The sequence below is a fragment of the Streptomyces puniciscabiei genome (assembly GCF_006715785.1).
Classification (GTDB): domain Bacteria; phylum Actinomycetota; class Actinomycetes; order Streptomycetales; family Streptomycetaceae; genus Streptomyces; species Streptomyces puniciscabiei.
The window spans coordinates 4,181,667-4,236,547 of the sequence record NZ_VFNX01000001.1; the positions used below are offsets into that span (position 1 = coordinate 4,181,667).

54 protein-coding genes, 3 tRNA genes and 1 pseudogene (2 of these 58 cut by a window edge) are annotated in these 54,881 nt (G+C 72.2%); 31 read left to right on the top strand and 27 right to left on the bottom strand.

The window, feature by feature from the left end; genetic code table 11:
* A protein-coding gene (locus FB563_RS19295; RefSeq protein WP_055706863.1) for an MFS transporter crosses the window boundary here: on the bottom strand, nt 1-537 show its 5' portion. It extends 858 nt beyond the left edge of the window; the window shows 537 of its 1,395 coding nt (coding positions 1-537); its start codon is at nt 535-537; the stop codon falls past the left edge of the window.
* Between the two features lie 175 nt (nt 538-712).
* Between FB563_RS19295 and FB563_RS19300 the strand changes: the two genes are divergently transcribed.
* Nucleotides 713-1,240 carry a winged helix-turn-helix transcriptional regulator gene (locus tag FB563_RS19300; RefSeq protein ID WP_411573190.1) on the top strand — a complete coding sequence of 176 codons (528 nt, stop codon included), beginning with the start codon at nt 713-715 and terminating at the stop codon, nt 1,238-1,240.
* Nucleotides 1,241-1,288: 48 nt separating this feature from the next.
* Here FB563_RS19300 and FB563_RS19305 read toward each other — a convergent pair whose 3' ends face one another.
* Nucleotides 1,289-2,125 (bottom strand): serine hydrolase domain-containing protein, encoded by an 837-nt coding sequence (locus tag FB563_RS19305; protein WP_055706865.1) that lies wholly within the window; start codon nt 2,123-2,125, stop codon nt 1,289-1,291.
* Nucleotides 2,126-2,214: 89 nt separating this feature from the next.
* Here FB563_RS19305 and FB563_RS19310 point away from each other — a divergent pair, with 89 nt between their 5' ends.
* From FB563_RS19310 to FB563_RS19320, 3 genes are all read left to right on the top strand, one after another.
* Entirely contained in the window at nt 2,215-2,523 is a 309-nt protein-coding gene (locus tag FB563_RS19310; RefSeq protein ID WP_055706866.1) for a DUF6412 domain-containing protein, read from the top strand.
* A gap of 108 nt (nt 2,524-2,631) precedes the next feature.
* Nucleotides 2,632-3,357, top strand: coding sequence for a YidC/Oxa1 family membrane protein insertase (locus tag FB563_RS19315; protein ID WP_055706867.1), 726 nt, complete (start codon nt 2,632-2,634; stop codon nt 3,355-3,357).
* A 143-nt stretch (nt 3,358-3,500) separates the two neighbouring features.
* Nucleotides 3,501-4,358 (top strand): fumarylacetoacetate hydrolase family protein, encoded by an 858-nt coding sequence (locus tag FB563_RS19320; protein WP_055706868.1) that lies wholly within the window; start codon nt 3,501-3,503, stop codon nt 4,356-4,358.
* A 110-nt stretch (nt 4,359-4,468) separates the two neighbouring features.
* Here the strand turns inward: FB563_RS19320 and FB563_RS19325 are convergent, their stop codons facing one another.
* From FB563_RS19325 to FB563_RS19335, 3 genes are all read right to left on the bottom strand, one after another.
* Nucleotides 4,469-5,341: an LLM class F420-dependent oxidoreductase gene (locus tag FB563_RS19325; protein ID WP_055706869.1), complete on the bottom strand. Its 873-nt coding sequence runs from the start codon at nt 5,339-5,341 to the stop codon at nt 4,469-4,471.
* An 86-nt stretch (nt 5,342-5,427) separates the two neighbouring features.
* Nucleotides 5,428-5,943: a heme-degrading domain-containing protein gene (locus FB563_RS19330; RefSeq protein ID WP_055706870.1), complete on the bottom strand. Its 516-nt coding sequence runs from the start codon at nt 5,941-5,943 to the stop codon at nt 5,428-5,430.
* Entirely contained in the window at nt 5,943-7,022 is a 1,080-nt protein-coding gene (locus FB563_RS19335; protein WP_055706871.1) for a Gfo/Idh/MocA family protein, read from the bottom strand. The genes FB563_RS19330 and FB563_RS19335 overlap by 1 nt, the downstream gene beginning before the upstream one ends.
* A gap of 58 nt (nt 7,023-7,080) precedes the next feature.
* On the opposite strand from FB563_RS19335, the gene FB563_RS19340 reads away from it, so the two are divergent.
* Nucleotides 7,081-8,274 (top strand): ROK family transcriptional regulator, encoded by a 1,194-nt coding sequence (locus FB563_RS19340; protein WP_167528496.1) that lies wholly within the window; start codon nt 7,081-7,083, stop codon nt 8,272-8,274.
* Between the two features lie 280 nt (nt 8,275-8,554).
* Here the strand turns inward: FB563_RS19340 and FB563_RS19345 are convergent, their stop codons facing one another.
* Nucleotides 8,555-8,965, bottom strand: a complete 411-nt coding sequence (locus tag FB563_RS19345) for a VOC family protein (protein WP_055704175.1) — start codon at nt 8,963-8,965, stop codon at nt 8,555-8,557.
* A 141-nt stretch (nt 8,966-9,106) separates the two neighbouring features.
* Here FB563_RS19345 and FB563_RS19350 point away from each other — a divergent pair, with 141 nt between their 5' ends.
* The 13 genes from FB563_RS19350 (at nt 9,107) to FB563_RS19410 (ending at nt 20,364) form a co-directional block, all read left to right on the top strand.
* A complete protein-coding gene (locus tag FB563_RS19350; protein WP_055704174.1) occupies nt 9,107-9,478 on the top strand; it encodes a hypothetical protein in 372 nt (123 codons plus the stop codon).
* A 145-nt stretch (nt 9,479-9,623) separates the two neighbouring features.
* Nucleotides 9,624-10,481, top strand: coding sequence for a hypothetical protein (locus tag FB563_RS19355; protein WP_244329027.1), 858 nt, complete (start codon nt 9,624-9,626; stop codon nt 10,479-10,481).
* A 26-nt stretch (nt 10,482-10,507) separates the two neighbouring features.
* Nucleotides 10,508-11,263 (top strand): GntR family transcriptional regulator, encoded by a 756-nt coding sequence (locus FB563_RS19360; RefSeq protein WP_142218815.1) that lies wholly within the window; start codon nt 10,508-10,510, stop codon nt 11,261-11,263.
* A 153-nt stretch (nt 11,264-11,416) separates the two neighbouring features.
* Nucleotides 11,417-12,541, top strand: coding sequence for a TIGR03364 family FAD-dependent oxidoreductase (locus FB563_RS19365; protein WP_055710535.1), 1,125 nt, complete (start codon nt 11,417-11,419; stop codon nt 12,539-12,541).
* A 14-nt stretch (nt 12,542-12,555) separates the two neighbouring features.
* Nucleotides 12,556-13,242, top strand: a complete 687-nt coding sequence (locus FB563_RS19370) for an HAD family hydrolase (protein WP_142218816.1) — start codon at nt 12,556-12,558, stop codon at nt 13,240-13,242.
* 1 nt (nt 13,243) lies between these two features.
* Entirely contained in the window at nt 13,244-14,290 is a 1,047-nt protein-coding gene (locus tag FB563_RS19375) for an ABC transporter ATP-binding protein (protein WP_142218817.1), read from the top strand.
* Nucleotides 14,283-15,065, top strand: a complete 783-nt coding sequence (locus FB563_RS19380; protein WP_055710272.1) for a 2-aminoethylphosphonate ABC transporter permease subunit — start codon at nt 14,283-14,285, stop codon at nt 15,063-15,065. The genes FB563_RS19375 and FB563_RS19380 overlap by 8 nt, the downstream gene beginning before the upstream one ends.
* Nucleotides 15,052-15,849 (top strand): ABC transporter permease, encoded by a 798-nt coding sequence (locus FB563_RS19385; protein ID WP_055710273.1) that lies wholly within the window; start codon nt 15,052-15,054, stop codon nt 15,847-15,849. The genes FB563_RS19380 and FB563_RS19385 overlap by 14 nt, the downstream gene beginning before the upstream one ends.
* A gap of 46 nt (nt 15,850-15,895) precedes the next feature.
* Nucleotides 15,896-16,951, top strand: coding sequence for a 2-aminoethylphosphonate ABC transporter substrate-binding protein (locus FB563_RS19390; RefSeq protein WP_055710274.1), 1,056 nt, complete (start codon nt 15,896-15,898; stop codon nt 16,949-16,951).
* 125 nt (nt 16,952-17,076) lie between these two features.
* Nucleotides 17,077-17,856: an HAD-IIA family hydrolase gene (locus FB563_RS19395; protein ID WP_055710275.1), complete on the top strand. Its 780-nt coding sequence runs from the start codon at nt 17,077-17,079 to the stop codon at nt 17,854-17,856.
* 116 nt (nt 17,857-17,972) lie between these two features.
* Nucleotides 17,973-18,539, top strand: a complete 567-nt coding sequence (locus FB563_RS19400) for a hypothetical protein (RefSeq protein WP_055710276.1) — start codon at nt 17,973-17,975, stop codon at nt 18,537-18,539.
* A gap of 8 nt (nt 18,540-18,547) precedes the next feature.
* Nucleotides 18,548-19,216 (top strand): class F sortase, encoded by a 669-nt coding sequence (locus FB563_RS19405; RefSeq protein ID WP_055710277.1) that lies wholly within the window; start codon nt 18,548-18,550, stop codon nt 19,214-19,216.
* A 122-nt stretch (nt 19,217-19,338) separates the two neighbouring features.
* The gene (locus FB563_RS19410; protein WP_055706503.1) at nt 19,339-20,364 is read left to right on the top strand and encodes a glycoside hydrolase family 6 protein; all 1,026 of its coding nucleotides are present in this window, start codon (nt 19,339-19,341) and stop codon (nt 20,362-20,364) included.
* A 3-nt stretch (nt 20,365-20,367) separates the two neighbouring features.
* Here FB563_RS19410 and glxA read toward each other — a convergent pair whose 3' ends face one another.
* The 4 genes from glxA to FB563_RS19430 form a co-directional block, all read right to left on the bottom strand.
* On the bottom strand, nt 20,368-22,302 hold the full coding sequence (glxA, locus tag FB563_RS19415; RefSeq protein WP_055706502.1) for a radical copper oxidase GlxA: 1,935 nt from the start codon (nt 22,300-22,302) through the stop codon (nt 20,368-20,370).
* Entirely contained in the window at nt 22,299-24,275 is a 1,977-nt protein-coding gene (locus FB563_RS19420; protein ID WP_055706501.1) for a glycosyltransferase family 2 protein, read from the bottom strand. The genes glxA and FB563_RS19420 overlap by 4 nt, the downstream gene beginning before the upstream one ends.
* A 267-nt stretch (nt 24,276-24,542) precedes the next feature.
* A complete protein-coding gene (locus tag FB563_RS19425) occupies nt 24,543-25,265 on the bottom strand; it encodes a FadR/GntR family transcriptional regulator (RefSeq protein ID WP_055706500.1) in 723 nt (240 codons plus the stop codon).
* Nucleotides 25,266-25,370: 105 nt separating this feature from the next.
* Nucleotides 25,371-25,444, bottom strand: a tRNA-Lys gene (locus tag FB563_RS19430).
* Nucleotides 25,445-25,629: 185 nt separating this feature from the next.
* Here FB563_RS19430 and FB563_RS19435 point away from each other — a divergent pair.
* The 5 genes and pseudogenes from FB563_RS19435 (at nt 25,630) to FB563_RS19455 (ending at nt 31,572) form a co-directional block, all read left to right on the top strand.
* The gene (locus FB563_RS19435) at nt 25,630-26,772 is read left to right on the top strand and encodes a peptidoglycan-binding protein (protein WP_142218818.1); all 1,143 of its coding nucleotides are present in this window, start codon (nt 25,630-25,632) and stop codon (nt 26,770-26,772) included.
* A gap of 633 nt (nt 26,773-27,405) precedes the next feature.
* Nucleotides 27,406-28,548: an SPFH domain-containing protein gene (locus tag FB563_RS19440; protein ID WP_142218819.1), complete on the top strand. Its 1,143-nt coding sequence runs from the start codon at nt 27,406-27,408 to the stop codon at nt 28,546-28,548.
* 134 nt (nt 28,549-28,682) lie between these two features.
* Nucleotides 28,683-29,288, top strand: coding sequence for a lytic polysaccharide monooxygenase auxiliary activity family 9 protein (locus tag FB563_RS19445; RefSeq protein ID WP_055705544.1), 606 nt, complete (start codon nt 28,683-28,685; stop codon nt 29,286-29,288).
* A 118-nt stretch (nt 29,289-29,406) separates the two neighbouring features.
* Complete coding sequence (locus tag FB563_RS19450) at nt 29,407-29,874, top strand: DUF3592 domain-containing protein (RefSeq protein WP_055705543.1); 468 nt, start codon at nt 29,407-29,409, stop codon at nt 29,872-29,874.
* 40 nt (nt 29,875-29,914) lie between these two features.
* Nucleotides 29,915-31,572, top strand: a pseudogene (locus tag FB563_RS19455) (AMP-binding protein).
* Here the strand turns inward: FB563_RS19455 and FB563_RS19460 are convergent.
* From FB563_RS19460 to ehuB, 6 genes are all read right to left on the bottom strand, one after another.
* Nucleotides 31,538-31,611, bottom strand: a tRNA-Lys gene (locus FB563_RS19460). The pseudogene FB563_RS19455 and the gene FB563_RS19460 sit on opposite strands and share 35 nt — an antisense overlap.
* An 85-nt stretch (nt 31,612-31,696) precedes the next feature.
* Nucleotides 31,697-32,455: an IclR family transcriptional regulator gene (locus FB563_RS19465; RefSeq protein WP_055708258.1), complete on the bottom strand. Its 759-nt coding sequence runs from the start codon at nt 32,453-32,455 to the stop codon at nt 31,697-31,699.
* Between the two features lie 212 nt (nt 32,456-32,667).
* A complete protein-coding gene (gene ehuA / locus FB563_RS19470; RefSeq protein WP_055708257.1) occupies nt 32,668-33,450 on the bottom strand; it encodes an ectoine/hydroxyectoine ABC transporter ATP-binding protein EhuA in 783 nt (260 codons plus the stop codon).
* Nucleotides 33,440-34,090: an ectoine/hydroxyectoine ABC transporter permease subunit EhuD gene (gene ehuD, locus FB563_RS19475; RefSeq protein ID WP_055708256.1), complete on the bottom strand. Its 651-nt coding sequence runs from the start codon at nt 34,088-34,090 to the stop codon at nt 33,440-33,442. Before ehuD ends, ehuA begins: the two co-directional genes overlap by 11 nt.
* A complete protein-coding gene (gene ehuC / locus FB563_RS19480; protein WP_055708255.1) occupies nt 34,087-34,806 on the bottom strand; it encodes an ectoine/hydroxyectoine ABC transporter permease subunit EhuC in 720 nt (239 codons plus the stop codon). Before ehuC ends, ehuD begins: the two co-directional genes overlap by 4 nt.
* Nucleotides 34,803-35,729: an ectoine/hydroxyectoine ABC transporter substrate-binding protein EhuB gene (ehuB, locus tag FB563_RS19485; RefSeq protein WP_055708254.1), complete on the bottom strand. Its 927-nt coding sequence runs from the start codon at nt 35,727-35,729 to the stop codon at nt 34,803-34,805. Before ehuB ends, ehuC begins: the two co-directional genes overlap by 4 nt.
* 47 nt (nt 35,730-35,776) lie before the next feature.
* On the opposite strand from ehuB, the gene FB563_RS19490 reads away from it, so the two are divergent.
* Nucleotides 35,777-36,271 (top strand): DUF3830 family protein, encoded by a 495-nt coding sequence (locus FB563_RS19490; protein ID WP_055708253.1) that lies wholly within the window; start codon nt 35,777-35,779, stop codon nt 36,269-36,271.
* A gap of 18 nt (nt 36,272-36,289) precedes the next feature.
* On the opposite strand, the gene FB563_RS19495 is transcribed toward FB563_RS19490, so the two are convergent.
* Together FB563_RS19495 and FB563_RS19500 are read right to left on the bottom strand one after the other, a co-directional pair.
* Nucleotides 36,290-37,687, bottom strand: coding sequence for an amidase (locus FB563_RS19495; protein WP_055708252.1), 1,398 nt, complete (start codon nt 37,685-37,687; stop codon nt 36,290-36,292).
* Nucleotides 37,688-37,728: 41 nt separating this feature from the next.
* Nucleotides 37,729-38,679, bottom strand: a complete 951-nt coding sequence (locus FB563_RS19500; protein WP_055708251.1) for a D-2-hydroxyacid dehydrogenase — start codon at nt 38,677-38,679, stop codon at nt 37,729-37,731.
* A gap of 138 nt (nt 38,680-38,817) precedes the next feature.
* On the opposite strand from FB563_RS19500, the gene FB563_RS19505 reads away from it, so the two are divergent.
* The 3 genes from FB563_RS19505 (at nt 38,818) to FB563_RS19515 (ending at nt 41,600) form a co-directional block, all read left to right on the top strand.
* The gene (locus FB563_RS19505) at nt 38,818-39,621 is read left to right on the top strand and encodes a maleate cis-trans isomerase family protein (RefSeq protein ID WP_055708250.1); all 804 of its coding nucleotides are present in this window, start codon (nt 38,818-38,820) and stop codon (nt 39,619-39,621) included.
* 39 nt (nt 39,622-39,660) lie between these two features.
* The gene (locus FB563_RS19510) at nt 39,661-40,392 is read left to right on the top strand and encodes a maleate cis-trans isomerase family protein (RefSeq protein WP_055708249.1); all 732 of its coding nucleotides are present in this window, start codon (nt 39,661-39,663) and stop codon (nt 40,390-40,392) included.
* 110 nt (nt 40,393-40,502) lie between these two features.
* Nucleotides 40,503-41,600, top strand: coding sequence for an LLM class flavin-dependent oxidoreductase (locus tag FB563_RS19515; protein ID WP_055708248.1), 1,098 nt, complete (start codon nt 40,503-40,505; stop codon nt 41,598-41,600).
* On the opposite strand, the gene FB563_RS19520 is transcribed toward FB563_RS19515, so the two are convergent.
* A complete protein-coding gene (locus FB563_RS19520) occupies nt 41,579-43,381 on the bottom strand; it encodes a putative bifunctional diguanylate cyclase/phosphodiesterase (protein WP_055708247.1) in 1,803 nt (600 codons plus the stop codon). The genes FB563_RS19515 and FB563_RS19520 overlap by 22 nt on opposite strands.
* Nucleotides 43,382-43,681: 300 nt before the next feature.
* On the opposite strand from FB563_RS19520, the gene FB563_RS19525 reads away from it, so the two are divergent.
* Entirely contained in the window at nt 43,682-44,971 is a 1,290-nt protein-coding gene (locus tag FB563_RS19525; RefSeq protein WP_055708246.1) for a M6 family metalloprotease domain-containing protein, read from the top strand.
* Between the two features lie 419 nt (nt 44,972-45,390).
* Here FB563_RS19525 and FB563_RS19530 read toward each other — a convergent pair.
* The 7 genes from FB563_RS19530 to FB563_RS19560 form a co-directional block, all read right to left on the bottom strand.
* A tRNA-Lys gene (locus FB563_RS19530) sits at nt 45,391-45,464 on the bottom strand.
* Nucleotides 45,455-46,024 (bottom strand): bifunctional DNA primase/polymerase, encoded by a 570-nt coding sequence (locus tag FB563_RS19535; protein WP_063797152.1) that lies wholly within the window; start codon nt 46,022-46,024, stop codon nt 45,455-45,457. The genes FB563_RS19530 and FB563_RS19535 overlap by 10 nt, the downstream gene beginning before the upstream one ends.
* A gap of 156 nt (nt 46,025-46,180) precedes the next feature.
* Nucleotides 46,181-46,549, bottom strand: a complete 369-nt coding sequence (locus tag FB563_RS19540) for a hypothetical protein (protein ID WP_055709471.1) — start codon at nt 46,547-46,549, stop codon at nt 46,181-46,183.
* A 316-nt stretch (nt 46,550-46,865) separates the two neighbouring features.
* Nucleotides 46,866-48,203: an AAA domain-containing protein gene (locus FB563_RS19545; protein ID WP_055709470.1), complete on the bottom strand. Its 1,338-nt coding sequence runs from the start codon at nt 48,201-48,203 to the stop codon at nt 46,866-46,868.
* The gene (locus FB563_RS19550; RefSeq protein ID WP_055709469.1) at nt 48,200-49,798 is read right to left on the bottom strand and encodes a hypothetical protein; all 1,599 of its coding nucleotides are present in this window, start codon (nt 49,796-49,798) and stop codon (nt 48,200-48,202) included. Before FB563_RS19550 ends, FB563_RS19545 begins: the two co-directional genes overlap by 4 nt.
* Nucleotides 49,789-51,009, bottom strand: a complete 1,221-nt coding sequence (locus FB563_RS19555; protein ID WP_055709468.1) for a hypothetical protein — start codon at nt 51,007-51,009, stop codon at nt 49,789-49,791. The genes FB563_RS19550 and FB563_RS19555 overlap by 10 nt, the downstream gene beginning before the upstream one ends.
* Nucleotides 50,930-51,874: a phosphatase PAP2 family protein gene (locus tag FB563_RS19560; protein ID WP_055709467.1), complete on the bottom strand. Its 945-nt coding sequence runs from the start codon at nt 51,872-51,874 to the stop codon at nt 50,930-50,932. The genes FB563_RS19555 and FB563_RS19560 overlap by 80 nt, the downstream gene beginning before the upstream one ends.
* 186 nt (nt 51,875-52,060) lie before the next feature.
* Between FB563_RS19560 and FB563_RS19565 the strand changes: the two genes are divergently transcribed.
* Nucleotides 52,061-52,657 (top strand): histidine phosphatase family protein, encoded by a 597-nt coding sequence (locus FB563_RS19565; protein WP_055709466.1) that lies wholly within the window; start codon nt 52,061-52,063, stop codon nt 52,655-52,657.
* Nucleotides 52,658-52,669: 12 nt separating this feature from the next.
* On the opposite strand, the gene FB563_RS19570 is transcribed toward FB563_RS19565, so the two are convergent.
* Nucleotides 52,670-54,130, bottom strand: coding sequence for an NsdA family TPR-like regulatory protein (locus FB563_RS19570; protein ID WP_055709465.1), 1,461 nt, complete (start codon nt 54,128-54,130; stop codon nt 52,670-52,672).
* Nucleotides 54,131-54,395: 265 nt separating this feature from the next.
* Here FB563_RS19570 and FB563_RS19575 point away from each other — a divergent pair, with 265 nt between their 5' ends.
* Together FB563_RS19575 and FB563_RS19580 are read left to right on the top strand one after the other, a co-directional pair.
* Nucleotides 54,396-54,818 carry a hypothetical protein gene (locus FB563_RS19575; protein WP_055709472.1) on the top strand — a complete coding sequence of 141 codons (423 nt, stop codon included), beginning with the start codon at nt 54,396-54,398 and terminating at the stop codon, nt 54,816-54,818.
* Between the two features lie 34 nt (nt 54,819-54,852).
* On the top strand, nt 54,853-54,881 hold the 5' portion of the coding sequence (locus FB563_RS19580; protein WP_055709464.1) for a spermidine synthase. The gene runs 841 nt beyond the window's last position; the window shows 29 of its 870 coding nt (coding positions 1-29); the start codon lies at nt 54,853-54,855; its stop codon lies off the right edge, out of view.

A 54,881-nucleotide genomic window follows, 5' to 3' on the forward strand; every position in this document is an offset into this window, starting at 1 on the left:
GGTCGGCAGCGCGCCCGCGACCAGGGGGCCGACCGCGATGCCGCCGCTGACGAAGGCGCCCCACACGCCGGTCGCGTGCAGTCGGCCGCGCGCCGTGGGGAAGGCCGCCACCAGCAGGCCGAGGCTGCTCGCCAGGATCGCCGCGCTCGCCGCGCCCTGGGCGACCCGGGCGAGGGTGAACAGCCAGGTGGAGGTGGTGAGGGCGCCGAGGGCGGTGGTGAGGCCGAGGGCCAGGGTGCCGGCGAGGAAGACGCGGCGGCGGCCGTAGTCGTCGGCGAGGCTGCCGGCCACCAGCAGCAGGGCGGCGAGGCCCAGCGGGGTGCCGTTGAGCAGCCAGGCCTGGCCGGAGAGCGGGGTGTGCAGGGCGGCCGCGGTGTCGGGGAGCGTGACCATCGGGGCCGTGTACGTCATCAGGGCCACGGCGGTGGCCGCGCTGGTCAGGGCGAGCGTGGCCCGGGGGCGTGCGGGGACCTCCGGGGTGGTCGTGCCGCGTGTGGATGCGGCGATGGGGGTGGTGGCTGAGTCGAGCCCGGTCATGGCGTGGTCCTGTCCTTCGGGGGCCTTGCGGTGACGGGCGGATCACTCGGCGGACCGATGGATCAACCGGCGAACCGATCCTTGGTTCGGTCATTGAACTGACCTGACCCGGCCACCGTAACACGTCGGTTCGGTCAACGAACCAAGATGTCGGAAAGTGGCTACAGTGGACGGCATGGCACTGGGCAAGGACTACGCGACACAGGAGTGCTCGGTCGCCCGAGCGCTCGAGATCGTCGGCGAGCGCTGGACGCTGCTCGTCGTCCGGGACGCGCTCTACGGCGTGCGCCGGTACAACGACTTCCTGGTCCACCTCGGCATCCCGCGCGCGGTCCTGGCCGCCCGGCTGCAGACCCTCACCGCCGAGGGCATCCTCGAAAAGCGCCGCTACCAGCAGTCGCCGCCGCGGGACGAGTACGTCGTCACCGAGCGCGGCATCGCGCTGTGGCCCACCCTGCGCGCCCTCGGGCTGTGGGGCCGCGAGCACTTCTCCGAGACGCGGCTGCGCTACTTCCGGCACGCGGAGTGCGGCACGGAACTCGGGTCGTACGGCGAATGCCCCGCGTGCGGAGTCGTCGTACCGGTCGGTGACGTGGTCATGGAGCCCGGCCCGGACCTCGACCCCGACCCGGCGGACCCCGTCAGCAAGGCCCTGCTGAAGCCGAAGCGGCTGCTGGAGCCGCTGGAGACGGAACCCGCCTGACCGGGCGGGCGGGTTCCGCAGGGCGATTCCCGTAGCTCGGGAGGCCGCTCAGGAAGCGGCCGAACCGTTGCTCCTGAGCAGGTCGACGCCCATCCGGTCGGTGTCGTCCGGCCGGCCGCCCAGCCGGTGCACGACCACCCAGCGGCCGTCCGCCGTGGCACCGGCGAAGACGGAGGCGTGCCGGGTCGCACCGTTGTGCCAGAGCAGCGCGCCGGTCCGCTGCCACGAGGGCGCGGGATCGCCCAGCCGGCGCTCGACCGCCAGCCGGACGAGCAGATCGGCGACCGCGCGCGGGGTGGCCCACAGGCCGCCCGCCGGAAGGATCGCTCCGGTCATCGTCCAGGGCCTGCGGTCCCTGCCCAGGAACCCCGGAGCGAGCAGGCGCCGCCCGGCGTCCGGCCGCGCGCTCACCTCATGGACGTCCAGCGGCCGCAGCACGTGCTCGGCGAGCAGCTCCTCGTACGGCGCACCGGCCGCACGGGCCAGCGCGGCGCCCAGCACGGCGTACCCGAGGTTGGAGTACTCCTCCTGCTGCCCCGGCGGCCGGACCGTGACCCCGTCCAGCCGGCCGAGCAGCCGGTGCAGGGCGTCACCGTCGAACGCGGCGTAGGGATCGCGGACCTGGGTGCCGGGTGGGAGGCGGGGCAGCCCCGACGTGTGCTCGGCCAGGTGCCGCAGCGTGATGCCGGTGCGCGGGGCGGCGGGGAGCCAGCGCTCGACCGGGTCGTCCACGTCGAGCAGGCCCGCGGCGGCCATGCGCACGAGCGCCGTACCGGTGAGCACCTTGGTGAAGGAGCCGACCTCGACGAACCGGTCCACCGCGTGACCGTCACCGACTCGTGCCGGGGAGGTGTCGCTCAGGACGCAGAGGGGAGTGCGCGGCATGAAGGGGCCCTTCGGTGATCGGTCAGGTCGTCCACATGTATAAAGGGCAAGAAGACGTCGGCGGTTGAGACCGAGGGGAGGGGAGTCGCGTGATCCACAGGCTCGCGCGGTCGCGTGCGCTCGCCGCGCTGCTGCTTCTGCTGCTGCCGGTCATGCTGCTGGACACCGGCACCCTCACCACCACCGTGGCGCTGGCCGCAACCGCCGCCGGTTCCACGCTCGCTCTCTGCTCCCTCCTCGCCGCCCGCTCCGCGCCCGCCGTCCCGCCCACCCGGGTGCGCACGGCGATCCGCGACCGGGCCCGGCGTACGGCCTTCCTGCCCCAGCGCGATCCCGACGCGCCCGGCAGGCGCCGGCCCAGGGCACCCGGACACGCCCTTCCGGCGACCGCCGCGTAGGGCACGTCACTCGTTCCGACCGCGTGACCCCGCGCGGGTCGTCATGCCGTTCCGACCGATCCCGGTCCGACCGTTCCCGGCACGACGAGACCCCCGGAGGGCTCACCCATGTCCGTCTTCTCCCTCTTCGCCCGCCTGGTCGAGCAGTTCGCCGACCTGCTCCAGCCGCTCTTCCACGCCTCCGCGGCCGCCGCCGCGATCGTCCTGTTCACCGCGCTCGTACGACTCCTCGTCCACCCGCTGTCCCGCGCCGCCGCCCGCGGCCAGCGCGCCCGCGCAGCACTGCAGCCGCGCATCGCCGAGCTGCGCGAGAAGCACGCCAAGGACCCGAAGCGGCTCCAGCAGGCGGTGCTCGAACTGCACGCCGAGGAAAAGGTGTCGCCGCTGTCCGGCTGTCTGCCCAGCCTGCTCCAGCTGCCCGCCTTCTTCCTGCTCTACCACCTCTTCTCCAGCTCCACGATCGGCGGGCAGGTCAATGGGCTGCTCGGCCACCGGCTGTTCGCGGCGCCGCTCGGCGGGCGGTGGGCCGACGCGCTCGCCGGGGGTGGGGTGTTCGGGCCGGCCGGGCTGGTCTATCTCGGTCTCTTCGTCGTCGTCGCGGCCGTCGCGACCTTCAACTACCTGCGCACCAAGCGGACGATGGCGGACAATCCGGTCGCGGTGACCGCTGGAGGCGGCGAGCAGGTGCCGGGGCTCGGGGCGGTCAACAAGGTCGTGCCGTTCATGTCCTTCTTCACGCTCGTCACCGTGGCGGTCGTCCCGCTGGCCGCCGCGCTGTACGTCGTCACGAGCACGGCGTGGACCGCGGTCGAGCGGGCCGCGCTGTACCGGTAGAGCCGGACCGGTGGCGGGGCATCGTTACGGTCCAGTACGTGAACAGGGTCTTGCCTACTGGACCGGGGGATTGGAGGATCGACCAGTCCTCCGATGGCTGCACCCATCGGTCGGGCGCCCCGCGATCGAGGGAGATTGTGACCATGAAGCTGCTGCGAGTCGGTACGGCAGGGGCCGAGCGGCCCGCGCTGCTCGAAGCCGAGGGGACCCTGAGGGACCTGTCGGGCATCGTGGACGACATCGACGGCGCGCTCCTCGCCGACGAGGCCGCGCTCGACCGGGTGCGGACGGCGGCCGAGTCCGGCGAGCTGCCCCAGCTCGACGCGACGGGGCTGCGCATCGGGCCGCCGCTCGGCCACATCGGCAAGATCGTGTGCATCGGGCTCAACTACCACGACCACGCCCGCGAGACCGGCGCCGAACCGCCCGCCGAGCCGGTCGTCTTCTTCAAGGCGCCGGACACGGTGGTCGGGCCGAACGACACGGTGCTCGTCCCCCGCGGGTCGCGCAAGACCGACTGGGAGGTGGAGCTCGCCGTCGTCATCGGGCGCACGGCCCGCTACCTCGGCTCGGCCGAGGAGGGGCTCGCGCACGTCGCCGGGTACGCGGTGGCGCACGACGTGTCCGAGCGGGAGTTCCAGATCGAGCGCGGTGGCACCTGGGACAAGGGCAAGAACTGCGAGACGTTCAATCCGCTGGGGCCGTGGCTGGTGACGGCCGACGAGGTCGCCGACCCGCAGAACCTGTCGCTGAAGCTGTGGGTCAACGGGGAGTTGAGGCAGGACGGTACGACGGCCGAGCAGATCTTTCCCGTGGGGGAGGTCGTGCGGTATGTCAGCCAGTTCATGACGCTGTACCCCGGCGACGTCATCAACACGGGCACGCCGGCGGGGGTGGCGATGGGGCAGCCCGAGCCGAAGCCGTACCTGCGGGCCGGGGATGTGGTCGAGCTGGAGATCGCGGGGCTGGGTCGGCAGCGGCAGGAGTTGAAGGACGCCTAAGGGGTTGGGGGCTGCGCGAGTTCGGCGGGTGCGGGTCGTCCGTGGTTTCTCGCGCCCACGCGGCGGAGCCGCATGTCGATACAGCCCCGCGCCTCTTCAGGTCGGTCCACTCACCCGATCAGAGAAGCGAGCCTGCGCCATTCCTGCCTCGGGAGGGTGTCCCTTTCGGCGTCGGTGATGATCTGGAGGGCCACGTGGTCGGCGCCCGCCTGGTGGAAGGTGTCGATACGGTCGCGGATCCTGCTCTCGTCGCCCCAGGCGAAGACCGCGTCGACCAGGCGGTCGCTGCCGCCGTCGGCCAGGTCGGCCTCGGTGAAGCCGTGCCGCAGGAAGTTGTTGGTGTAGTTCGGCAGGGCCAGGTACATCGCGAGGGTGTCACGGGCGAGGGCGCGGGCGCGGGCCGGGTCGGTCTCCAGGACCACCTTCAGCTCCGGGGCGAGCAGCGGGCCGGCGCCGAGGATCTCGCGGGCCCGGGCGGTGTGCTCGGGCGTGACCAGGTACGGCACCGTGCCCGCCGCACGGTCGCGGGCCAGCTCCAGGGTCTTCGGGCCGAGGGCGGCCAGCACCCGGCGACCGACGGGCACCCCGGCCCTGTCCAGGGCGTCGAGATAGGCGACCAGCGCCGAGTACGGCCGCCGGTACTGGTCGGCGAGCTTGGCGTGGCTCACGCCGAGGCCGAGCACGAAGCGGCCGGGGTGGGCGTCCTCCACCTCGGCGAACGCCGCCGCGCTCGTCTCGGCGTCGTACTGCCAGACGCTCTGGATGCTGGTGCCGACGGTGAGCGTGCCGGTGGCCTCCAGGAGGGGGACGGCGTGCCGGGCGGCGCTGCTGCCGCCCAGCCACACGGCGCCGAAGCCGAGCCCCTCCAACTCGGCTGCCGCTTCCGCCAGTTCGGCGCGGCGGGCGGGGTCCTCCGCGCGCAGGCCGATGTTCCAGATGCCGTACCGGCCGATCCTGTCCTTCAAGGCGCTCTCGGTGCTCACGGGGCCGTCCCTCCGGTCGGGGCAGTGGTCATCATGTCTGCAGCCATTCCCAACCGGGGGGACGCGTCACGTAATCCCGTCGGGCGTCACTCCTTCAGGAACTCCTCCAGCGCCTCCACGACGAACCGGTGGTCCTGGAGCTGGGGCAGGCCGGAGACGGTCACCGCGCCGATGACGCCCGCGTTCTCGACGTTGATCGGGAACGAGCCGCCGTGGGCCGCGTAGGTGTCGGGATCGAGGCGGGAGGAGTCCTCGAAGGTCGTGCCCTTGGCGCGGAAGCGGGCGCCGACCAGGTAGGAGGAGGCGCCGTAGCGCTCGACGACCCGGCGCTTGCGGGCGATCCAGGCGTCGTTGTCGGGAGTGGAGCCCGGCAGGGCCGCGTGGAAGAGCTGCTGGCCGGCGCGGTGGATGTCGATGGCGACCGGGGCCTGGCGCTCCCGGGCCAGTTCGACCAGCAGCGAGCCGAGGGCCCAGGCGTCGTCGTAGGTGAACTGCCGGAAGACCAGGCGGCGTTCCTGCGCCTCCAGTTCCTCGACGGACGGGGTGAGCTCGGGGGTCGTCCGGGGCGTGATCTGCGGGTGGTGCTGCTGGTGGTGTGGCATCAGAGGGTCACCGTCACCTTGTCCGTGGCCGACGTGCGGGCCGCTTCCAGTACGTCGAGGGCGGCGGCCGCCTCCAGGGCGGTCACCGGGTTGGGGCCGGCGCCGGTCAGGGCGCGGGCCACGGCCGTGTAGTAGGCGGGGTAGTCACCGGGCAGGGTCGGTACGGGGGTGCCGCCGCCGGTCAGCGGGGACTCCCCGGCGCCGATACGGCCGTACAGGGACTCCGGCTCGGCGCCCCACCGGGGGCCGGGGCGCAGGCCCTCGCGCAGGGCCGCCTCCTGCGGGTCGAGGCCGTACTTCACGTAGCCCGCGCGGGAGCCGAGCACCCGGAAACGGGGGCCGAGCTGGGGTGTCGTCGCGGAGACGTAGAGGTGGGAGCGGACGCCGTTCGCGTGGGTGAGCGCGATGAAGGTGTCGTCGTCGGTCTCGGCGCCGGGGCGGCGGATGTCCGTCTCGGCGTACACCTCGGTGACCGGGCCGAACAGCACCAGGGCCTGGTCGACGACATGGCTGCCGAGGTCGTAGAGCAGACCTCCGATCTCTGCCGGGTCGCCGGACTCGCGCCAGCCGCCCTTGGGCCGGGGCCGCCAGCGCTCGAAGCGGGACTCGAAGCGCCACACGTCACCCAGGTCGCCCTGGGCGATCAGCTTGCGGAGCGTCAGGAAGTCGTTGTCCCAGCGGCGGTTCTGGAAGACGGACAGGAGCAGGCCGCGCTCCTCGGCGAGGGCGGCGAGGTCCCGGGCCTCGGCCGCGGTGCCGGCCACCGGCTTGTCGACGACGACCGGCAGGCCGGCCTTCAGGGCGGCGGAGGCGAGCGGGACGTGCGTCTTGTTGGGGGAGGCGATGACGACCAGGTCCAGCGCGTCCGCGCGGTCGAACAGTTCCTCGGCGGTGGCGGCGAGCGTCACGTCCGGGAACTCGGCGCGGGCCTGCTGCTGCCGCTCCGCGCTGGAGGTGACCACGGTGTCCAGGGCGAGGCCCTCGGTCGCGGCGATCAGCGGGGCGTGGAAGACGGAGCCGGCGAGGCCGTAGCCGATCAGGCCGACGCGGAGGGGGGTGGTGGTCGTGCGTCCTGTCATGGATCCCATGGCTCCCTACTTTCGCAACGCTGTTGCCAAAGTGCAAGTGGTGGGGACAATGGGTGGCGTGAACAGGACGAGAACGGGGACGCGGGCCGGGTCGGGCACGGGGGCGGGAGCCAATCTCCTCGCGGTGCGGTCGCACAACACCGCGCTGGTGCTGGGGCTGCTGCGGGACGCCGGGGCGGAGGGGATCAGCCGGCTGGAACTCGCCGAGCGGACCGGGCTGACCCCGCAGGCCGTCAGCAAGATCACCGCGCGGCTGCGGGCGGACGGCTTCGTGGCGGAGGCCGGGCGGCGGGCGTCGACGGGCGGCAAGCCGCGGACCGTGCTGCGGCTGGTCCCGGAGGCGGGGCACGCGGTGGGGGTGCATCTGGACCGGGACGAACTGCGGGCCGTTCTGGTCGATCTGGACGGCGCAGTGGTGGGGGAGCGGCGGGCCGGGCTGGACCTGGGGGCCGGGGCGGAGGCCGTGCTGACGGTGGTCGGGGACGCCGTGGAGGGGGTGGTACGGGAGGTCCTGGGCACGTTTCCGGTCAGGGAAGGGCCGGCCGGTGAGGGGGCTGCCGGGACCGTCGCGTCGCTGCTCGGGGTGGGGGTGGCGCTTCCCGGGCCGCTCGATCACGCGCGCGGGGTGCTGCACCGGGTGACCGGGTTTCCCGAGTGGGACGGGTTTCCGCTGCGGGACGCGCTCGGGGAGCGGTTGGGGGTGCCGGTCGTGGTCGACAAGGACACCAACGCCGCCGCGCTCGGACTGTCGGTGGGGGGCGAGGGCGGCGAGGGCGGATCCTTCGCGTATCTGCATCTCGGTACGGGGCTCGGGGCCGGGTTGGTGATCGGTGGGCGCGTGCACCGGGGGGCGCGGACCGGGGCCGGGGAGTTCGGGCACCAGGTGATCCAGCTGGACGGCCCGCCGTGCGAGTGCGGGAACCGGGGGTGCGTGGAGGCGCTGTGCCTGGCGGCGGTGGGGCGCGGTGAGGCGGGGGAGGCGGCGCGTGTGCTGGGGGTGGCGGCGGCGAACCTGGTCGGGCTGCTGGACATCGATGTGGTGCTGCTCGGGGGACGGACGGTCGCGGGGGCGCCCGAGGCGTATGTGCGGGGGGTCGGCGAGGTGCTGGATGCGCGGGCCCGGCGGGAGGGCGCGGAGGGGGATTCCGCGCCGGTGCGGCTCGCTCCGCGGGGGGAGCGGGTGGTGGCCGAGGGTGCCGCGCAGCTGCTGTTGGCACCGGTGTTCGGGCGGGGGGATGTGTGACGGAGCGCTGCGCTGGGCTGCGGCGGGGTGAGTCGTAGAGGCGGGTGCTTTCGGCGCCGCCCGCTGCAGTCGGCCGGGGGTTGGGTCGCTTACTGGCGCTGGCAGGCGCTGCCTCGGCGGTGCGAGTGCCTGCGGTTACGGCGGTGAGGGGTGCCCCTTCAGGGGCGCGGGGCTGTGTTGAAGCTGCGGTTGCGGCCGCCTGGGCGCGACCAGTCACAGCGGGCCCGCACCCGCGCCCGGTCTCGGCCGATTCTCCCGGTGGGCGGCGGGCCGGGCCGGTTCACGCCGGCAGATTCAGCTGCCACGAGACGCCGAACCGGTCGTTGACCCAGGCGAACTTGGGGCTGAAGCCGTAGTTGCCCGGCGGCATGAGTTCCGTGCCCTGGTCGGAGAGGGCCGCGTGGAGGCGGTCGAGTTCGGCCTCGTTCTCGCACTGGACGAAGAGCGAGACAGCGGGCGTGAAGGTGAACTCGTGGTGCGCGGGGCTGTCGGTGCACATGAACTGCTGGCCGGCGAGCGAGAAGGTCGCGTGCCGCACGCTTCCCTCCTTGCCTGGACCACCGGCGCCGTACCGGTCGATGTTGATGACCTCGGCGTCGTCGAAGAGCGAGGTGTAGAAGGTCAGCGCCGCCTCGGCGTGGCCCTCGAACATCAGGAACGTGGTGATCTTCTGCGACGAGTCGATCTTCATGCTGCTCGCTCCTCCGGCGCACGGGCTGCGGATGCCTCCTCCACTGTCCACAATGGAATCCGGCGCATCAAGCGAACCAACGGCCACTTCAAATTACCGCCGTCACACCGAACGCACCTCTCGGTGCAGTGAGGAGTGAGCATGCGCTGCTCCCGCATCACCACCGCAACCCTCGCCGCCGCCGGTGTCGTGCTCCTCGCCGGTCCGGCCACCGCCGCACCGGGCGGCACGGTGAGCCCGACCACGGTGAAGGCCGGGCAGGTCGTCTCCCTCAAGCTCACGGGATGCAGTGATCCCAGCCAGGGCGGCCGTGCCGAAGGAGAGCAGGTCGGCAGGCACACATCGGAACGCAGCCCCATCCGCACCGTCGAGCTCAGGCCGACGACGAGGGACACCCTCGCCGGGTTCGCCGGGATCGAGCGGAACGTGCGACCAGGTGTGGCGCACATCTACATGGTCTGCGCCTCCGATCCGAACGACGTGGTCACGGTGGACGTCACGGTCACGAGCTGACCCCCGGCGTCACGACACCGGCCCGGCGTCACCGCACCGGCCGGGCGTCACCACACCGGCCGGCCCGCCGATCGGGCGGACTTCGCGGCCTCTACCGGATTGGCGGTCGCGGGTGTGCCGACAGGCCCGACATGATCATGTGTTTATGCGACTGTGCACACCCCTGTCCCGCTTGTCCCACGGCCTCGCCGCAGCCGCCGCGTCCGCCGCCGTCTGTGTGGTCGTCCCCGCCACGCCGGCCGCCGCCCTCGCCGACCCGCCCCCGGCCTGCGTGGGCGGCGACCCGCGCGCCTTCCCGCTGGCCGCCCGGATCCGCGGCGGCCCGCCCTCCTACGAGGCGGGCGGCGGATACGGCACCTGGTACCTCGACCTCACCAACACCACCCGTCGGAAGTGCACCGGCGTCCACCCGGTGATCGTCCTCGTCGACGACAAACGGGCGCTGCGGCCGGACCAGCCCAAGCTGGAGTTCTACGACGGCCCCACGGCCCGGCCGGTGACGTTCGAGGGCACCGACGAGCAGGAACTGGTCGGCGTGCTCGACGGCGCCGGGTTCGACGGGTTCGCCGTACCGCCCGGCAGGACCGTCAGCGTCAAGGTCAGACTCGTGTTCCCCGCCGGCACGGCGGCCGACCAGGTCACCGCCAACGCCGCTGTCGTCCAGCGCCGGGGCGCCGACGGGGACTGGATCGGGGAGTCCAACGCCTACCGGTTCGGGATCGGGGAGTACGCGTCGCCGAGCGCATCCAGCCCATCCAGCCCGCCGAGCCCATCCAGCCCATCCAGCCCGCCCATCGCGTCCGGCAGTCCGCAGGCCACACCAGGCACCGGTACTTCCGCACCCACCACCCCCGCCACCCCCGCCTCTCCCGGGGAGGCCAAGGAGCAGTTCAGTGAGCTGGCGCTCACCGGGCCCGGCCTCGCCAACACGCTGCTCGCGGCCGCCGCCGCGGCCCTCGGGGCCTCCGGGGCCGCGCTGCTGCTGACCCGCAAGCGCCGCTGAACCACCCCGTCTGCGACGATCACTGCGTGGACTACCCGAACGACCAGGCCCCCGGCGCCCCCGTCCGCTCCGGCATCCCCGAGCACGGACGCATCCCCAAGTACTACGCGGTCAAGGCACGCATCGCCGCCCTGCTGGAGGAGCTGGGGGAGGGCGGCGTCATCCCCACCGAGCGGGACCTCGCCGAGCGGTACGACGTCGCCCGCGAGACCGTACGGCAGGCCGTGAGGGAGCTGGTGCTGGAAGGGCGGCTGAGGCGCAAGGGGCGGGGGACCGTCGTCGCCGGGCCCAAGCTGACGCAGCCGCTGTCGCTCGCGAGCTACACCGAGGGCGTGCGCCGGCAGGGCCGTACGCCCGGTCGTACGCTCATCACCCTCGACCGGTTCCCCTGCCCGGACGCGCTCGCCGCCGAGACCGGGCTCACCCGGGGCGAGCCCGTGTGGCACCTGGAGCGCGTGCTGCTCGCCGACGACGAGCGGGTCGGCCTGGAGAGCACGTACGTCGCCGTCGAGCGGGTGCCCCGGCTGGACAGCGACTTCGACCCCGACTCCTCCTTCTACGGCTATCTCGCCGGCCAGGGCATCTCCTTCGGCGACGCCGACGAGCGGATCGAGACCGTGCTGGCCACGCCCCGCGAAGCCCTGCTCATCGGCACCCCGCCCGCCCTGCCGATGCTGCTGATCCACCGCGTCTCCCGGGACACGGAGGGCCGGCCCCTGGAGCGGGTGCGCTCGCTGTACCGGGGGGACCGGTTCTCCTTCAGCACCCACCTCAAGGGCTGACACCGTCACCTCAAGGGCGGAGAAGCGCCGATACGCACGCCCGTTTTGATATCACGAAAAGATAACGGGTCTAGCCCAAACGTGATGGCTCGTTCACGCTCTCGTTGTCAGCCGGATGTCTCCGGTTCCCCGATCGCGAGGAGCGTTGCCGTCGTGAAAGTGACAGTCGTCGGAGCAGGCGTGGTGGGCACCATGCACGCCTGGCATGCCGTACAGCGCGGCCACCAGGTGGTCCAGATCGAGCGCGAGGCCGAGGCGCGCGGCGCCTCGCTGCGCAACTTCGGGCAGATCTGGGTCAGTGGCCGCGCCGGTGGCCAGGAGCTGGAGGCAGCGCTGCGGGCGCGGGAGCTGTGGGAAGACATCGGCGCACGGGTACCGGCGCTGGGCTTCCGGGCGAACGGGTCCCTGACCCCCGTCCGCGGCCCCCTGGAGCTCGCCGTCGCCGAGGCCGCCGTGGCCCGCGCGGACGCCGCCGCCCGCGGCTACAAGCTCCTCACCCCGGGCGAGGCCCGCGCCCTCAACCCGGCGCTGCGGGGCGACTTCACCGCCGCCCTGCACTGCGAGCGGGACGCGGCCGTCGAGCCGCGCACCGCCCAACTCGCACTCCGGGCCGAGCTGTTGAAGTCCCCGAACTACACCTTCCTGCCGGGCCGGGAGGTGCGCGAGGTCGTCGGCGCCGGCACCGTCCGCGACGACCACGGGGACGTGCACCGGGCCGACACGGTCGTCCTGTGCACCGGCGCCTGGCTCGGCGGACTGGTCCGCGAACTCGCGGGGCCGGACCTTCCCGTGCGCCGGGTCCGGCTGCAGATGATGCAGACCGACCCGCTGGGCGAGCCGCTGCCGACCTCCGTCGCCGACGCCGACAGCTTCCGCTACTACCCCGCCTACGCGTCCCCGGCCCTCGACCGGCTCAACACCGATCAGCCGCAGCCGGAGACCGCCGCCAGGCACCGGATGCAGCTGCTGATGGTGCAGCGCGCCGACGGCGGCCTGACCATCGGCGACACCCACGAGTACGAGCACCCCTTCGCCTTCGACACCGTCGAGGAGCCCTACGAGCACCTCACCGGCGTCGTCGAGTCCCTGCTCGGCCGGCCCCTGCCGCGCGTCCGGCGCCGCTGGGCGGGCGTGTACGCACAAGTCACCGAACCCGGCCGGGTGGCGCACCGGCAGCAGGTGCGCGAAGGGGTGTGGCTGGTCACCGGGCCCGGCGGGCGCGGCATGACCTGCGCCCCCGCGATAGCCGAGACCACCGCGAACGAACTGGGCTGGTGAGCACGTTGACCACCATGACCGACATCCGTCTCGTCGTCCTCGACATGGCCGGCACGACCGTTGCCGACGGCGGGCTGGTCGAGCGCGCCTTCGCGGCGGCGGCCGCCGAACTGGGCGTCGAACCCGGCTCCGCCGAGCACGCCGAGCACCTCGCCCACGTCCGCGCCACCATGGGCGAGTCCAAGATCTCCGTCTTCCGGCACCTGTTCGGCACCGAGGACCGCGCCCGGCGCGCCAACACGGCCTTCGAGAAGGCGTACGGCGACCTGGTCGGCGCCGGCCTGATCGCCCCGGTGCCGGGCGCCCGCGAGGCCGTCGAGGAGCTCGCCGCCGACGGCCGCACCGTCGTCCTGACCACCGGCTTCGCCCGCGTCACCCAGGACGCGATCCTGGACGCCCTCGGCTGGCGCGACCTCGTCCCGCTCACCCTGTGCCCGGCCGACGCCGGCGGGCGCGGGCGGCCGTACCCGGACATGGTCCTGGAGGCGTTCGTGCGCACCAAGGCCGCCGCGGACGTGCGCCAGGTCGCCGTCGTCGGGGACACCTCGTACGACGTGCTCAGCGGGGTACGGGCGGGGGCGGGGGTCGTCGCCGGGGTGCTGACCGGGGCCCACGGGGACGCCGAGTTCCGGGCGGCCGGCGCCACGCACGTCCTCGACTCCGTCGCCGGCCTGCCCGCGCTGCTGCTGGGAGACCGCTGAGATGGGCATCCGCTTCGACTCCGTCACCGTCGCCTACGACGGCAACGTCGTCCTCGACTCCCTCGACCTGACCGTCGAGCCCGGCGAGGTCATGGCGCTGCTCGGGCCGTCCGGCTCCGGCAAGACCACCGCGCTGCGGGCGGTCGCCGGGTTCGTACGGCCCGTGTCCGGGCGGGTGCTCCTCGGCGGCCGGGATGTGACGGACCTGCCGCCGTACCGGCGTGGCATCGGGATGGTCGTCCAGAGTTACGCGCTGTTCCCGCACCTGCGGGTGGACGAGAACGTGGCCTTCGGCCTCAAGGCCCGCAGGGCGGGCAGGGCGGAGACACGGGAGCGGGTCGCGGAGGCGCTGGAGATGACCGGCATGGCCGCCTACGCCCGCCGGCATCCGCGCGAGCTGTCCGGCGGGCAGCAGCAGCGGGTCGCCATCGCCCGCGCGCTCGCCATCCGGCCGGACGTGCTCCTCCTGGACGAGCCGCTGTCCGCGCTGGACGCCCGGCTGCGGTCCGGCATGCTGGTCGAACTCGCCCGGCTGCACCGTGAGTTGCCGGACCTGTCGATGCTGTACGTGACCCACGACCAGGTCGAGGCGCTGACCCTGGCCGACCGGATCGCGGTGATGGACGCGGCACGGCTCCAGCAGTGCGGTACGCCCCGCGAGCTGTACCGGGCGCCGAAGAGCGAGTTCACGGCCTCCTTCGTGGGCGGTGCGAATCTGCTGCCGGTGACGGTGGGCTGCGGGGGCGTCGGCTTCGCGGGGACCGAGCTGAAGGTGGACACGGGGGAGGCGGCCACGGGAGCGGGGGCCACCTTGTGCGTACGGCCGCACGCCATCGCGCTGGGGCACGGTCCCAACCGACTCGACGGTGTCGTGAGCGAGATCCAGTGGCGGGGGGCCACACATCGGCTGTACGTCGAGGTCGGCGGGCATTCCGTCATGGCGGACGTGCGCGAGCTGAAGGAGCCGCCGGCGCTCGGGGACCCGGTGAGCCTGCACTTCGCCGCCGAGGACGCGGTGCTGCTGCCCGCAGGGGTCGGCGATGAGTAGGCGGCTGCTGTGGGCCCTGCCTCCCGTGGCCCTCCTCGCGCTCTTCTTCCTCTATCCCCTCGCCCTCGTCGTCCAGCAGTCCTTCCGGCCGGACGGCGCGGGCACCTCGTTCCAGCCGTACACGGACGTCTTCGCCTCCGAAGCCTTCCGGAACGCCCTGTGGACCACCGTGTGGCTGGCGCTCGCCTCCACCGCCGGGTGCCTGCTCCTCGGTTTCCTGCTCGCGCTGGTCATCGCCTTCATACCTTTCCCCGGCGCGAAGGCGGTGGCGCGGTTCATCGACGTGTACCTGTCCTTCCCGTCCTTCCTCATCACCCTGGCGCTGCTGTTCATCTACGGCAGCACGGGAATCATCGGCTCCCTCCAGTTCCTCACCATGCCCTGGGGCGTGCTGCTGGCGGAGGTCACCTATTTCACGCCGTTCGTGATGCGGCCGCTGCTCGCCGCGTTCTCACAGCTGGACACCGCGCAGCTGGAGGCGGCGAGCTCGCTGGGCGCGCGGGCGCCCCGCATCATCCGCCGGATCATCCTGCCGGAGGCGCTGCCCGCGCTCGCGGCCGGCGGAAGTCTCGTCCTGGTGCTGTGCCTCAACGAGTTCGGCATCGTGCTGTTCACCGGCGCGAAGGGGGTCACCACCCTGCCGATGCTCGTCTACAGCAAGGCGATCCTGGAGTCCGACTACCCGGGCGCGTGCGTGGTCGCCGTCGTCAACGTCCTGATCTCCGTGGGTCTCTACGGCCTCTACCGGGTGGTGAGCCGTCGTGCTGGTACATAGCCGCAAGGCCAGGTGGGCCGTGTGGGCGGTGTTCCTCGTCCTGTTCGTGCCGCTGTTCGCGCTGCCCCTCCTCGTCGTCCTCGGCGCCTCCCTCGCCACCCACTGGTCCGGTGTCCTGCCCTCGGGGACGACCTTCGCCAACTACCGGGCGGCGAGCCGGGGCGAGGCCCTCCAGGCGCTCACCACCAGCCTGCTGACGGCCACCGCCGCGAGCCTGCTCGCACTGGTCGTCGGCACCTGGGCCGCGCTGGCCGGGGCGGCCCTGGAGAAGCGGTACCGCAGGCTCATGGACGCCCTGTTCGTGCTGCCGGTCGCCGTGCCGTCGGTCGTGGTCGGACTGTCGGTCCTGGTGGCCTTCTCCCAGCCGCCGATGCTGCTCAACGGCACCCGGTGGATCGTGATCCTCGCGCACACCGTGCTCGTCACCGCCTTCGCCCACCAGTCGGTGTCGGCGGCCCTCACCCGCCTCGACCCCGCCTGGGAACAGGCCGCCGCCTCCCTCGGCGCCCGCCCCGCCCACGTCCTGTGGCGGGTCCGCCTTCCCCTCCTGCTGCCCTCGCTCACCGCCGCCGCCGGCCTCTGCTTCGCCCTGTCCATGGGCGAGCTGAGCGCCACGATGATGCTCTATCCGCCCGACTGGACCCCGCTGCCCGTCCTCGTCTACGCGGCCACCGACCGCGGTGCCCTGTTCACCGGCTCCGCCGTCGCCATCGTGCTGATGGCCGCGACCCTGCTCGTCCTGTTCGCCGTCTCCCGGGTCCGCACCCGGGCGTCGTACCGCTGAACCCACTCCCCGAAATCCCGTCACCATGCCAGGAGTTCGCCTCGCCATGCCCCGAAACCGCCTCACGCCCGCCATAGCCCTCGCCCTGCTCGCCACGCCCGTGCTGTCCGCCTGCGGCGGCTCCTCCGCGGCCTCCGACGCCAAGGTCGTCACCGTCTACAGCGCCGACGGCCTCAAGGGCGAGAACGGCGACGGCTGGTACGACAAGGTCTTCGCCGACTTCACCCAGCAGACCGGTATCAAGGTCAAGTACGTCGAGGGCGGCTCCGGCGAGATGGTGCAGCGCGCCCTCCGCGAGAAGAGCAACCCGCAGGCCGACGTGCTGGTCACCCTCCCGCCGTTCATCCAGCAGGCCGACGGCAAGGGCCTGCTGCAGAAGTACCGGCCGAAGGACGCGGACCAGGTCGGGGGCGCCGGCAAGGCCGCCGACGGCACCTGGACGTCCGTCGTGAACAACTACTTCGGGTTCGTCTACAACAAGAAGGAGCTGAAGCAGGCCCCCAGGACCTGGGAGGAACTGCTCGGCTCCCGGTACAGGAACAAGCTGCAGTACTCCACGCCGGGCGTCGCCGGCGACGGCACGGCCGTCCTCATCAAGGCCATCCACGACTTCGGCGGCAAGGACGCCGCCCTCGCCTACCTCAAGAAGCTCCAGGCCAACAACGTCGGCCCGTCCGCCTCCACCGGCAAGCTCGCGCCCAAGGTCGACAAGGGCGAACTGCTCGTCGCCAACGGCGATGTGCAGATGAACTACGCCCAGTCCAAGACCATGCCCGCCCTCGGCATCTGGTTCCCGGCCGGCCAGGACGGCAAGCCCACCACCTTCGCCCTGCCGTACGCGGCCGGCCTGGTCACCAAGGCCCCGCACAGCGAGAACGGCCGGAAGCTGCTCGACTTCATGCTCGCGCGGAAGCAGCAGCAGGAGGTCAGCGCGATCGGCGGCGGGTTCGCCGCCCGCCAGGACGTCAGGGCCACCGACGCCCAAGCCGTCGCCCTCGCCGGGCTGATGGACGGCGTGGAGACCTTCGAGCCGGACTGGAACGACATCGACAGGAATTTCACGTCGTACGTCGAGGACTGGAAGTCGGCGACCGGCAGCTGAGCCGACCGACTGGCGATACGCCGGGGTCAAGATCGGGCCCCTCTGATTACGCTGGTGGCGTCGGTACGCCGTGGTTCCGGCGCCCCCGCTTTTCTTGACCGTACGCACGCCAGGAGACGCACAACATGGCAGACCGCAAGCCGATCGAGTCGTGGCTCACCGACATGGACGGTGTCCTGATCCACGAGGGCGTTCCGATTCCCGGCGCCGACGCCTTCCTTAAGAAGCTGCGCGAGTCCGGCCGGCCCTTCCTGGTGCTCACCAACAACTCCATCTACACCGCCCGTGACCTGCACGCCCGGCTGCGCCGCATGGGCCTGGAGGTGCCGGAGAAGAACATCTGGACCTCCGCGCTGGCCACCGCCCAGTTTCTGGACGACCAGCGGCCCGGCGGCAGCGCCTACGTCATCGGCGAGGCCGGTCTGACCACGGCGCTGCACGACATCGGCTACATCCTCACCGACCATGACCCCGACTTCGTGATCCTCGGCGAGACCCGCACCTACTCCTTCGAGGCGCTGACCAAGGCCGTGCGGCTGATCAACGACGGCGCCCGGTTCATCGCCACCAACCCCGACAACGTCGGCCCCTCCACCGAGGGCGACCTGCCCGCCACCGGCTCGGTCGCCGCCCTGATCACCGCCGCGACCGGCAAGAAGCCGTACTTCGTGGGCAAGCCCAACCCGCTGATGATGCGGGCCGGGCTCAATGCCATCGGGGCCCACTCCGAGACCTCCGCGATGATCGGCGACCGCATGGACACCGACGTCCTCGCGGGCCTGGAGGCCGGAATGCGCACCTTCCTGGTGCTGTCCGGCGTCACCCAGCCCGACGACGTCGACCGCTACCCCTTCCGGCCCTCGCAGGTCGCGGACTCCATCGCCGACCTGGTCGACCTCGTCTGAACGGGTCTGACCAGCGGCTTTCAAACCTGGATCCACCCATTCGGAGCAATCGGGCGCCTCCCGAGGATGCGGAGGCGCCCAGGGCGGGGGAGCCTCCTGATAACTGGAGGTTCACGATGGGCTCACTACGCCTCACTCTCTGTACCGGAATCCTGGCCGTCGCCGCGTTCGCCCCGGCGGCCCACGCGGCCGACTCGGGCTCGGTCTCCGTGACCCCCGCCTCCCCCGCACCGGGCACCGACGTGTCCCTGCGCGTCCACGGCTGCTCCGGGCCGCAGGGCACCGCCGTCTCGACCGCGTTCGTCGCCGACGCCCGGCTGACCGGCACGGAGGGCACCCTGGCCGGCGAGACCCGCGTCCGCTCCTCCCTCACGCCGGGCACCTACGACATCAGGATCACCTGCGCCGACTACGTGATCAGCGGCAGGATCACGGTGGTCGACAGGGGGTCGGGGCCCGCCCGGGCGACCGGGCAGTCCGCGGATCCCGGCCGCCGGCCCACCGCGCCCGCCTCGCCCGTCGCTCCCGTCCCCGCGGGCGGCGGCGGCACCGCCCACTTCGCCACGGTGGCCACCACCGAGTCCGGCCCCGACACCGCCCAGACGCTGACCGGCCTGGCCCTCGCCGGGGCCGCGGCGGCCGCCGTCGGGCTCCGCGCCCGCCCGGGCCGTCGCACCCGCTGAGCGCGGCCATGTCCGACGACGGCGCGCCCAAGCCCGGAAGGGAGCGGCTCATCAGCGGCCTGACCTGGGCAGTCCTGCTGTTCGGGCTGTGGCTGTGGGGGCGCGGGCTGACCGGCGTACCGCACCCCACGGACGGCCCCGCCACGGGGAACCTGTTCGCCCTCACACCCGCCGAGGCCGCCCGGCTGCCCAGCCCGGCCCAGCCGCTCGGCGACGCCGTGCCCCAGCGCGTCGACATCCCCCAGCTGGGCGTCCAGGCGCCGGTGGTGAGCCGCGGCCTGGACACCCAGGGTGCCGTCGACCCGCCCCCGCTCGACCAGCCCGGCGTGGTCGGCTGGTACGGCGCCGGCACCGCACCCGGCGCCCGGGGCGCGGCGCTCCTGGTCGGACACGTCGACACCGAGACCCGGCCCGCGGTCTTCTACAAGCTCAGCACTCTCAAGCCCGGCGAGACGGTCCGGGTGGTCCGCTCGGACGGCAGGGTCGCCCGGTTCACCATCGACGACGTCCGCGTCCTGCCCCGCGCCGGCTTCGACGCCCACCAGGCCTACGGCCCCCACCATCCCGGCCGCGCCGAGCTGCGCCTCATCACCTGCGGCGGCTCCTTCGACCGCGCCGCCCACAGCTACACGGCCAACGTCGTGGTCTCCGCCTACCTCACCGCAACCACCGGCTGACCCCCGTACACCCCACCCCGTACGCCCCGCCGCGCGACCTCGCGACCTCGTGACGGAGCGGCCGGATATGCCAGGATTGGCACCCGGACCGGTGCGCCCAGGGGGGACCAGGGGGGATTCGCATGTACGACAGCAGGGGGGCCCGTGCTTCCGCGCGGGCGTCGGCGGCCGTGGTGCTGGGGGCGGCACTGCTGCTCGCCGGATGCTCCTCCGGCGGCGGGGGGGACGACAACAGCGACGCGGGGGCCCGGATCACCCAACAGCCCAAGGCCGCCGACCCGTTCTGGGTCAACCCGGACGGCACCGCGGCCCGCCGGCTCGCCGCCTACGAGAATTCCGGCAAGAAGACCGAGGCCGCCCAGATCCGCAAGATCGCCGAGCAGCCGATGGGGGAGTGGATCGGCCCGGAGAACCCGGAGAAGGAGGCGCGCGGCTTCACCGAGGCCGCCGAGAACTCCGACCGTACGGCCCTGCTCGTCCTCTACAACATCCCGCACCGCGACTGCGGCCAGTACTCCCAGGGCGGCGCAGCCGACGGCAACGCCTACCGCGCCTGGATCGACGGCGTGGCCCGGGGTATCGAGGACCGCTCCGCCATCGTCATCCTCGAACCGGACGCCGTACTCCACCTCGTCGACGGCTGCACCCCGGCCCAGTTCCACGAGGAGCGCTACGACCTCCTCAAGGGCGCCGTCGCCAAGCTCAAGTCCCTGAAGAACACCAAGGTCTACCTGGACGCGGGCAACGCCGGCTGGGGCCACCCCGACCAGATCTTCCAGCCCCTGGAGCAGGCCGGCATCGACCAGGCCGACGGCTTCTCCGTGAACGTCTCCAACTTCTACTCCACCCAGGACTCCATCGCCTACGGCAAGCAGCTCTCCGCGAAGGTCGGCAACAAACACTTCGTCATCGACACGAGCAGGAACGGCAACGGTCCCTACACGGGCGGCGACCCGGCCCAGCGCTGGTGCAACCCGCCGGGCCGGGCCCTGGGAGAGACCCCGACGACGAGGACGGCCGACCCCCTGGTGGACGCCTACCTGTGGGTCAAACGGCCGGGGGAGTCGGACGGGACCTGCAAGGGGGGCCCGAAGGCGGGGGAGTGGTGGGCGAGTTACGCACTCGCCCTCGCCGAGAACAGCAAGTGATCCCTACGGCACCCGAACCCACTGCGCCACGCTCGGCGTCCCCTGATCGTCGTCCACGAACAGCATGTACCAGCCGGAGGTCACCAGGTTCCGGTTCTTCGGGACCGTCACCGTGATCCTGTTCCCGGACGTCTTGAAGTCCAGGGCGATGGACCGCTGGTCGACGTCCGTCACATGCGTCGACGCGCTCGGCCGGATCAACCGCACCTTCTTGATACTGGCCGCATGATCCGACGTGAACGTCCCCGAAGCGCCGCGGGCGATCGTCTGCGGACCCCCGCCGAGCGTCGGCCGGGACCCTCGGTAGAGATACGGCGGCGTGTAGATCTCGATCCGCTGCTCGAACTTCCCCGGCCTGGTGTTCGCCTTGTCGCCGTACAGGGAGTCGGAACCGAAGAACATCACCCGCCCGTCCGGCAGCAGGATCGACCCGGAGTGGTAGTTCCGGCCCACCAGCGGATCGGCGACCCGGGTGAAGCTGTTGCTGTCCGGGTGGTACAGCCGGGCCTGCAGGATGTTGGAGTCGCTGCGCCCCCGGTAGTCCTCCGAGCCGCCGGAGACCAGCACCGTGTCGTCGGGCAGGATCGAGGACTGCGGGTACCGCGTGCCCTTCTCCAGCTCGGGCCCGTCCACGAACTTCGGGTTCTTCGCCTTCAGGTCGATCAGCCGGGTCTTCTTGCTGGACAGCTTCGACTCCCCGACGCCGCCGCCCCCGATCACCATGAACTTCTCGTTCTGCGCCGGAGGCAGCAGCACCGTCCCGGACGTCTCCATCATGTTCGGATCGCTCAGCCCGGGCAGCTTGGTGAACGTGTTGGTGCCGACGTCCCAGATCCCCGGGTCGCGGCCGACGTTGTCCGGTCCGTACCCCGCGTTCGAACCCGAGTAGAAGATCTTCCCGTTCTGCATCAGGAACAGCGCCGGATACGTCGGGAACTGCCGGACCGACTTCGTATACGTCCACTTCCTGGTCTTCGGGTCGAAGACCTCGTTCTTGCCCGGCACCAGCTGACCGATGTCGTCGAGGCCGGACACACTGAGGATCCTGCCGTCGGACAGGGTGGTGAGCGTCGGGTACCAGCGGGCCTCGTTCATCGGGTCGACCTTGATGTACCGCTCGGCGACCGGATCGAACTCGTAGGCGTCCTTGATGCCCTCGAAGTCCTTCTTGTCCAGGGCGAGCTTCTGCGCGATGCCGTAGGTGTTGCGCGCATCCGCGCCGGTCAGGCCCTGGATCCGGTAGTTGTCCTGGGTGCCGGTCTCGTACTGGGCGCCCTCCTGCGGCGCCTCGACGTAGACACGGCCGTAACCCGGGTTGTTCCGCAGCCACTTGCCGGTCCTGTCGAAGACCTTCGTGGCGCGCGGGACCAGCACCGGGTCCTGGGAGACGAACGTCCTGCTGTTCTGCTTGCCGGTGAACCTGGTGCCCGCGGGCAGGGTGATCGGCTTGTCCGGGTTCTCGTTGTAGAGGATCATGACGCCGCCGGCCTTCTTGACGTCACCCTTGAGCTTCTCGTACCGCTTGGTGCCGCCCGCGATCAGCAGGTTGCCGTTGGCCAGCTGGGTGTGGCCGGTGCAGAACAGGTCGTTGGGCGTGGGGATCTTCTTGATGGTGCCCTTGACCGGGTCCCAGATCCGGGTGTCGAACTTCTTGTTGTTGAAGTTGTCCTGGTTGTTGCCCGAGCCGGCGACCAGCAGCACCTTGCCGGTGTGCAGGAGCGCCGCGTGGATGGTGTCCTGGCGGTACTCCGGAGGGAAGTCGATGATGTCCCAGTGGCCGTTCTCGGCCTTGTACTCGGGTCTGTTGATCTTGTACTGGTGGTACTGCGCGGTCGCGAAGCGATAGACCCACGGCCCGTTCATCCCGGCCAGCGCGAGTACCACCGCCGTACCGATCGCGAGCCTGCGGGCGCGACGGCGGCCGGCCTGGTCCTTCATTCCTTACGTCCCCCAAGTCCGCCAAGGGCGATCTGCATGGTCTGTTCGTTCTCCCCGGTCGAGCCGCCGTGCGCGCCCGCCACCCAGGTGGGCCGCCGCTGAGGGGCGTGGGCCGCGTACGGCGCGGGCACCGCGTCCTGCGGTTCGGCGACCGGCGCGGCGGCCGCCGGCTTCGGCTTCCGCTTCTCCTGCCGCAGCGTGTACTGCCAGGCGAGGATCGGCGAGGCGGTGATCAGCAGGGCGAAGCACGCCCAGGTGATCATCGCGGGGTGGGAGTGCCCGAACACGAAGCCGGCGGCGAGTGAGCCGGCGAAGACCAGGATGAAGAACCAGTGGACCCTGAACGTACCGAACAGCGTGTCGGGGCTGGCCGATTCGCCCTTGGGCGTCACCACGAACCTGCTCTTGCGGCGCAGTACGGCGTCCAGGAGCGAGCGCGCGTAGATCGGTGCGGACAGGGCGGACATCACCATGCCCGCGACACCGCCGGAGCCCTCCGGCTCGTGCGGGGAGACGTTGTGCCGCCGGTTCCAGATGTACAGGCCGATCTGGAGGGCGGAGGCGTTGCCGTACAGCATCAGCCAGACGGTGGGGTCGATGTTCACGCCCGAGGCGCCGAGGCCCAGGAACAGGGCGCAACTGAGGGCCGCGAGGATCCAGTTGAGGGCGGACATCGGATAGAAGATGATCATCATCGTGTAGTTGAAGAGCTTGCCCGGCGGCAGGGTGAACAGGCCCTTCCAGTACTGCTTGAGGATCGTCTCGTAGGTGCCCCGGGACCAGCGCAGCTGCTGGGTGAAGAAGTCCGTCCAGGCGCTCGGTCCCTCGCCGACCGCGAGGACGTCCGGGGTGTAGACCGACTTCCACTTCCGGCCCGTCGCGGGGTTCTTGGCGCGGTGCATCTCGAAGCCCGTCGCCATGTCCTCGGTGATGGAGTCGTACAGGCCGCCGATCTGCTTGATGGCGCTGATGCGCACGGCGTTGGACGTGCCGACGAACATCGGGGCGCCGTAGCGGTTGCCGGCGCGCTGGATCAGGGCGTGGAAGAGGAACTGCTGGGACTCGGCGGCCTTGGTGACGAACGTGTCGTAGTTGCCGTACACCTGCGGGCCGATGACGAAGCCGACGTCCGGGTCGCGGAAGTAACCGAGCATCCGCTCCAGGTAGTTGGGCAGCGGCACGTGGTCGGTGTCGACCGAGGCGAAGAAGTCGTACTCGTCGCCGTGCGCCTCCAGCCAGGCATTGTAGTTGCCGTGCTTGGTCTTCGCGCGGTGCGGGCCCTTGGGCTGGTTCCACCGCTCGACGCCCTTGCGGGTGAAGTGGTGTACGCCGAGCCGGGCGCAGACCTCCTTGACGGCCGGGTCGTCGCCCTCGTCGAGCAACCACACGTGCAGCAGGCCCCGGTGACGGAGCCTCACCGCCGCCTCCAGGGTCTTCGTCACCATCTCCAGCGGCTCCTTGCCGGGCACGTAGGTGGTGATGAAGGCGACTTTCGTGCCGGTCTCCGGGACCACGGGGACCGGGTCGCGGGCGACGAGGGTGGCGTGCGCGTTGGACAGCACGTTCATGCAGCGGAAGAACTCGATCAGGCCGATCGAGACGAGCATGACGACGTCGAGCGCCGGCAGGAAGTCGTAGGCGGGATAGTCGCGTTCGGTCCAGTGCTCGGGCTGCAGCAGCCAGAACAGCAGGACCAGGGAGAGCACGGGGGCCGCGCCCAGCATGAGCGCGGCGCGGATGCGGTGCGGCTCCTGGGAGAGCAGCGACCGGTACTGCACCGTGTACGGTTTGCCCGGGTCGGGCTGGGTGAGGGGGCCCGCGAGCCGGCTGTAGTGCTCGTAGTCGTATCTCGGCAGGCTCTTCTTGATCCGGCGTATCTGGCCGGTCCGGTGGCCGATCACCCTGAGCTGTGTGGTCTGTGACGGGTCGTCGTGAACGTGGCTCGGTCCGGCGCCCGACGGCGTCGACGTCATGAGTCATTCCCCCCACACGCAGATCACCGCGTGTTCTATCGCTGTGGTAGTGCGCAGTCCCCACGTCTTCCCCACCGCATAGACACGGGACGGCGACCTTCCGGTTGCATGATGCCCCCCTCGGCATCGGTTCATGAGCGGGGCCCCCTCCCCGCCGTCCAGCAACCGTTTACTTCCCCCCAACTGCCGCGAAACAGCGGCAGCTTGAACATCCAGGGTCTACGGCGCTCCGCATGATCGCAAGACGCGAAACGCGTTGTTTACCGGTCAAACCCGTTCATTGTGGCGCGGGTGGGGCTCGGGGGACGAGGGCGCGCCGGTGGTGGAGAGGCGGGTGCGGATGTTGCCGAAGTGATCTCTTATGGCCTCCTCCGCCCGCAGTGAGTCCCCGGACCGGACCGCGTCCAGGATCTCCCGGTGTTGGCGGCAGGTGACCCTGGGGTCCTGCGGCACGTCCACCAGATCCCGCTGCACCCGGTGGAAGGCGTCCCAGAACGCCTCCAGCACCTCGCTCAGCAACACGTTGTCCAGCCCCCGGTAGAGGGTGGCGTGAAAGGCCCGGTCGGTCTCGGCGAGGCCCGCCCCCTCGGCGGCCTCCCGTTCCATACGGTCCACGAGGGCGTTCAGTTCAACGAGGTCCGCCTCGGGCAGTCGCCCGGCGAGCCGCGAGACCAGCCCGGTCTCCACCGCCTCGCGCAGCTCCAGCAGCTGCAGCAGGGAGTCCTCGCCGCGGTAGTGCCCGGCGACGGTGCGGAAGGCCAGCCCCTCGATCATGGGCGCGAACGACATCGAGCCGACGTACGTCCCGAACCCGTGCCGGATCTCCACGATGCCCATGGCCTGCAGCGCCTTCAGTGCCTCCCGGACCGAGTTCCGGCTGGCCCCGAGGTACTCCATCAGCTCGGGCTCGGTCGGCAGCGGGGCACCCGAGGGCAGCCGTCGGTCCACGATCAGCTTCTTGATCCGCTCCTGGAGGTCCCGGGCTGCCATGGCGAGAGGGTATCCGGCCAGTCGGGGGGAGGGCTCGGTTCCGGACAGGGATGATTTCCGGACATGCGAAAGGCCCCCCGCTTTCGCGAGGGGCCTCCCGGTCGGTGCGCCGCCAGGGACTCGAACCCCGGACCCGCTGATTAAGAGTCAGCTGCTCTAACCAACTGAGCTAGCGGCGCCTGCTGACGGAGATAACTCTACCTGACCTCGGGGGGTGCCCATGACCACCCCCGGATGATCAGCCGGTGGCTCGGGGGCCGTGTACATCATTCGGACCGTCAAAGTGGCGGCGCGGTGGCCGGTTAGCAAACTGATCAACGTGCACACTCGCGGACAAATCCCCTCCGAATGTGAGGTAGATCGCATGGCGACGGCCCCGGTGTTCCAGGAATTCGACCCCGTCGGCGACTGCGACTGCCCCGGCTGCGCGCAGGAACGGCGGGCCGGCCCCAGCCCGGCGTCAGGCCGCCCCGGCGTGCGCCCGGCAGCCTGCGGAATCGTGGCCCTGGCCGCCGCGTCCGCCGTCCTCGGCGCGCCCGCCCAGGCCGCCGCCGTCACCCCCGACCGAACCGTCGAGGAGCGCGTCCACGCCCCCGATGACGACGAGACCGACACCCCCCAGGGCCCCAGGGGCCCGCTGTACGGCCCGAAGGGCAACCCGGCGGGACCCGGCACCGTCCCGACCCCCGCCACCACCCGGGCCAAGATCATCGACCGGGCCAAGGTCTGGGTGGCCGCCCAGGTCCCGTACAGCATGGAGAGCTACTGGACCGACGGCTACCGGCAGGACTGCTCGGGCTATGTCTCCATGGCCTGGGGTCTGCCGAGCAACGAATGGACGGGCAGCCTCGACCAGTTCGGCACCAAGATCACCAAGGCCGATCTCCAGCCCGGCGACATCCTGCTCTACCACAATCCCGACAACCCCGAGAAAGGCTCTCATGTGGTGATCTTCGGCGGCTGGACGGACTCCGCGCACACCTACTACACGGTCTACGAGGAGACACCCCCGCACGCCCGCTCGCAGCCCACGCCGTATCCCTACTGGAGCAACGCCGACAAGTACGTCCCCTACCGCTACAAGGGCCTGACCGACGGCAAGGAGGCCGCGCTGCCGGACTCGGCCGGGAAGCAGGCCACCGACCCGGGGGCCGCCCACTTCGGCCCCGTCGCCGGCAGGGGGGTGCCCGCCTCGCAGGCGGCGCCGGTCCCGCAGGGGATGCCCGCCTCGCACGGGGTGCCCGGCTATCCGGGCCGGGGCCACTTCGGTCCGGGCGCGGAGAACGCGTACGTCACGCAGCTGGGCCGCCGACTGGTGGAGAAGGGATTCGGCATGTTCTACACCACCGATCCCGGCCCGCGCTGGGGCGACGCGGACCGGCGCGCGGTGGAGGCCTTCCAGCGCGCCCAGGGCTGGCGCGGCGGTGCGGCGGACGGTCACCCGGGACCGGAGACCTGGCGCCGGCTGTTCGCGGACACGGTCCCCGACCGAGTGACGCGCCTCTGACCGCCGGGGCGGGTGAGCGGTCTCCGGTGGGCGGGTGGGCGGTCTTCGTCGGGCGGGTGGGCGGTTTCCGGCGGGCCGAGGGCTATCCGGCCGCCGGGCCGAGCCACCTGCCGCCGCGGCCCGCCGGTTGACGGGGCCCACTGGCCGCCGGGGCCCGCCGATTGGCGGGTCTCCGACCGGTCTCCGACCGCCCGGTCCGGCCCCGGTCTGCGACCAGCCACTCGCACGGCCGATCCCGGTTCCGAAGGCGACCGCGCCCGACCCCGGCCCCGACCCCTGCCCGACCCCGCCCCGACCTCGACCCCGACTTCGACCCCGGCCCGACCTCGACCCCGGCCCGACCCCGGCCCGACCTCGACCCCGGCCCGACCCTGCCCCGACCTCGACCCCGCCCCGACCCTGCCCCGACGTCGACCCCGGCGCGACCCCGCCCCGATCTCGACCCCGGCCGCTGTCGACCCCGATCCTCGCCGCCGGGCATCCGGCGGTGGCGGTGGGCGGGCCGGTCCCCACCTCCACCCAAGGGCCCCCGCCCCTGTCCGTCCCTCCCTTCCCCGTTCCTCCCACCCCCGTCCCCCTGTCCATCTCAACCACCTGTTCACGACGCATCTGGCGCGGAGGCTGGAGGCACGCATGGGTACGAGCACGTCACACACGACGCCCGAATCCGAGGGTCAGCCGGAGGGTTCCCTGGGAGCGGTCGGGCGGCCGGACCGCCCGATGCCGGGCGGGGCGACCATCGAGATCCCCGTCCATCTGCTCTTCCGCGACGACGCCGACCCGATGAACCCGGTGAAGGTGCCGCTCAAGCCCGCCGTGGTGGCCCGTCGCCGGGGCACCGGTGAGCGGCCGTGCCCAGGACAGCCGGCTCCGGTGCGCCGGCGGCCGCTGCCGGAGGTCGACCCGGACCTGGCGGAGCACCCGGCACGGGTGCTGCCGGGGGCGGCCGGGCTGCTGGCCGGGCTCTGCGGGGTCACCGGTGCTCTGGCGACCTCCTGGTGGGCGGGGCTGCTGCCGCCCGCCGTGGCGGAGGCGCTGTCGCTGCCCGCGTCCCTGGCTGCCGGGCCCGGTCCGGCACAGTGGGCGGCGTACGCCGGGGCGTGGGCGCTGGCGCTGCTCGGCTTCGGCGGGCTGGTCCGGGGGCGGACCGGGCGGGCCTGGGTGCTCGACCTGTCCGGCGGCTACCGGGGGACGGTACGGCGCACCGGGCTGTTCTGGGTGAACCCGCTGCTGCGGCGGCGCCGGGTCGATGTACGGCTGCGGCACTGGCGCAGCGAGGCGATGCCGGCGGCGGATCGCGAGGGGATGCCGCTCAGGGTGGTGGTGCTGGTGGTGTGGCGGATGCGGGACACCGCACGGGCGGTGCTCGGCGTCGAGGACCACGAGAGGTATCTGCGCGAGTGCGTGGAGGCGGCGCTGGCGCGGGTGCCGGTGGAGCCGGCGGGCGGGACGCGCGGCGGGGTGACGGCGGCCGGGGAGGCGCTGACCCGGCTGGTGGTGGAGGAGGCCGCGCCGGTCGGTGTGGAGGTGTTCTCGGTGCGGCCGCTCCTGGTGGAGTACGCCCCGGAGGTCGCCGCCGCCGTGCACCGGCGCCGGATCGCCCGGCTGGACGCCCGGCAGCGGGCCGGCATGCTCGACTCGGTGGTGGACTTCGTGGAGGACACCATGAGCAGGCTGACCGCGCGGGGGCTGGTCGGGGCCGACGACTACGAGCGGAAAGCGCTGGTGCGGGACCTGACGGTCGCCTTCTTCTCAGGGCGCGGGGAGCCGTCGTAGCGCAGTCTCCACTGCGGCCGCGATGGACACAGTCTTTTGTATGGACACAGTCAACGGGCGGCAATAATCTGGCACTTGGTCTAGACCTACCTGCACAGCTCATCGAACTCCCCACGTTCTCCAGGAGCGGCAGTATGCGCACCAGGACCAAGTTGTCCGCGGTCGTGCTGGGTGTGATGACCGCCGGAGCGTTCGCGCTCTCCACCGGCGGCGCCAGCGGGCACGGCTACACCGACCTCCCCATCAGCAGGCAGAAGCTCTGCGCCAACGGCACGGTGACGGGCTGCGGTGACATCCAGTACGAACCGCAGAGCGTCGAGGGCCCCAAGGGCTTCCCGGCCGCGGGGCCCGCCGACGGCCAGATCTGCAACGGCGGCCTGAGCCGGTTCGCCCAGCTCAGCTCGCCGACCGCACCGTCCGGCGCCGCCTGGCCCACGACCAGGGTGACGGGCGGGCAGACGTACACCTTCCGCTGGCAGTTCACCGCCCAGCACGCCACGACGGACTTCAAGTACTTCGTCACCAAGCAGGGCTGGAACCAGAACCACCCCCTGTCCCGCTCGGACCTCAACCTCACCCCGTTCCTGACGGTCCCCTACAACGGCCAGCGCCCGCCGGCCACCCTCAGTCACAGCGGCACCCTGCCGACCGGGCTGAGCGGGCACCACGTCATCCTCGCGGTGTGGACGATCGCCGACACGGGCAACGCGTTCTACGCCTGCTCGGACGTCACCTTCTGAGGACCGTTCCGCCACAGCACGGAAACTGAGGTTCCCTTGAGGCCGGCCGTCCCTACCGGCGGGTACGTTCCTCGCACGCCGACCGAGCGGAGCGGCGTACCGGACCTCGGGGGACCTCATGTTCGAGCTGCTCTTCTACGCCGTACCCACCCTCATGATCGCGGGCTTCGGGTCCGCCCTGTTCCTGCTGCTGCGCCGCGCCCGGCGGATCAGCAGGACCTGGTCGCAGGGGCTGACCGCCGAGGGGCGCTGTCTGCGGATGTTCACGACGACCAGCGGGGGCGGCGGCGACACCTCGGTGCGCACGACCGTGCACCACGTCTACGAGTTCACCACCCACGAGGGCCGCACGGTCCGGTTCGAGGAGGAGAACGGGCCCGCGACCGTCCTGGAGGGCGACTTCGTCACCGTGCGGTATCTGCCCGAGCAGCCCCAGCGGGCCACCGCGCTCCCGCCCTCCCGCGGCAGGCTCGCCGCCGGCACCGGCTGCGGGGCGGCCTTCCTGGGCGTGGCCATCGCCTTCTGTGTGGTCTTCATCGTCGTCGCCCACATGATGTTCACGGAGGCGGACGGGCTCATGCCGTAGCACTCCCTATCTGACGCTACGTCAGTTACCGTGCGCGTCCATGGAGTCCATGACGCGCACGGTCGCCGAGCTGGTCGCGGCGCGGTGGGGGGACCACCGCCCGGGACTCGGCTGCGAGGAACGGACGCTGACCCAGCACCAGTTCGCCGCGGGCGCCGCCGCGCGGGCGGCCCTGCTGGCCGACCTGCTGCCACCGGGTGCCGTACCGCATGTCGGGGTGCTCCTCGACAACACCGAGGAGTTCCCGCTCTGGCTCGGCGCCGCGGCCCTGGCCGGTGCGGCCGTCGCCGGGATCAACCCCACGCGCCGGGGAGCCGAACTGGCCCGGGACATCCTGCACACCGAGTGCCCGCTCCTGGTCACCGAGCGGGCCCACCTGCCGCTGCTGGCCGGCCTGGAACTGCCGGGGGTACGGATCCTCGTGACGGACGGGGACGAGTACGCCGCCCTCCTCGCCCCCTACGCCGACGCCGTGCCCGACCCCTCCCGCGCTGCTCCCACCGACCGGCTGCTGCTGTACTTCACCTCCGGATCGACCGGCGCCCCCAAGGCCGCGCTCTGCTCCCAGGGGCGGCTGGCGGCGGCCGGGCAGGCGCTGGTGCGGCAGTTCGGGGTGTGCGCGGACGACGTGCACTACATCTGCATGCCGATGTTCCACGGCAACGCGGTGATCGCCGACTGGGCGCCCGCGCTCGCCGCCGGCGCGGGGGTCGCCTTGCGGCGGCGGTTCTCGGCGTCCGGGTTCCTGCCCGATGTGCGCCGGTACGGGGCGACGTACTTCACGTATGTCGGGCGGGCCATCCAGTACGTCCTCGCCACCGAGGAGCGCGCGGACGACCGCGACAACCCCCTGCGGCTCGGCTTCGGCACCGAGGCCGGCGCGGTGGACGCGGCGGCCTTCGAGCGGCGGTTCGGGGTCCGGCTGGTGGAGGGCTACGGCTCCTCCGAGGGCGGGGCGGCGATCCAGTGGGCGCCGGGCACACCCAAGGGCGCGGTGGGACCGGCCGGGCCCGGGCTGGTGGTGCTGGACCCCGCCACCGGACGCGAGTGCCCGCCGGCCCGGTTCGACACCGCCGGGCGGCTGCTGAACGGGGAGGAGGCGATCGGGGAGCTGGTGAACTGGGGGCCCAGCCCCTTCGAGGGGTACTGGCGGAATCCGGCCGCCGAGGCCGAGCGGCGCAGGGGCGGGGCGTACTGGACCGGTGATCTGTTCTACCGGGACGCCGGCGGCCATCTGTACTTCGCGGGCCGTGGGGACGACCGGATCCGTGTCGACGGGGAGAACCTGGCCGCCGCGATGATCGAGAACATCGTCGCCCGGTACGAGGGTGCGGTGGCCGTCGCCGTGTACGGGGTGCCGGACCCGGTGACCGGGGACCAGGTGATGGCGACCATCGCCGGGTCCTTCGATCCGGCGGGCTTCGCCGAGTTCCTGGCGGCCCAGCCGGACCTGGGAACGAAGATGGCACCCCGGTTCGTGCGGGTGGTGGAGCGGATGCCGGTGACGGCCACGAACAAGATCCACCGGGCGCGGCTGAGGCGCGAGGGGTACGCGTGCGCCGACCCGGTGTGGTGGCGGCCGCCGGGGGAGGAGACCTACCGGAGGCTTACGGAGGGGGACGCCGAAGGGCCCCTCGCTCTCGCAAGGGACCCTTCGTCCGTGTGCGCCGCCAGGGACTCGAACCCCGGACCCGCTGATTAAGAGTCAGCTGCTCTAACCAACTGAGCTAGCGGCGCATGACTCCCGCCGACCTCGGATTTTGTCTTCCTCGGCTGGCGACGAAGAAAATACTACCTGGTCCTGAGGGGTGCTCGTGACCACCTACAGGGCCAGCGACAGGAGCACGGGTGCGGCGTTCCGGTTCAGCGTCTCCGCCGCCTGCTTCAGCCGGTGCGCGTGCTCCACGGGAAGCGACAGCGCCAGGCAGCCCACCGAGGCGCCCGCCGTGATCGGGACCGCCGCGCAGACCGTGCCGATCGCGTACTCCTGGAGGTCCAGGACCGGCACCGTCGGCGGCTGGGACTCCAGGCGGGAGAGCAGGAGCTTGTCGCTGGTGATGGTGCGCGAGGTGAGGCGGGCCATCTTGTGGCGGGAGAGGTGGTCGCGGCGGGCGTTGTGGTCGAGCTGGGTGAGCAGGCTCTTGCCGACCGCCGTGGCGTGGGCGGAGTAGCGGAAGTCGACCCACTCGTTGACCGCCGGGGTGGTGGGCCCGGCGGCGTACTGGGTGACCTTGACCTCGCCGTCGACGTAGCGACTCATGTAGACCGCCGCGCCGACCGAGTCGCGCAGCCGGTCCAGGGTGTGCTGGAGCTTCTCGCGCAGGGCCCCCTCCCGGTCGTGCGCGGAGGTGAGGCGGCGCAGGGTGTCACCGGTGACGTACGCCCCGTCGGTGATCTGCTCGACGTAGCCCTCCCGGCGCAGCATGCGCAGCAGGGCGGTGAGCCGCTCGGGGCCGAGGCCGGTGCGGCGGGACAGTTCGGTGTCGGTGACGCCGGCGGGATGGCGGGCGACGGTCTCCAGCACGCGCAGGGCGTCCTGGGCCGAGTGGTACGGGGCGGTCGGCTCGTGCATCAGCGCCACGGTGCATCCCCCTGCGCTCGCCTGTGTGGGCCGCGGTATCCGGACGGCGGATCGCTACCACGATAACGGGCAAACCCGGTGCGGGGAGAGGGGGTTGGCGAGATTCTTTTGCCCGCCTGACCCCTCCCAACTGCGACGCAGACCCTCTGGCATATGCCAAGGTCATGACCCAAGGGCTGGACCTCGGCATCTTCCGGATTCACAGCCCGTGGTCACAGGACCGCGCTGAGGAATTCCCGGGTGCGGTCCTGCTCCGGCTCGGTGAAGATCTTCTCCGGGGAGCCCGATTCGATCACCCGTCCGCCGTCGAACATCAGCACCTGGTCGGAGATGTCCCGGGCGAAACCCATCTCGTGGGTCACACAGAGCATCGTGATGTCGGTGCTGCGGGCGATGTCCCTGAGCAGGTCGAGTACGCCCGCGACCAGCTCCGGGTCGAGCGCGGAGGTCACCTCGTCCAGCAGCAGCACCCGCGGCCGCATCGCCAGCGCCCGCGCGATCGCCACCCGCTGCTGCTGTCCGCCGGAGAGCCGGGTGGGCTTCGCGTCGCACTTGTCGGTCAGCCCCACCAGCTCCAGCAGCTCCCGGGCCCGTTCCTCGGCCTCGTCCTTGGACATGCCGAGGACCTGCACCGGAGCCTCGGTGATGTTCCGCAGCACGCTCATGTTCGGGAACAGGTTGAACTGCTGGAACACCATCCCGATCTTCTTGCGGACCTCCCGGACCTGCTTCTCCGGCGCCGGGAACAGCCGCTCCCCGTCGACGGTGATCGTGCCCTCGTCCGGCTTGGTGAGGGTCATCAGGAGTCTGAGGATCGTGGTCTTGCCGGATCCGGACGGCCCGATCAGGGTCACGTGCCGGCCGGCGTCGACGGAGAAGTCCAGCCGGTCGAGCACCGTGTTGGCGCCGAACCGCTTGGTGACGTTCTCCAGGCGGATCAGCTCGGTCGGCTGGGCGTCGGTGAGGGAGGGCTGCGGACGGGTCTCAACGGACAAGGCGTCGCTCCAGGGCTCGCATCAGAAGGGAGGACAGATAGGAGATGAGGATGAAGGCCACCCCGATCACGGTGAGGGGCTCGGTGAACTGGAAGTGCTGCTGGGAGAAGAGCCGGGCACGCCCGAGCATGTCCAGCACGGTGATCGTCATCAGCATCGGTGTGTCCTTGAGCATGGAGATCACGTAGTTGCCGAGCGCGGGGACCACCCGGCGGATCGCCTGCGGCAGGATCACCACGGTCCAGGTCCGCCGCCGTGGCAGGTTCAGCGCGGTCGCCGCCTCCCACTGGCCGGGCGGCACCGCCTCGATTCCGGCCCGGTAGACCTGCATCGTGTACGTCGAGTAGTGCAGGCCGATCGCGAAGACACCGGTGGTCAGCGCCGAGAAGGTCACGCCCCACTCGGGCAGCACGTAGAACAGGAAGAACAGCTGCACCAGCAGCGGGGTGTTGCGCACGAACTCCGTGACCACCCCGACCGGCCAGCGCACCCACCGGCTCGGTGTCCGCATCAGCAGCGTCCAGACCAGACCGAGGGTGAAGGAGAGCAGCGACCCCAGGGCGACGGCCTCCAGGGTGACGAGCAACCCCCGCCAGAATTCCGGCATGAAGTCGCTCACGGCGTTCCAGTCCCACTTCATGCGACCCGACCCCCCACTCCGGTCGTCTGCGCGCGCTTGAGCTCACGCGACGCCGAGAAGGTCCCGGCGTCCTTGCCGATCCCGGCCTTCAGCCGCTTCTCCAGGGAGCGCATCAGCCGCGTCAGGACGAAGGCGATCGCGAAGTAGATCAGCAGCACGTACGTGTAGATCTCCGCGCTCTGCTGCAGCGCCAGCCGCACGAGGTTCGCGCTGAACGTCAGATCGCCCATGCCCATCAGCGACACCAGCGCGGTGCCCTTGAGCAGCTCGATCAGCAGGTTGCAGAAGGACGGGATCATCTCCGGCACCGCCTGCGGCAGCACGACCAGCCGCATCCGCTGCCAGGGCGTGAAGCTGAGCGCGATCCCGCCCTCCTTCTGCGCCGGGTCCACCGCGTTCAGCGCGCCGCGCACGATCTCCGAGCCGTACGCGCCATAGGTCATCCCGAGCGCCAGCGTGCCCGCCCACATCGGCACCAGCTGCCAGCCGAACGCGACCGGCAGCACGAAGAACACCCAGAAGATCATCACCAGCGCCGAGGTGCCACGGAACACCTCGGTGTAGAAGCCGGCGACGAACCGCACGATCCACAGCCGGTGCGTCCGCGCGATACCGACGACGAAGGACACGGCGGCGGCCAGCAACGCGCTGAACACCAGCAGCTGGACGGTGGTCCAGACGCCCTTGAGTACGAGTTCCCACAGTCCCGAGGTCATCCGCCGCACAGCTCCTTCGCGGTGAGGTCGGTCATCTCGGCCTTCGTGAACCCGAAGGGCCGAAGGATCCGGAACAGCTCGCCGCTCCGCTTCAGCTTGTGCAGCTCGACGTTGAAGGCGTCCCGCAGCCTCGTCTCGGTCGGCCGGAAGGCGAACGCGCCGCCGTCGACGTGCGGTTTGCCCTTGACCAGCGGCGCGAACGGCGCGGTGGCCTCCGCCTTGCTCGACTTCTTCGCCACTTCCCGCGTGGTGATCGCCGTACCGGCGAAGACGTCGGCCCGGCCTGTCTCGACGGCGTTCAGCCCGGCTACCTGGTCCGGGACGACGAGGATGTCGCCCCGCTTGTACCCGGCCTCGACCGCGTACTCGATGTCGGCGTAGCCGGTGCCGGTGGCGAACTTGGCCTTCTTCGCGACGACGTCCTTGTAGGAGTGCAGCCCCAGCGGGTTGCCCTTGCGCACGATGAACGAGTCCAGCATCTGGTAGTCCGGATCGGCGAAGATGACCTGCCGGCAGCGCTCCGGATTGACGTACATCCCGGCCGCCACGACGTCGAACTGCTGCGAGTTGAGCCCCGGGATCAACGAGCCGAACTCGGTCGGCACCGGCTGGACCCGGTCCACCCCGAGCCGTTTGAAGATCACCTTGGCCAGTTCGGGCGCCTCACCGGTGAGATGGCCGTCCTTGTCGATGTACCCGAAGGGGATCTCACCGGCGATCCCGAGCCGTACGACACCCTGCGCGCGAAGGCGTTCGAGCAGGTCACCGCCCGGCTTGCCGGACGCCTCGGCCACCCGGGAGCAGCCCGCCGCGCCCAGCACACCGAGGGCGGCGAGACCACCGAGCACCGAGCGCCGGGTGTGCCCGCCGCGTCTGAGTTCCGACCGGAATGTGTGTACGTCGTTCCCAAGTGGTGGAGCCATGGCGGCGCGGCTACCCAAGCGGATCCCGGCTATGCACCCTTGTTTCCATGGCCGATCGATTCGTCACCGTCTCGCTCGAGAAGCGCGATGTGCACTGCACGGCACGACTGCTGGCCGACCGCGCGCCCCTGACCTGCGAGGCCGTATGGCGGGCGCTCCCCCTCGCGGGCGACGTCTACCACGCCAAATACGCCCGCAACGAGATCTACGCCCTCTTCCCTCCCTTCGCCTCCACGGAACCCCCACTGGAGAACCCGACGGTCACCCCGATTCCCGGCGACCTCTGTTACTTCTCCTTCGCCGGCACCGAACTGGGCACGAAGGCCTACGGCTACGACCGCGAGGTCCGCCCCGGCACCACCGTCGTCGACCTGGCCCTGTTCTACGAGCGCAACAACCTGCTCCTCAACGGCGACGTGGGCTGGGTGCCCGGGATCGTGTGGGGCCAGGTGGTGGAGGGACTGGAGGCGATGGCCGAGGCCTGCAACGACCTCTGGCGCGGCGGGGCGGCGGGGGAGACGCTCGCTTTCCGGCGGGCGTGAGACCGGTCGGCGCGCGGCTCAGGGAAGCGGGGCCGGCGCCGGCACCACCCCGGCCTCGTACAGCGCGTGCGCGGCGCGCAGGACCAGGTCGTCCCGGTGCCGGGCGGCGACCAGTTGCATCCCCACGGGCAGGCCGTCGCCGTCCGTGCCCACCGGTACGGTCGCCGCGGGCTGCTGGGTGAGGTTGAAGGGGTAGGTGAACGGCGTCCAGCCGGTCCAGCGGTGGTGGGCCGCGCCCCTCGGCGCCTCCACGCCCGCCTCGAACGCGGTCAGCGGCAGCGTCGGGGTGACCAGGAGGTCGTAGCGCTCGTGGAAGCGGCCCATACGCCGGCCGAGGTCCATGCGGACGTCCACCGCGGCCAGGTAGTCCAGCGCGCTGTAGCGGGCGCCCCGCACGCAGATCTCGCGCAGGCCGGGGTCCAGCAGTTGCCGCTTGCGCGGGGAGAACCGCTCGGTGACCCGGGCCGCGCCGCTGAACCACAGGGTGTGGAAGGCGTCCACCGGGTCGCTGAAGTCCGGGTCGGTCTCCTCCACGTACGCGCCGAGGTCGGCGAGGGCCGCCACCGTCCGCCGTACCGCCGCGGCGACCGCCGGCTGGACCGCGACCTGGCCGCCCAGGGACGGGGAGTACGCCACCCGCAGCCCGTGCACGCCGCCCCTCAGCCCCTCCGCGAAGGAGCCCGGCGCCGGCGGCAGGCCCGACCAGTCGCGGGCGTCCGGGGCGCCGATGACGTCCAGCAGCAGGGCCGCGTCGGCCGCGTCCCGGGTCATCGGTCCCGCGTGCGAGAGGGTGCCGAACGCGCTCGCCGGATACAGCGGCACCCTGCCGTACGTCGGCTTCAGCCCGAAGATCCCGCAGAACGCGGCCGGGATGCGGATGCTGCCCCCGCCGTCCGTGCCCAGCGACAGCGGGCCCGCGCCGAGCGCCACCGCCGCCGCGCTGCCCCCGCTGGAGCCTCCGGCGGTGCGCGAGTGGTCGTGCGGGTTGCGGGTGATGCCGGTCAGCGGGGAGTCGGTCACGCCCTTCCAGCCGAACTCGGGGGTCGTCGTCTTGCCCAGGAACACCGCGCCGTGCTCGCGCAGCCGGGCCACCGAGGGGGCGTCCTCGTCCCAACTGCCCTGCTCGGAGATCGTCCTGGAGCCGCGCAGGGTCGGGTGGCCGCGCAGCAGGAGGATGTCCTTCACCGTCACCGGCACCCCGTCGAGCAGCCCGGCCGGCTCACCGCGCCGCCAGCGTTCCTCCGACTCCCGCGCCCGGGCCAGCGCGTCCTCCTCGGTGAGGCGCACGAACGCGTTCACCTCCGGCTGGATCCGGCGGGCCCGCTCCAGAGCCTGCCCGGTCGCCTCCACGGGACTGAACTCCCCCTTGCGGTAACCCTCGAGGAGCTGGACGGCGGTCAGGTCGGTGAGCTGCATGCACCCTCCAAGAGGTCCAAGGGATCCAAGGGGCCGAGAGGTCAGTGACCGGGGACGTAACCGCGTTTCTTGTCGACCACGTTCACCAGTGATCTGCCCGCCGCCCACCGCTCGTACAACTCCACGAACTGCGCGGCCAGTTCGTCCCGCCAGCCGACCGTGTCCCCGCTCATGTGCGGGGAGACGATCAGCCCCGGAAGCCCCCACAACGGGCTGTCCTCGGGGAGGGGTTCGCTGGTGAAGACGTCCAGGGCCGCGCCCGTGATCCAGCGCCGGGTCAGGGCGTGGGCGAGGGCGTCCTCGTCGACGAGCTGGCCCCGGCCGACGTTGACGAAGAACGCCGAGGGCTGCATCACGCCGAACCGGCGGCCGTCGAACATGCGGTACGTCTCCTCGGTGAGCGGCGCCGCCGCGATCACCCAGTCCGCGCGGGAGATCAGCCGGTCGAGGTCGGCCGGCCCGTGGACACCGGTCCGCGGCACCCGCCCGACCAGCGCCGTCGTCACGCCGAGGGCCTTCAGGGTGCGTACGATCGCCCGGCCGATCGGGCCCGAGCCGACCACGCACGCGCGCGTGCCCGCCACCCGCCGGCCCTCCCGGTGCCGCCAGGTGCGCTCCCGCTGGTGCTCCAGCGTGCGCGGCAGGTCCTTGGCGACCGCCAGCACCAGCGCCGCCACGTATTCGGCGATCGGCTGGTCGAAGATCCCGCGCGCGTTCGTGACCACCGTGTCGGACGCGGCGAGCTCCGGTCCCATCAGGTGGTCCACGCCCGCGCTCGCCGTGTGCACCCAGGCCGGGCGGGGCCCCTGCCCGGGCCAGGCCTCGCGGACCGCGTGCGAGGCGAAGTCCCAGACCAGGAGCACGTCCGCCTGCGGCAGCCGCTCGGCCAGGTGCGCGGCGTCCGTGTGCACGATCCGGGCGCGTCCGGTCAGCCGGCCGAGGCGCGGCGGCGGGTCGGCGTCCAGCACCAGGAGGGTCGGGAGGGTCGTCATACGGGGCGGCTCCGAGCGTCTGACATGCGCGGATTACCCGCGGATTGACCACGCTCGCACCCGAACCTACCTTCGTCAACACGGGCGTACTCGCGATCCGTTGCCCACTCGTCTCCCAGCGTGAGGCCGGTGCCAGCCATGGACGTCTCCTTTCTCGGCGGCCCCCGCCCACAGCGCGGGGTCGGCGTGGTGGCTCCCTTCGACTTCGCCCTCGACCGCGAGCTGTGGCGCTGGGTGCCCGACGAGGTGTCGCTGCATCTGACCCGGACCCCGTTCGTGCCGGTCGAGGTCAGCCTGGACCTGGCCCGTCTGGTGAGCGAGCACGAGACCCTCGGCGACGCCGTGCGCGCGCTGACCGCCGTCGCGCCCGAGGCCGTCGCCTACGCCTGCGCCTCCGGCAGCTTCGTCGGCGGGATCGCCGGGGAGCGGGCGATGTGCGCGGCGATGAGCCTCGCGGGCGCCCCACCCCCGGTGACCACCTCCGGCGCGCTGCTGGAGGCCCTGGCCGAGCTGCGGATCCGGCGCGTCGCGCTGGTCACGCCGTACACCGTGTCCGTGACCCGGGCGCTGGAGGACTTCGTCGCCGAGGCCGGCGTCGAGGTCACCGGGTGCGCCTTCATGGGCCTGACCCGGCACATCTGGCGGGTGCCGTACCGGGACGTCGTCGCCATGGCCCGGCAGGCGGTCCGCCCCGGCACCGCCGACGCGCTGTTCATCTCCTGCACCAACCTGCCGACGTACGACGTGATCCCCCAGCTGGAGGCCGAGCTGCGGATCCCCGTGCTGTCGGCCAACCAGGTCACGATGTGGGCTGCGCTGCGCCGGCTGGGTACCCGGGCCGTGGGGCCGTATCAGGCGCTGCTGGACGAGAGCGCGCGTGTCTGGCCCCCCGCATTGCCGGAAGCGACGCGGGAACTGCCGGAAGAGACGCAGGAAAGCTGAAGACGCCGGAACGACGCCGGAACACGGAAAAGGACGGTCATGACCGCACTCGGATTCCTCTACCCGGGCCACTCCGCCGAGGACGACTATCCACGCATCGAGCAGCTCCTGGGCAGCGACATCCGGGTGGACCTGGTCCACACCGACATCGGCGAGGACGCGCACCGGGTTGCGGCGCTGCGCGAGATGGGCTCCGCCGAACGGCTCGCGGCGGGCATGGAGCGCCTGCGGCTGACCGGTGCCGAGACGGTGGTGTGGGCGTGCACCAGCGGCGGCTTCGTGCACGGCTGGGAGGGCGCCCAGGAGCAGGTGCGCACGCTCGCCCGGCTGGCCGGGATGCCCGCGTCGTCGACGTCGTTCGCCTTCGTGCACGCGGCCCGGGAGATCGGGGTACGGCGGGTCGCGGTCGGCGCGACCTACCCGGAGGACGTCGCCGCGCTGTTCGCCGACTTCCTGCGTGCCGGGGGCCTGGAGGTGACCGGGATGCGCTCCTCGGGGATCGTCACGGCGGCGGAGGTCGGCACGTGGGGCGAGGAGGACGTGCTGACGCTGGCCCGGGCGGCCGACGTGCCGGACGCGGAGGCGGTACTGCTCCCGGACACGGCCCTGCACACGGCCGCGCATCTGTCGTTGCTGGAGAAGGCGCTGTCCAAGCCGGTGCTCACCGCGAACCAGGTGACGGTGTGGGAGGGGCTGAGGCTGGCCGACCGGCGGGTGAACGCGCCGGCCCTGGGGACGCTGTTCACCCGGGAACCGATCGTGCAGGTCTGAGCGGGTCCCGGCGGGCCGAGAGGGCGCCGTCGCGGAATCGACGGAATAAACGGAGACTGCCTCCTGTTAGGTCCCGGGACAGCCCACGCCACACACAGGAGGCCCACACCGTGTCCGCTGACGAGGCAGACGAGATCCGGGGCACCGCGCACGGGACCGCCCCCGTCCCCCTCTCCGTACTGGACCTGGTGACCGTCGGCGCGGGCAGTACCGCCACCGACGCGCTGCGCACCAGCGTGGAGCTGTCCCGGTTCGCCGAGGCCCGCGGCTTCCACCGGTACTGGGTCGCCGAGCACCACTCCATGCCCGGTGTGGCCTCCTCCTCGCCCGCCGTGATCCTCGCCCACCTCGCCGCCCACACCGACCGCATCCGGCTCGGCTCGGGCGGCGTCATGCTGCCCAACCACGCCCCGCTGGTGATCGCCGAGCAGTTCGGCACGCTGGAGGCGATGGCGCCGGGCCGGATCGACCTCGGCCTCGGCCGCGCCCCCGGCACGGACGGCGCCACGGCCGCGGCCCTGCGCCGCAGCGACACCCTGAACGAGGGCGCCGACGACTTCCCGCAGCAGCTCGCCGAGCTCACGCGCTTCCTGGACGACGACTTCCCCGACGGCCATCCGTACCGCCGCATCCACGCGATCCCGGGTCCCGTCCAGGCCACCACCCCCGGCGGCGTGCAGTCCCCGCACCGCCCGCCGATCTGGCTGCTCGGCTCCTCCGGCTTCAGCGCGCGCCTGGCCGGAATGCTGGGCCTGCCGTTCGCCTTCGCGCACCACTTCTCCGCGCAGAACACCATCCCGGCCCTGGACCTGTACCGGCAGACCTTCCGCCCCTCCGCGGTCCTCGACGAGCCCTACGCCCTCATCGGCGTCTCCACCCTCGCCACCGACGACGCGCGCGAGGCCCGCCGCCAGACCCGGGCGATGGCCCTCAACATGCTCCGGCTGCGCACCGGCCGGCCCGGCCTCTTCCCCGACCCGGACGAGGCCGAGAAGCACGAGTTCAGTCCGATGGAGGAGGAGTTCATCACCTCCTGGACGGCCAACATCGTGCACGGCACCGCCGACGAGGTCCGCTCCGGCCTGGACGACCTGCACAAGCGCACCGGCGCCGACGAGCTGATGCTCGTCTCGCACGCCCACCGCGGCGAACTGAGGCTGCGCTCCTACGCGTTGATCGCGGACGCCTACTGCTTGCCGACCACGTAGGTCTGCTCGCCGAGCAGCTCGGAGATACGATCCGGCGGCACCGGCCGGGAGTACAGCCAGCCCTGGCCGGTGTCGCAGCCGATGCGGCGCAGCCGGGTGGCCTGGGCCGAGGTCTCCACGCACTCGGCGGTGACGGTGATGCCGAGCCGGTGGGCGAGCTGGATCATCGCCTCGACGATGACCTCGTCGGCGGGATTGGGCGGCACGCCCTTGGGCGCCTCCTCGTACTGGAAGCCGCGCACGAAGGACCCGTCCAGCTTCAGCACCTTCACCGGCAGCCTGCTCAGGTACGCCAGGTTCGAGTAGCCGGTCCCGAAGTCGTCGATGGCGATGCGCACGCCCATGTCGCTGAGGGCCTGCAGCGCCTGGAGCGGGCGGCCCGCCGAGCCCATCACCGCCGACTCGGTCAGCTCCAGCTGGAGCAGATGCGGGGCCAGTCCGGTGTCGGCGAGGATCTCCGCCACGTCGGCCACCAGATCGGAGTCCCACACCTGGCGCACGGCCACGTTCACGCTGACGAAGATGGGCGGCTCCTCGGGGTGGTCCAGCTGCCAGCGGCGGGCCTGCCGGCAGGCGGTCCGCAGCGCCCAGCGGCCGAGCGGGACGATCGAGCCGTCCTCCTCGGCCAGTCCGATGAACCGATTCGGCGTCAGTGTGCCGAACTGAGGATGATTCCAGCGGATCAACGCCTCGACCCCGGCGAGGCGGCCGTCCTCCATGCCGACCAACGGCTGGTATTCGAGCGCGAATTCGCCGCGGTCGATGGCGGGGCGCAAGGTGGACGACAGGGCCTGACGGGTCATCCGGTGCGCGTTGCGCTCGGGGTCGAACAGGGTCCAGCGGGCCTTGCCGTCGGCCTTCGCCCAGTACAGGGTCGTATCGGCCGCCTGCATCAGGCCGGTCGCGGTCGTGCCCGCCGCGTGCCGCTCCACGACGCCGATCGACGCCGTCAGCGACAGGCGCTGGCCCGCCAGGTCGAAGGGCTCCTGCAGGGCGTTGAGCGCCGACTCGGCCAGTTCCGCGAGCTGTTCGGTGCCGGTGGAGTCCTCCACGAGCAGCGCGAACTCGTCGCCGCCGAGCCGGGCCACCAGCGGGGTCACCGCGCGGGCGTAACCGGCCTCGTCGGCCACCCGGGTCAGGCGCTCGGCGACGGCCGCGAGCAGCCGGTCGCCGACGCGGTGGCCGAGGGTGTCGTTGACCGCCTTGAAGCCGTCGAGGTCCAGGTAGCACAGGCCGATCCGGCCGGTGCCGCTCTGCTCGTACGACTCCGCCTCCAGCGCGGCCGTGAGCCGCTCGAAGAACAGTGTGCGGTTGGGCAGCCGGGTCACCGGGTCGTGCATCTGCAAGTGCCGTAGCCGCGCCTGGAGTTCACGACGGGCACTGATGTCGGCGACGGACAGCAGCACCCCGGTCTCCCCGCTCAGGGGGGCCACGGTCACCTGCACCCACACCGAGTGCCCCTCGGGGTGCTTCAGCCGACGGGTGCAGCGCAGCTTCGCCTGCCGGCCGCGCAGCACCTCGCGGTAGGCGTGCCAGCTGCGGGTGTCCGAGGCCAGGTCCACCAGGTCGGCGGCGACCCGCCCGGTGAGCCCGTCCGGATCGGTGCCGAGCAGCTCGCCGAAGGCCGCGTTGGCGTCGGCCACGAGTCCGGCGCGGTCCACGACGGCCATGGCGATCGGGGCGGCCGCGAAGACACGGTGGTAGGTGGTGTGGTCACTGTCTGTGACGGCTGACCGGTCGAGGTCTGCCGCGGGCGTCGGCCCTTCGGACGTTCCGCTCACCGCTCGCTCCCGCAGTGCACTCGATCTGTGTCCGTGCCTGTCCGTGCCGGAAAGTGTGCCGATCATAGAGGCTGGCCCCGGGCCCTTCCAGCCACTGTCCAGTGTCCCGGACGGAGCACAGTTTCTGACAGATCGTTTCTGCCCGCACGTGGACGGGTTCTTCAGGCCCCCGACCAGTTGTGACGTTCCGTGAGTGAACCGGGGTGTCGAGCGCCGGAGCGCGTCGGAGCATCCAGAGGGCGCACTCACCCTTGTAGCGCAGGCGAACAGGGCATAGTGCGACAAACGCCAGCAATCTGGATGCGGGTCCAGCGAACCGCGTCCGGAGGTCAGGCCGTGCCCAAGCTGCGTAGCACCGCCGCCGTGTGCACCACGCTGTCGGCGCTCGCCGCGACCTCGATGATCAGCGGCCCGGCGGTCGCCGAGCCCTTCTCCACGGCCCCCTGCGTCCTGCACCGGGCCGACACCCATCACTCCGAGGGGGTGGACACCTGGAACTCCGACTACACCCGCCCCACCGGCGTGCGCGACGCCGTGATGATCTTCCTCTCCTTCCCGGACGCCACCCCGCGCACCACCCCCGCCGAGCTGACCGCCGACCACTTCCCGGCCACCAGCCGCTACTACCAGCAGGCCTCCTACGGCAGGTTCACCCTCCGCCCGCACCCGCTGCGGCACTGGCTGCGCATGCCCCGGCCGTCCACGGCGTACGCCATGAAACGGGACTGGGGCGCCGAGGACCGGGCCGCCTATCTGCGGGACGCGTTCGCCGTGGCCGACAAGGAGGTCGACTTCTCCCGCTACCAGGTGGTGTACCTCGTCGCCGACCCGGACGCGCCCGGCGTCGACTCGGACGCCACGAAGGTCGTGAACCTCGACACCCCCGTCCATGTGGACGGCACCGACATCCACCGCGTCGTCACGGTCTTCGAGAAGCACCCGCCGGACCGCCTGGTCCTCGCCCACGAGACCGGCCATGTGTTCGACCTGCCCGACCTCTACCACCGCCCGGTCGACGGCAAGGGCGACTGGGACACCTACGTCGGCGACTGGGACCTGATGGGCAGCCAGTTCGGGCTGTCCCCGGACCTGTTCGCCTGGCACAAGTGGAAACTCGGCTGGCTCGACCCGCGCCAGGTGGTGTGCGTGCGGGGCGCCCGGCCGACCCGGCTGACCCTGGAGCCGCTGGAGGCCGGCCCCGGCATCCCGGTGCAGGGCACGGCGGGCGCCCCGGCCTTCGGCCTCGGGCACGGGGTGAAGCTGGCGATCGTGCGCACCGGGCCCGACAGCGCCCTGGGCTTCGAGGCGCGCGGAGCGGCCGGCAACGACCGGGCCACCTGCCGGCAGGGCGTCCTGGTGTACCGGATCAGAAGCGGGGCGGAGTCCGGCGGCGGCCCGGTGGAGGTCGTCGACGCCCACCCGCACACCGAGGCCTGCTGGGAGAACTCGGTCTACCCGGCCCTCGCCGACGCCCCGGTCGCCCTCGGCGAGAGCTTCACCGTCCCCGGACAGGGCGTCCAGGTGGAGGTCGAGGGCAGAACGGCGTCGGGCGCCTGGACGGTCAGGATCACACCGGGGGTCACGGGCTGAGTTTCACGGCCTGAGTTTCACGGCCTACGGCCAGTGGACCGTGCGCTTCGGCTTGCGGCCATGGGCCCGGGCGTTTCTGGGCTGCGGTGACGGGACGGGTGTGCTCGCGGCCTGTGGCCACGGGCCCGGGTGTGTCTGGGCTGCGGTGACGGGACCGATGTGCTCGCGGCCTGCGGCCCCGGACCGATCCACTTCCGCCTTGCGGCCACTGCCTTGATCCACTTCCGGCTGGGGCCGCTGGACCGATGCGCCTGCGGCCCACGGCCACCGCGCCGATCCACTCCCGGCTTGCGGCCACTGGACCGACCTGATGGGGGTGTGGGTGGCGAAACCCCCACAACGCACGGCGAAGCCGCGCAAAAACAGAGATGGCGAGGCCGGTTCGCGCTTTCCGCGAACACGCCTCGCCATCGTCATCGTGCGCCGCCAGGGACTCGAACCCCGGACCCGCTGATTAAGAGTCAGCTGCTCTAACCAACTGAGCTAGCGGCGCCTGCTGACGTCGTAGACCTTAGCATCCTGGTCGGCGGGAGGAAAAATCGATATCCGCACCGCCGCGCGGGCCGCCCGTACGGCCGCCCAGAGGAGCACCTCCGGCCCCGGCAGCCAAGGGTGACGCGTGTCCGGGGCGACCAGCCAGCGGGAGTCGCCGGGGGTGTCGCCGCCGGCCGGCGCCGGGACGGTCACCGCGTCGCCGGTGCCGTGACACAGCAGCGGCGGCACCGCCTCCGTACGGTTCGAGCCCCACTCCTCCCACGCCAGCAGCGAGGGCAGCCGCTGGGCCGTGCCCGGCGCGGAGAACAGCAGCACCCGGCCCCGGAACACCGCGACCGGGCCCGAGCCCGGGCCGTCGTCCCACAGCCGGTCCAGCATCCGGCGGCCGAAGATCGCGGGGGCGCTCACCACGTCGAAGACGGTGCCGCAGGGCAGGGCGACCGGGGTGTCCGGGCGCTCCTCCCAGAGGGCCAGGGTGCTGCGCGGATACGTGCCCGCCGAGGCGAGCCAGTCGACGCCGTCGGCGGTGACGCGGGTGACGTTCGGTGCGCTGCTCATGCCACCCAGGTGTACCGGGCGTGAGCGAGTCGTTCTTCTGAGTTGCCGAAAACCGGGACAGAGAGGTTGGGGGAGGAGTATCTTGCCCGCCTGGCATATGCCAGGCGGGTTACTCAAGAGGTTGGCGTTGACGACTGGGGTTGACGCGGCCCGGGGTCACACGGGATCGGGGTACGTCCGTCCCTCGGCGTTGCCCCGCATCAGATCCCGCCCGTACTCGACCATCTTCTTCGCGTAGTCCTCGGTCCACTCCGCCCGCTCGGCGATGTCCGCCGGGGTCAGCCGGTCGAACCGGCGCGGGTCGGCGAGCTGGGCCGCCGCGACGGCCTGGAACTCCACGGCCCGGTCGGCGGCCGCGCGGAACGCCTGGGTCAGCTCCGTGGCCCTGGCCAGCAGCGCCCGCGGATCCTCGATCGACTCCAGGTCGAAGAAGTGCTCGGGATCGCCGGCCGCCTCCGCGGGCTCGAAGATCAGAGGCGCGGGGCGTAGCCGCGGTTCGTTACGACGCGGCGTGGGCTCCGCCATGTCTTGTCTCCTCCTCGTACGGTCCGCTCGGCACCGCCTTCAGGTGGGCCACCGTCCATTGTCCCGCGCCTGTGCAAGGGGCCCTCAATCCCGCTGGCTCACCCGCTGCTCCCCAGGAGCCTCGGCGCCCGGCGACCGGACACGGGGTGCCGGTCATGGTCGCCAGTTCACCTTGTGTTCCGCGAGGTGCGCGAGCACCGCGTGGTTCGCCTCCCAGCCGTCCGGGCTGTTTCCGTTGGCCGCCTCCGGCGGCGTGCCGGACTCCGTCCGGCGATGTGGCGGTGCTCGGCGTTCGCCGGCCGATGCGGGGTGCCGGTCATGGTCGCCAGTTCACCTTGTGTTCCGCGAGGTGCGCGAGCACCGCGTGGTTCGCCTCCCAGCCGTCCGGGAACTTCACCAGCGTGCCCAGCTGGACGGGTTCCGTGGACGGGTAGGTGTCCAGGAGGTCGCCGACGCCCGCGCGGCAGACGACGATGCAGGCGTGGCGGTGCCGGGAGGCCAGGACGCACAGGCGGCCGGTCTCCAGGTGGAAGGCGGTGGCGTCGGGGCGGCCGGAGAGCGGGTGCAGGACCACCGTGACGTCGTACTCCCGGCCCTGGAGACGGTTGGCGGTGTCGACCGTGACGTCCGCGACGCCCAGTTCGGCGAGCGCCGTGCGGACCGCCGCCGCCTGGTCGCGGTGGGCGGTGCCGACGGCGATGCGGTCGGCGGTGAGGGGGACGGGGGTGTATGCGCGCTCGGAGGTTGCCGCGCCGCCTCTGTCCAGCAGACGGCGGACGACCCTCGCCACCGCCCGTACCGCTTCCGGGTCCGTGCGCGGGGTGTGCCGGGCGGGCAGTTCCAGCAGGCCCCAGCCGGATTCCGCCGCCTCGTCGATCACCCGGTCCGGGCCGGAGCCGTCCGAGGGGACGGCGAAGGCGAGGCGGCGGTCGTCGTGGCCGGTGCCGCTGCGGAACGGGGTGTACGGATAGAACGCGTCCGAGACCAGGGGCGCCGCGGAGGCGGGCAGGCGCCAGGAGACCGGGAGGCGGTGCTGGGGGAGGCCGGGGTTGTGGGCCAGCAGGGTGGTCACGGCGGAGGCCGAGGGGTCGTACGACAGGCCCGCCCACTGCTCGCTGCCGACGATCGCGAACGGGTCCAGCTGCCCGGGGTCGCCGACGAACAGCGCCCGCTCGAACAGGCCCGCCACGGCCAGCAGGGAGTCGGAGCGCATCTGGTACGCCTCGTCCACGATCGCGTGCGGCCAGGGCTCGTCCACCGTGACGTGCGCCCACTTCGCGGCCGTGGAGAGGACCACCGGCAGGCCGTTCAGCTCTGCCGCCTTCGCGGACGTGCGGACCTGCGGCAGGTCGTCCAGCGCCTTGTCGTAGGGGTCGGTGTCACTGCTGTGCAGGCGGCCGACCGGCAGCTCCGGGTTCTTCTCGGCGAGCCGGAGGACGAGATCGTCCACCTGGGCGTTCGTCTGTGCGACCACCATCAACGGGCGGCCCGCGTCGGCCAGTTCGAGGGCCGCGCGGACCACGAGCGTCGACTTGCCGGCGCCGGGCGGGGAGTCCACGACCACACCGCGCTCGCTGCCGTGCAGGGTGTCGCGCAGAATCGCGTCGGTGGCGCGGGCGGCGGCCGCCCCGGGGTCGAAGCCGACCGTCGTCACAGCACGTCCTCCTCGGTGATGGGATCGGCGGCCTCCGGCACGGCCTCACCCGGCGGGCCGCCGTGCGTCCACGGGGTCTCCTCCGGGTCGGGCAGCTTCGCACCGCCGCGCTGCTCGTGCTCGAACAGGGTGAAGCAGATCCGGTCGCCCTTCTCCGGCACCGAACCGGGCTCGGGCTCCTTGCCGCGGCCCATCTTGTCCAGGACGCGCAGGACCAGCACCCCCCCGTCCGGGGAGCCCTCGTACCCGACGAACTCCGCCGACTGCGGCTTGCCGCCCAGCGAGCGGTACACCTTCGCGCGCTCGGCCAGATGCGGCCGGTCGTCGGTGCGGACCGTCACCAGCGGGCGGGGGCTCGGCCGCCTGCCCTCGCTGTAGGCCATGACGACATCGGTCACCTCGCCCGCGAACGCCTCCCCGGCCAGCCGCCGCCCCGCCATCACCAGCGGGTCGTCCAGGGCCTCCTGCGCGTCGAGGCGGGCCTGCTCGCGCTCGCGCGTGGCCAGCTTGTTCGCCGCCGTCACCGCGTCGTCCCGGCGCGGCTGCGGGGGCTCGCCCGCCAGCACCCGGTCGCGGTGCCCGGTGAAGGACCAGCGGTCGCGGGTCCAGCGCTCCCCGACACGGGCCCCTTCCGGCAGCGCCCGCAGCAGGTCCAGGCCCCGCCACACCGCGTCCCAGGTGGGCCGGGTGCGGCTCTCCACCAGGTCGCGGATCTCCCGCTCGGCCGCCGTGAGCGCGGCCAGCCGGCCGTCGGCTGCCAGGGCGTCCTCGGCGGTGGCGAGTGCGGTGCGCGCGCGGTCGTAGCGCTCGATCGCGGGGGCCAGCAGCTTGTTGTCGAACGCGGGGTCGGTGGCGGGTCCGGCCGGCGGGCACAGCAGCTGGCCGGCGGCGTCCCGGGCGAGCTCGGCCCGGCGCGCGGCCTCGGCGCCGGATTCGCCCCGCGGAGGGTCGATCCAGGCGAGCAGCGCGCCCAGGTGCTGGTCCTCCAGGCCGGACTGGCCGGTCGCCCAGTGCCGGGACAGCACATCGGTCAGGGCCAGCAGGAGGGAGGAACCGGGGACGCGGGACCGCTCGCCGTAGTGGGTGAGCCAGCGGCCCAGCAGCGGCACCCGGGGCGGCGCCGGATGGGGCGCCTCCGGGTCCTGCTCGGCGGTCCGGCGGAACCGCATCGAGCGGCCCAGCAGCCGTACGAACTCCAGGCCGGCCCGGCTCGGCACGATCAGCTGGGGGGCGTCCGCGCACAGCTCCACCTCCACCTTGACCCGCTTGCCGGTCTCCGGGTCGGTCTCGGTGCGCTCGGCCGCCTCCACGGAGCCGGCGTAGGAGTCGATGTACGGCAGGACGACGTCGGCCAGGTCGGCGAGGAAGGAGAAGCGCAGGTCGCGGTCGCGGGGCTGCGGCACGACCAGCAGGCGCGGCCGGTCCCGGTCGGTGCCGACCAGGGCGCCGAGCGGGGCGCCCGCCTCACCGGCCGTGGTGAGCGGCACGAACACGAGGGGGTGCGTCGACACATGGCGGTGCCGGACGGTCGCGACGGGCTGGGCGCGTCCGCTGCTGACGGCCTCGAGCCGGGCGAGGGTGGCGATCAGGGACACGGGGCGACCTCCGGGTGGGGCGTGTCCGTACGGGCCCGCGCACCTGCCAGCGCCTCGGCGCGCAGGGCGGCTGCCCGGCGCAGGGCCGCGACCGCCGGGTCGTCCGGGTCGCCGCTCTCGCCGCGGGCCGCCGCGAGGACGTCCTCGACCGTGGTCAGAACGCCCAGTTCCGCCCGCAGCGGGCGGCCGAGCCGGGTGACGGCACCCTCCTCGCGGGAGCGTTCCCGGCAGTGGAAGGCCAGTTCGCACGCGGACAGGCACTCGGGCGCGTAGGTCGCCGGGACCGCTGCCACGGCCGCCGTCAGCTCCTCGGCGCTCCGGCCCGGGGCGAAGCACGTGCCCTCGGGCAGGGCCTGGGCGATCTCCTCGATCCGGGTGAGCCGGGCCATCTGGCGGGCGGTGACCGCGCGCTGCTTGCGGATGTCGACGGCGGATCCCGCGGGCAGGTTGGAGAAGTCCTTCGGGCACACCAGCAGCACCCGGTGACGCACGCGCGGAGCCGGAGCGCCGTCATGGGTGCGCCCCTGCGGCTCTGCGCCGAGCCGTCCCGCCACTTCCTCCAGCGCCAGCACGTACACCGCCGCCTGCCGGGCCGCCGCGCCGACCTTCGCCGGGTCCGCCGAACCGTCCAGCATCGGGAAGGACTTGATCTCCACCACCGACCAGCTGCCGTCCGGGTGCACGACCACCGCGTCCGGCTCCAGGAAGGCGAGCGAGCCCGCCACGTCCAGGGCCAGCATCGGGTGGTCGAGGAGCGTCCAGCCACCCGCCCGCGTCGCCTCGCGCAGGGCCAGCGCCGTACGGGCCGTGCGCCCCTCGGGGCCGTGCGCGGTCAGGTCGGGTACGGCGGCCCCCTCCGGCGGTTCGGCGCCCGGGTCCAGGCGGGCGTGGGCCAGCCGCAGCAGCTCCGCGCCGCCGTCGGCCTTCACCTTCGCCTCGAACGCGTTCCCGCGCGTCAGCGCGAACTGCGACTGCCCGAACGCGGACGGCGCGCCCAGCGCGCTCGCCAGCCGTGCCTTGTCCACCCCGGCGCCGTCCAGGATCGCCCGCCGTGCGCACCCGGGGTTCGCGGCGAGCGCCGCGAGGGCGCGCGCGTCCAGGGCCTTGGCCGGTACGTCGGGGCCGCGCAGCTCAGCGAGCCGGTGCCGCAGCGCCTTCTCCCGCGTCGCTGGGGGAGGCGTCCGGTTCGGCCCCGGCGTCGAGCCGCGCATCGCGCTGCCGTGGAATTCGCTCACCCGCGGAAGTCTGGCATCCGGCACTGACAACGGCGGAGCCCGCGGTGTCCGTGACCGGTGTGCGGCGCGGGAACAGGCGGTCCCGGAGCAGGTCCAGGACCCGCATGACGCGCGGCGCGAGCAGGAGGCCGACGCCCATCACGGCGATGCCCGCGACCGCGTCGAGGAGGTAGTGGTTGGCGGTGCCCATCACCACGAGCGCGGTGCCCAGCGGGTAGAGGACGGCGAGGATCTTCGCCACGCGCGTGCCGCCGTGCCGCCACAGCATCACACCGCACCACAGCGCCCAGCCGACGTGCAGGCTGGGCATCGCCGCGTACTGGTTGGTCATCCCGCCCATGCCGCGCGGCGCGCTCGCCTCACCTCCCCACCAGCCGTACGAGCTGTAGTGCGCCATGGTGTCCACGAAACCGTGTCCGGCGGACAGCAGCCGCGGCGGGCAGGTCGGCAGCAGCGTGAAGCCGATCAGACCGATGAACGTGGACGTCATCAGCCAGGTGCGGGCACGCCGGTAGTGCTCGGCGCGGGCCCGGAACAGCCAGATGAGGATGGCGGGCGTGACCAGGTAGTGCAGTGAGGCGTACCAGAAGTCGGACGGCACCCCGAGCCAGGGCTCGCGCGTGAACAGCCGGTTGAGCGGGTGCTCGGCGTTGAGGTGCAGGGCCTTCTCGAGGCGCAGGATCGCCAGGCCGTGGTCGACGGCGGAGGAGACGTCGCCGCGGGCGAGGAGGCGGCCGGCCGAGTAGCAGCCGTACACGAGGAGGATCAGTGGCAGCTCGGTCCACCAGCGCAGCCGGGTACGCGGGACCCCCTCGGTGCCCGGTGTCTCGGTCTGCGGCATCCGATCGCCCTCCCCCTTGTCACTGTGCGGCATGCCCCGGAGGGCGACCGTGCCACTTTACGGTGTCCGAATCTCCGCCCATGAGGGCGCTCCGGCCCACAAAGACGCCGGGATCGCCCGCCGGGTTGCCCCGGATCCGGTTGAGCGATGATGGGAGGGTCCCCTTCGCTCCCGGAAAGGTCTCTCATGGCACCGCGCATCCTGCTGGCCCGGCACGGACAGACGGAATGGTCACTGTCCGGAAAGCACACCGGCAGGACCGACGTGCCGCTGCTGGAGGAGGGCCGGCGGGGAGCCAAGCTGCTCGGCGAGCGACTGCACCGCGCCCCGCTGGACGGGCTGCCCGGGGTGGAGGTGCGCACCAGTCCGCTGGCACGCGCGCGTGAGACCTGCGAACTGGCCGGGTTCGGCGACCGGGCCACCACCTGGGACACGCTCATGGAGTGGGACTACGGCGCCTACGAGGGCATGACGCCGGCCGGGATCCAGGCCGTGCGGCCGGGCTGGCTGATCTGGCGGGACGGGGTGCCGGAGGGGGAGAGCCTCGCCGAGGTGACCGCTCGCGCGGACGAGGTGGTCTCCTGGGCCCGCTCGTCCGACCGCGACGTCCTGGTCTTCGCCCACGGCCACATCCTCCGCTCCATCGGCGCGCGGTGGCTGGGCCTGCCGCTGGACTTCGCGGCCCGGATACGCCTGAACCCGACCTCGCTGTCCGTCCTCGGCTGGGCCTACGGCGAACCGGCGATCGAGAGCTGGAACGACCTGGGCCACTTGGCGGGATAGCCGGTTTACCTGTTACGCCCTTCCGGTCCTCGGCATGGAGGCATGCCGCTCCAGGAAGTCGGACACCCCCGACGCCCGCCGGTGAGGCAGGAGCACCCTGGCCGTTCCCGCCAGCATGCCCTGGATGCGCGAGGACTGGACCTGGTCCAGAAGGGACAGCACGCGCATGCCGGCGGCCGCCGCTTCGTCCGGCCGCCCCTCACGGGCGAGGTCATCGGCCAGCTCGGCGGTGTACAGCGCGATGTTCCGGGTGAAGTGGGGATCCTGCAGTTCGGCCGCGCGATACGCGTGCCGTGACGCCCGCCGCCAGTCGCCCAGCGTGGACCAGCACTGCGCCTCCAGCCCCTCCAGCTCGGCCTCGCCGTAGAAGCTCATCCACTCGGGGTCGGCGTCCGAGCGGCCCCGGGCGAAGAGGGCCTGGGCCCGTACGAGTGCCTGTTCACAGCCGGTGCGGTCGGCAAGCCCCGCCCAGCCGCCGGCTTCCCGCAGCGCCAGCAGGGACATCAGGCGGGCCGAACCCAGCGGAGCGGCGGCGCGCTGCGCGGCCTGCGCGGCGCGGACCGCCTCGCGGGGGCGGCCGGCGTCCCGCGCGAGGAAAGCGGTGTTGCAGAAGGCGTGCGCCTCCAGTGCCGGGTCCCCGGTCATCCGGGCCGTGGCCAGCGCCTCCGCGTAGTGTGAGCGGGCGTCGTCGAAGCGGCCGGAGTCGTGCGCCAGCCAGCCCACGGAGATGGCGAGTTCACCGGCGCCCGAGTGCAGCCGTTCGGCGGTGGTCTGCCGGGTCGCGCCGGCGTCCAGCAGGGCGTAGGCCGCGCGCAACGGGGCCGCCGCGCGGCGGTAGAGACCGTCCGCGCCGTGCCGGTCGTCGAGCAGCCGGATCCGGCGGACGGCCTCCTCCAGGGCGAGCGCCTCCGGGGTCCCGGGCCGGCGCGAGGTCCGCACCGCGGCCGCGGCGTCCGTGGTGAGCCCCAGCGGGCCCAGCGTGGCGGCGGCCACCGTGGCGCCTCCGCCGGTCATGAATGCGCGACGCAGCACGTCGCTCTCCTCGTGGTTCGGATGGTCTCTCGCGTACGGTTCTGGTGCGCCGCACGGGTCCTGCGTGCCATACGGTTCGACAGCCCCCCGTGACTCACCGGGCGCCTGCGCGGCGCCGGGTTCCCCGGGATCCGCCGTCGTACGCGCGGCACGGCCGCGGACGGACGAGCGTGGCGCGAAGCCGAGGTCGGTGAGCGTGCGGCCGGGGAACATGTGCAGGAACACCCGTTCGTACGCGTAGTTGGGGCAGCGGATCTCGCCCGCCTCGACCCGACCGATGTAACGCGCGTCACAGCTCACCCGCTCACCGATCTCGCGCGCGGCGCGCCGTACGAGCGCCGCGAACTCGGCCGGTGACCGCCTGCCGCGCAGTTGCCGGAAGGCGAGGTTCGGCCGTGGTGGCCGGTCGGACTGTGACGAGGTCTCGGTTGACGACGCCATGGCCGGGTCCTCTCGTGCGAACCGTCGAACCATGCCGGGCCCGGGGCGATCCGTGACGAGTTGTCCGAGTGACGCCCTGGTTCCGGCGGGCATGAACGTACCTGCTGTGAAGGACCCGCCACGCTGTGTTTGGCTACAAATCGGATATCTCATCCACGATCTGCCATGAACTGCCATCCTTTGCGGCGCACTTGTGCCGTAGCCGTTGACGCGTTCACGCGTTGGACCCCATGGACCGCGACAGGGCTGTGTGGTGGAGGCCGGCATGGAGACCAGGGAGTCCAGCCAGAGCAATGACCCTTGTACGCCGCCGCCGTCGGCCGCGGCGTACGACGCGGAGGCGGCGGCCTGCGACCTGGTGACGGTACCGGCCCGGCAGGGCCTGGAGGCGGTCGACATCCTGCGGCGCGGCGCCGGTGAGGCGATGGGGCCCGTGCTGCACGACGGCGGCTGCGCCACCCTCGGCTTCCTGGTTCCGGCGGGCACCGCGGCCGGCTGGGACGTGCCGGGCAGCACCTGCACGGAGACCGACGGGCGCGGACTCAGGCTGAACCCCGAGCCGCCGGTGGAGGGCTCCGACTGGCTGCTGCCGCCGGGCGAGGCCGACCTCGCCACCGACCCGGTGGTGCTGCGCCGGGCCCTCGGGGAGGCGGCCCGGCTGATCGAGGCGGCCGACCGCTGCCAGTGAGGCGGCCGTCCGCGGCACCTGAGAGACTGGACCGATGGGCAGGTCCAGGAACACGCGGCGCGG

Coding starts and splice junctions, on each gene's coding strand:
- FB563_RS19300 (WP_411573190.1), top strand. CDS start 713: ATGGCACTGGGCAAGGACTACGCGACACAGGAGTGCTCGGTCGCCCGA.
- FB563_RS19305 (WP_055706865.1), bottom strand. CDS start 2,125: ATGCCGCGCACTCCCCTCTGCGTCCTGAGCGACACCTCCCCGGCACGA.
- FB563_RS19315 (WP_055706867.1), top strand. CDS start 2,632: ATGTCCGTCTTCTCCCTCTTCGCCCGCCTGGTCGAGCAGTTCGCCGAC.
- FB563_RS19320 (WP_055706868.1), top strand. CDS start 3,501: ATGAAGCTGCTGCGAGTCGGTACGGCAGGGGCCGAGCGGCCCGCGCTG.
- FB563_RS19330 (WP_055706870.1), bottom strand. CDS start 5,943: ATGCCACACCACCAGCAGCACCACCCGCAGATCACGCCCCGGACGACC.
- FB563_RS19335 (WP_055706871.1), bottom strand. CDS start 7,022: ATGACAGGACGCACGACCACCACCCCCCTCCGCGTCGGCCTGATCGGC.
- FB563_RS19340 (WP_167528496.1), top strand. CDS start 7,081: ATGGGTGGCGTGAACAGGACGAGAACGGGGACGCGGGCCGGGTCGGGC.
- FB563_RS19345 (WP_055704175.1), bottom strand. CDS start 8,965: ATGAAGATCGACTCGTCGCAGAAGATCACCACGTTCCTGATGTTCGAG.
- FB563_RS19350 (WP_055704174.1), top strand. CDS start 9,107: ATGCGCTGCTCCCGCATCACCACCGCAACCCTCGCCGCCGCCGGTGTC.
- FB563_RS19355 (WP_244329027.1), top strand. CDS start 9,624: ATGCGACTGTGCACACCCCTGTCCCGCTTGTCCCACGGCCTCGCCGCA.
- FB563_RS19370 (WP_142218816.1), top strand. CDS start 12,556: ATGACCGACATCCGTCTCGTCGTCCTCGACATGGCCGGCACGACCGTT.
- FB563_RS19375 (WP_142218817.1), top strand. CDS start 13,244: ATGGGCATCCGCTTCGACTCCGTCACCGTCGCCTACGACGGCAACGTC.
- FB563_RS19380 (WP_055710272.1), top strand. CDS start 14,283: ATGAGTAGGCGGCTGCTGTGGGCCCTGCCTCCCGTGGCCCTCCTCGCG.
- FB563_RS19390 (WP_055710274.1), top strand. CDS start 15,896: ATGCCCCGAAACCGCCTCACGCCCGCCATAGCCCTCGCCCTGCTCGCC.
- FB563_RS19395 (WP_055710275.1), top strand. CDS start 17,077: ATGGCAGACCGCAAGCCGATCGAGTCGTGGCTCACCGACATGGACGGT.
- FB563_RS19400 (WP_055710276.1), top strand. CDS start 17,973: ATGGGCTCACTACGCCTCACTCTCTGTACCGGAATCCTGGCCGTCGCC.
- FB563_RS19405 (WP_055710277.1), top strand. CDS start 18,548: ATGTCCGACGACGGCGCGCCCAAGCCCGGAAGGGAGCGGCTCATCAGC.
- FB563_RS19410 (WP_055706503.1), top strand. CDS start 19,339: ATGTACGACAGCAGGGGGGCCCGTGCTTCCGCGCGGGCGTCGGCGGCC.
- glxA (WP_055706502.1), bottom strand. CDS start 22,302: ATGAAGGACCAGGCCGGCCGCCGTCGCGCCCGCAGGCTCGCGATCGGT.
- FB563_RS19420 (WP_055706501.1), bottom strand. CDS start 24,275: ATGACGTCGACGCCGTCGGGCGCCGGACCGAGCCACGTTCACGACGAC.
- FB563_RS19425 (WP_055706500.1), bottom strand. CDS start 25,265: ATGGCAGCCCGGGACCTCCAGGAGCGGATCAAGAAGCTGATCGTGGAC.
- FB563_RS19435 (WP_142218818.1), top strand. CDS start 25,630: ATGGCGACGGCCCCGGTGTTCCAGGAATTCGACCCCGTCGGCGACTGC.
- FB563_RS19440 (WP_142218819.1), top strand. CDS start 27,406: ATGGGTACGAGCACGTCACACACGACGCCCGAATCCGAGGGTCAGCCG.
- FB563_RS19445 (WP_055705544.1), top strand. CDS start 28,683: ATGCGCACCAGGACCAAGTTGTCCGCGGTCGTGCTGGGTGTGATGACC.
- FB563_RS19450 (WP_055705543.1), top strand. CDS start 29,407: ATGTTCGAGCTGCTCTTCTACGCCGTACCCACCCTCATGATCGCGGGC.
- ehuD (WP_055708256.1), bottom strand. CDS start 34,090: ATGAAGTGGGACTGGAACGCCGTGAGCGACTTCATGCCGGAATTCTGG.
- ehuC (WP_055708255.1), bottom strand. CDS start 34,806: ATGACCTCGGGACTGTGGGAACTCGTACTCAAGGGCGTCTGGACCACC.
- ehuB (WP_055708254.1), bottom strand. CDS start 35,729: ATGGCTCCACCACTTGGGAACGACGTACACACATTCCGGTCGGAACTC.
- FB563_RS19490 (WP_055708253.1), top strand. CDS start 35,777: ATGGCCGATCGATTCGTCACCGTCTCGCTCGAGAAGCGCGATGTGCAC.
- FB563_RS19495 (WP_055708252.1), bottom strand. CDS start 37,687: ATGCAGCTCACCGACCTGACCGCCGTCCAGCTCCTCGAGGGTTACCGC.
- FB563_RS19500 (WP_055708251.1), bottom strand. CDS start 38,679: ATGACGACCCTCCCGACCCTCCTGGTGCTGGACGCCGACCCGCCGCCG.
- FB563_RS19505 (WP_055708250.1), top strand. CDS start 38,818: ATGGACGTCTCCTTTCTCGGCGGCCCCCGCCCACAGCGCGGGGTCGGC.
- FB563_RS19510 (WP_055708249.1), top strand. CDS start 39,661: ATGACCGCACTCGGATTCCTCTACCCGGGCCACTCCGCCGAGGACGAC.
- FB563_RS19525 (WP_055708246.1), top strand. CDS start 43,682: ATGCGGGTCCAGCGAACCGCGTCCGGAGGTCAGGCCGTGCCCAAGCTG.
- FB563_RS19535 (WP_063797152.1), bottom strand. CDS start 46,024: ATGAGCAGCGCACCGAACGTCACCCGCGTCACCGCCGACGGCGTCGAC.
- FB563_RS19540 (WP_055709471.1), bottom strand. CDS start 46,549: ATGGCGGAGCCCACGCCGCGTCGTAACGAACCGCGGCTACGCCCCGCG.
- FB563_RS19555 (WP_055709468.1), bottom strand. CDS start 51,009: ATGCGCGGCTCGACGCCGGGGCCGAACCGGACGCCTCCCCCAGCGACG.
- FB563_RS19560 (WP_055709467.1), bottom strand. CDS start 51,874: ATGCCGCAGACCGAGACACCGGGCACCGAGGGGGTCCCGCGTACCCGG.
- FB563_RS19565 (WP_055709466.1), top strand. CDS start 52,061: ATGGCACCGCGCATCCTGCTGGCCCGGCACGGACAGACGGAATGGTCA.
- FB563_RS19570 (WP_055709465.1), bottom strand. CDS start 54,130: ATGGCGTCGTCAACCGAGACCTCGTCACAGTCCGACCGGCCACCACGG.
- FB563_RS19575 (WP_055709472.1), top strand. CDS start 54,396: ATGGAGACCAGGGAGTCCAGCCAGAGCAATGACCCTTGTACGCCGCCG.